Annotated in this window: 51 protein-coding genes and 1 other RNA gene (1 of these 52 running past the window's edge); 32 read left to right on the top strand and 20 right to left on the bottom strand. The window is 62.6% G+C overall.

Annotation, left to right across the window (positions count from 1 at the left end):
- The 7 genes from EZI54_RS16045 to EZI54_RS16015 all read right to left on the bottom strand — a co-directional run.
- A protein-coding gene (locus tag EZI54_RS16045) for a FadR/GntR family transcriptional regulator (protein WP_131482896.1) crosses the window boundary here: on the bottom strand, positions 1–315 show its beginning. The gene continues 432 nt to the left of window position 1, outside the view; the window shows 315 of its 747 coding nt (coding positions 1–315); the start codon lies at positions 313–315; its stop codon lies beyond the left edge, outside the window.
- A 62-nt stretch (positions 316–377) separates the two neighbouring features.
- Positions 378–1,178 carry an NAD-dependent epimerase/dehydratase family protein gene (locus tag EZI54_RS16040; protein WP_131482895.1) on the bottom strand — a complete coding sequence of 267 codons (801 nt, stop codon included), beginning with the start codon at positions 1,176–1,178 and terminating at the stop codon, positions 378–380.
- A gap of 93 nt (positions 1,179–1,271) precedes the next feature.
- Positions 1,272–2,135 (bottom strand): amidohydrolase family protein, encoded by an 864-nt coding sequence (locus EZI54_RS16035; RefSeq protein ID WP_131482894.1) that lies wholly within the window; start codon positions 2,133–2,135, stop codon positions 1,272–1,274.
- Between the two features lie 2 nt (positions 2,136–2,137).
- Positions 2,138–3,274 carry a mandelate racemase/muconate lactonizing enzyme family protein gene (locus tag EZI54_RS16030; protein ID WP_131482893.1) on the bottom strand — a complete coding sequence of 379 codons (1,137 nt, stop codon included), beginning with the start codon at positions 3,272–3,274 and terminating at the stop codon, positions 2,138–2,140.
- A 34-nt stretch (positions 3,275–3,308) separates the two neighbouring features.
- Positions 3,309–4,589 carry a TRAP transporter large permease gene (locus EZI54_RS16025; protein ID WP_131482892.1) on the bottom strand — a complete coding sequence of 427 codons (1,281 nt, stop codon included), beginning with the start codon at positions 4,587–4,589 and terminating at the stop codon, positions 3,309–3,311.
- Positions 4,590–4,593: 4 nt separating this feature from the next.
- Positions 4,594–5,130 (bottom strand): TRAP transporter small permease, encoded by a 537-nt coding sequence (locus tag EZI54_RS16020; RefSeq protein WP_131482891.1) that lies wholly within the window; start codon positions 5,128–5,130, stop codon positions 4,594–4,596.
- A 64-nt stretch (positions 5,131–5,194) separates the two neighbouring features.
- Positions 5,195–6,196: a TRAP transporter substrate-binding protein gene (locus EZI54_RS16015; RefSeq protein ID WP_131482890.1), complete on the bottom strand. Its 1,002-nt coding sequence runs from the start codon at positions 6,194–6,196 to the stop codon at positions 5,195–5,197.
- Between the two features lie 614 nt (positions 6,197–6,810).
- Between EZI54_RS16015 and pqqA the strand changes: the two genes are divergently transcribed.
- The 11 genes from pqqA (at position 6,811) to EZI54_RS15960 (ending at position 17,387) form a co-directional block, all read left to right on the top strand.
- On the top strand, positions 6,811–6,882 hold the full coding sequence (pqqA, locus tag EZI54_RS16010) for a pyrroloquinoline quinone precursor peptide PqqA (protein ID WP_007153157.1): 72 nt from the start codon (positions 6,811–6,813) through the stop codon (positions 6,880–6,882).
- A gap of 68 nt (positions 6,883–6,950) precedes the next feature.
- Positions 6,951–7,883, top strand: a complete 933-nt coding sequence (gene pqqB / locus EZI54_RS16005) for a pyrroloquinoline quinone biosynthesis protein PqqB (RefSeq protein ID WP_131482889.1) — start codon at positions 6,951–6,953, stop codon at positions 7,881–7,883.
- Positions 7,880–8,638 carry a pyrroloquinoline-quinone synthase PqqC gene (pqqC, locus tag EZI54_RS16000; protein ID WP_131482888.1) on the top strand — a complete coding sequence of 253 codons (759 nt, stop codon included), beginning with the start codon at positions 7,880–7,882 and terminating at the stop codon, positions 8,636–8,638. Before pqqB ends, pqqC begins: the two co-directional genes overlap by 4 nt.
- Positions 8,635–8,901 (top strand): pyrroloquinoline quinone biosynthesis peptide chaperone PqqD, encoded by a 267-nt coding sequence (gene pqqD / locus EZI54_RS15995; RefSeq protein WP_131482887.1) that lies wholly within the window; start codon positions 8,635–8,637, stop codon positions 8,899–8,901. Before pqqC ends, pqqD begins: the two co-directional genes overlap by 4 nt.
- Positions 8,867–10,021 (top strand): pyrroloquinoline quinone biosynthesis protein PqqE, encoded by a 1,155-nt coding sequence (gene pqqE, locus EZI54_RS15990; RefSeq protein WP_131482886.1) that lies wholly within the window; start codon positions 8,867–8,869, stop codon positions 10,019–10,021. Before pqqD ends, pqqE begins: the two co-directional genes overlap by 35 nt.
- A gap of 1 nt (position 10,022) precedes the next feature.
- Positions 10,023–11,876, top strand: coding sequence for an alpha/beta hydrolase family protein (locus EZI54_RS15985; protein WP_131482885.1), 1,854 nt, complete (start codon positions 10,023–10,025; stop codon positions 11,874–11,876).
- Positions 11,877–11,969: 93 nt separating this feature from the next.
- Positions 11,970–13,133 (top strand): alcohol dehydrogenase-like regulatory protein ErcA, encoded by a 1,164-nt coding sequence (ercA, locus tag EZI54_RS15980; protein ID WP_131482884.1) that lies wholly within the window; start codon positions 11,970–11,972, stop codon positions 13,131–13,133.
- Complete coding sequence (locus tag EZI54_RS15975; RefSeq protein WP_131482883.1) at positions 13,117–14,877, top strand: PAS domain-containing hybrid sensor histidine kinase/response regulator; 1,761 nt, start codon at positions 13,117–13,119, stop codon at positions 14,875–14,877. The genes ercA and EZI54_RS15975 overlap by 17 nt, the downstream gene beginning before the upstream one ends.
- A 139-nt stretch (positions 14,878–15,016) precedes the next feature.
- A complete protein-coding gene (locus tag EZI54_RS15970) occupies positions 15,017–15,301 on the top strand; it encodes a hypothetical protein (RefSeq protein ID WP_131482882.1) in 285 nt (94 codons plus the stop codon).
- Between the two features lie 215 nt (positions 15,302–15,516).
- Complete coding sequence (locus EZI54_RS15965) at positions 15,517–16,896, top strand: class II fumarate hydratase (protein WP_131482881.1); 1,380 nt, start codon at positions 15,517–15,519, stop codon at positions 16,894–16,896.
- A gap of 62 nt (positions 16,897–16,958) precedes the next feature.
- Positions 16,959–17,387: a CDP-archaeol synthase gene (locus EZI54_RS15960; RefSeq protein ID WP_242674497.1), complete on the top strand. Its 429-nt coding sequence runs from the start codon at positions 16,959–16,961 to the stop codon at positions 17,385–17,387.
- A 274-nt stretch (positions 17,388–17,661) separates the two neighbouring features.
- Here EZI54_RS15960 and EZI54_RS15955 read toward each other — a convergent pair whose 3' ends face one another.
- Positions 17,662–18,636 (bottom strand): metallophosphoesterase, encoded by a 975-nt coding sequence (locus EZI54_RS15955; protein WP_131482879.1) that lies wholly within the window; start codon positions 18,634–18,636, stop codon positions 17,662–17,664.
- 264 nt (positions 18,637–18,900) lie between these two features.
- On the opposite strand from EZI54_RS15955, the gene msrA reads away from it, so the two are divergent.
- Entirely contained in the window at positions 18,901–19,548 is a 648-nt protein-coding gene (gene msrA, locus EZI54_RS15950; protein WP_131482878.1) for a peptide-methionine (S)-S-oxide reductase MsrA, read from the top strand.
- Between the two features lie 11 nt (positions 19,549–19,559).
- Positions 19,560–19,988: a peptide-methionine (R)-S-oxide reductase MsrB gene (msrB, locus tag EZI54_RS15945; protein ID WP_131482877.1), complete on the top strand. Its 429-nt coding sequence runs from the start codon at positions 19,560–19,562 to the stop codon at positions 19,986–19,988.
- Positions 19,989–20,146: 158 nt separating this feature from the next.
- Here msrB and EZI54_RS15940 read toward each other — a convergent pair whose 3' ends face one another.
- Positions 20,147–20,773 (bottom strand): Rossmann-fold NAD(P)-binding domain-containing protein, encoded by a 627-nt coding sequence (locus EZI54_RS15940; RefSeq protein WP_131482876.1) that lies wholly within the window; start codon positions 20,771–20,773, stop codon positions 20,147–20,149.
- 670 nt (positions 20,774–21,443) lie between these two features.
- On the opposite strand from EZI54_RS15940, the gene EZI54_RS15935 reads away from it, so the two are divergent.
- A complete protein-coding gene (locus tag EZI54_RS15935; protein ID WP_131482875.1) occupies positions 21,444–22,205 on the top strand; it encodes a lysophospholipid acyltransferase family protein in 762 nt (253 codons plus the stop codon).
- Between the two features lie 38 nt (positions 22,206–22,243).
- Here EZI54_RS15935 and nhaD read toward each other — a convergent pair whose 3' ends face one another.
- Positions 22,244–23,494 (bottom strand): sodium:proton antiporter NhaD, encoded by a 1,251-nt coding sequence (gene nhaD, locus EZI54_RS15930; protein ID WP_131482874.1) that lies wholly within the window; start codon positions 23,492–23,494, stop codon positions 22,244–22,246.
- Between the two features lie 354 nt (positions 23,495–23,848).
- On the opposite strand from nhaD, the gene mqo reads away from it, so the two are divergent.
- Together mqo and EZI54_RS15920 are read left to right on the top strand one after the other, a co-directional pair.
- Positions 23,849–25,360 carry a malate dehydrogenase (quinone) gene (gene mqo / locus EZI54_RS15925; protein ID WP_131482873.1) on the top strand — a complete coding sequence of 504 codons (1,512 nt, stop codon included), beginning with the start codon at positions 23,849–23,851 and terminating at the stop codon, positions 25,358–25,360.
- A 398-nt stretch (positions 25,361–25,758) separates the two neighbouring features.
- Positions 25,759–27,486 (top strand): carbohydrate-binding module family 20 domain-containing protein, encoded by a 1,728-nt coding sequence (locus tag EZI54_RS15920; RefSeq protein ID WP_131482872.1) that lies wholly within the window; start codon positions 25,759–25,761, stop codon positions 27,484–27,486.
- Positions 27,487–27,673: 187 nt separating this feature from the next.
- Here EZI54_RS15920 and EZI54_RS15915 read toward each other — a convergent pair whose 3' ends face one another.
- Both EZI54_RS15915 and EZI54_RS15910 read right to left on the bottom strand, forming a co-directional pair.
- Positions 27,674–30,745: an efflux RND transporter permease subunit gene (locus EZI54_RS15915; protein WP_131482871.1), complete on the bottom strand. Its 3,072-nt coding sequence runs from the start codon at positions 30,743–30,745 to the stop codon at positions 27,674–27,676.
- The gene (locus EZI54_RS15910; protein WP_131482870.1) at positions 30,745–31,869 is read right to left on the bottom strand and encodes an efflux RND transporter periplasmic adaptor subunit; all 1,125 of its coding nucleotides are present in this window, start codon (positions 31,867–31,869) and stop codon (positions 30,745–30,747) included. The genes EZI54_RS15915 and EZI54_RS15910 overlap by 1 nt, the downstream gene beginning before the upstream one ends.
- A 387-nt stretch (positions 31,870–32,256) precedes the next feature.
- On the opposite strand from EZI54_RS15910, the gene EZI54_RS15905 reads away from it, so the two are divergent.
- Positions 32,257–32,628 (top strand): VOC family protein, encoded by a 372-nt coding sequence (locus EZI54_RS15905; RefSeq protein ID WP_131482869.1) that lies wholly within the window; start codon positions 32,257–32,259, stop codon positions 32,626–32,628.
- Here EZI54_RS15905 and EZI54_RS15900 read toward each other — a convergent pair.
- Complete coding sequence (locus EZI54_RS15900; protein WP_242674496.1) at positions 32,625–33,179, bottom strand: DinB family protein; 555 nt, start codon at positions 33,177–33,179, stop codon at positions 32,625–32,627. The two genes, EZI54_RS15905 and EZI54_RS15900, sit on opposite strands and share 4 nt — an antisense overlap.
- A 169-nt stretch (positions 33,180–33,348) precedes the next feature.
- On the opposite strand from EZI54_RS15900, the gene EZI54_RS15895 reads away from it, so the two are divergent.
- Positions 33,349–33,606: a hypothetical protein gene (locus EZI54_RS15895; protein WP_131482868.1), complete on the top strand. Its 258-nt coding sequence runs from the start codon at positions 33,349–33,351 to the stop codon at positions 33,604–33,606.
- Positions 33,607–33,618: 12 nt separating this feature from the next.
- Here the strand turns inward: EZI54_RS15895 and EZI54_RS15890 are convergent, their stop codons facing one another.
- A complete protein-coding gene (locus EZI54_RS15890; RefSeq protein ID WP_131482867.1) occupies positions 33,619–34,617 on the bottom strand; it encodes a Solitary outer membrane autotransporter beta-barrel domain in 999 nt (332 codons plus the stop codon).
- Between the two features lie 467 nt (positions 34,618–35,084).
- Between EZI54_RS15890 and EZI54_RS15885 the strand changes: the two genes are divergently transcribed.
- Positions 35,085–35,312 carry a hypothetical protein gene (locus EZI54_RS15885; RefSeq protein ID WP_131482866.1) on the top strand — a complete coding sequence of 76 codons (228 nt, stop codon included), beginning with the start codon at positions 35,085–35,087 and terminating at the stop codon, positions 35,310–35,312.
- Between the two features lie 168 nt (positions 35,313–35,480).
- Here the strand turns inward: EZI54_RS15885 and ssrA are convergent.
- The 3 genes from ssrA to smpB all read right to left on the bottom strand — a co-directional run bounded on the left by ssrA (position 35,481) and on the right by smpB (position 37,988).
- Positions 35,481–35,847: a transfer-messenger RNA gene (ssrA, locus tag EZI54_RS15880) on the bottom strand.
- A gap of 73 nt (positions 35,848–35,920) precedes the next feature.
- Positions 35,921–37,363 (bottom strand): WS/DGAT/MGAT family O-acyltransferase, encoded by a 1,443-nt coding sequence (locus EZI54_RS15875; protein WP_131482865.1) that lies wholly within the window; start codon positions 37,361–37,363, stop codon positions 35,921–35,923.
- A gap of 142 nt (positions 37,364–37,505) precedes the next feature.
- The gene (gene smpB / locus EZI54_RS15870; protein WP_131482864.1) at positions 37,506–37,988 is read right to left on the bottom strand and encodes an SsrA-binding protein SmpB; all 483 of its coding nucleotides are present in this window, start codon (positions 37,986–37,988) and stop codon (positions 37,506–37,508) included.
- 302 nt (positions 37,989–38,290) lie between these two features.
- On the opposite strand from smpB, the gene EZI54_RS15865 reads away from it, so the two are divergent.
- The 3 genes from EZI54_RS15865 to EZI54_RS15855 are packed head-to-tail and all read left to right on the top strand — an operon-like array spanning position 38,291 to position 40,744.
- Positions 38,291–39,949 carry a sodium-dependent transporter gene (locus EZI54_RS15865; protein WP_131482863.1) on the top strand — a complete coding sequence of 553 codons (1,659 nt, stop codon included), beginning with the start codon at positions 38,291–38,293 and terminating at the stop codon, positions 39,947–39,949.
- A gap of 55 nt (positions 39,950–40,004) precedes the next feature.
- Positions 40,005–40,451, top strand: coding sequence for a type II toxin-antitoxin system RatA family toxin (locus tag EZI54_RS15860; protein ID WP_131482862.1), 447 nt, complete (start codon positions 40,005–40,007; stop codon positions 40,449–40,451).
- Between the two features lie 11 nt (positions 40,452–40,462).
- Positions 40,463–40,744 carry an RnfH family protein gene (locus tag EZI54_RS15855; RefSeq protein ID WP_131482918.1) on the top strand — a complete coding sequence of 94 codons (282 nt, stop codon included), beginning with the start codon at positions 40,463–40,465 and terminating at the stop codon, positions 40,742–40,744.
- 44 nt (positions 40,745–40,788) lie between these two features.
- Here EZI54_RS15855 and EZI54_RS15850 read toward each other — a convergent pair whose 3' ends face one another.
- A complete protein-coding gene (locus EZI54_RS15850) occupies positions 40,789–41,115 on the bottom strand; it encodes an outer membrane protein assembly factor BamE (RefSeq protein WP_131482861.1) in 327 nt (108 codons plus the stop codon).
- Between the two features lie 120 nt (positions 41,116–41,235).
- Between EZI54_RS15850 and fur the strand changes: the two genes are divergently transcribed.
- Complete coding sequence (fur, locus tag EZI54_RS15845; protein WP_131482860.1) at positions 41,236–41,649, top strand: ferric iron uptake transcriptional regulator; 414 nt, start codon at positions 41,236–41,238, stop codon at positions 41,647–41,649.
- Between the two features lie 232 nt (positions 41,650–41,881).
- Here fur and recN read toward each other — a convergent pair whose 3' ends face one another.
- A complete protein-coding gene (gene recN / locus EZI54_RS15840) occupies positions 41,882–43,561 on the bottom strand; it encodes a DNA repair protein RecN (RefSeq protein ID WP_131482859.1) in 1,680 nt (559 codons plus the stop codon).
- 215 nt (positions 43,562–43,776) lie between these two features.
- On the opposite strand from recN, the gene grpE reads away from it, so the two are divergent.
- The 7 genes from grpE (at position 43,777) to greA (ending at position 53,741) form a co-directional block, all read left to right on the top strand.
- Positions 43,777–44,397 carry a nucleotide exchange factor GrpE gene (gene grpE, locus EZI54_RS15835; protein ID WP_131482858.1) on the top strand — a complete coding sequence of 207 codons (621 nt, stop codon included), beginning with the start codon at positions 43,777–43,779 and terminating at the stop codon, positions 44,395–44,397.
- Between the two features lie 121 nt (positions 44,398–44,518).
- Positions 44,519–46,444, top strand: coding sequence for a molecular chaperone DnaK (gene dnaK, locus EZI54_RS15830; protein ID WP_131482857.1), 1,926 nt, complete (start codon positions 44,519–44,521; stop codon positions 46,442–46,444).
- A gap of 172 nt (positions 46,445–46,616) precedes the next feature.
- Positions 46,617–47,741, top strand: coding sequence for a molecular chaperone DnaJ (gene dnaJ, locus EZI54_RS15825; RefSeq protein WP_131482856.1), 1,125 nt, complete (start codon positions 46,617–46,619; stop codon positions 47,739–47,741).
- A gap of 11 nt (positions 47,742–47,752) precedes the next feature.
- Complete coding sequence (gene dapB / locus EZI54_RS15820; RefSeq protein ID WP_131482855.1) at positions 47,753–48,556, top strand: 4-hydroxy-tetrahydrodipicolinate reductase; 804 nt, start codon at positions 47,753–47,755, stop codon at positions 48,554–48,556.
- Between the two features lie 268 nt (positions 48,557–48,824).
- Positions 48,825–49,967 carry a glutamine-hydrolyzing carbamoyl-phosphate synthase small subunit gene (carA, locus tag EZI54_RS15815; RefSeq protein ID WP_207389239.1) on the top strand — a complete coding sequence of 381 codons (1,143 nt, stop codon included), beginning with the start codon at positions 48,825–48,827 and terminating at the stop codon, positions 49,965–49,967.
- A gap of 73 nt (positions 49,968–50,040) precedes the next feature.
- On the top strand, positions 50,041–53,256 hold the full coding sequence (gene carB / locus EZI54_RS15810; RefSeq protein ID WP_131482853.1) for a carbamoyl-phosphate synthase large subunit: 3,216 nt from the start codon (positions 50,041–50,043) through the stop codon (positions 53,254–53,256).
- 5 nt (positions 53,257–53,261) lie between these two features.
- On the top strand, positions 53,262–53,741 hold the full coding sequence (gene greA, locus EZI54_RS15805; protein WP_131482852.1) for a transcription elongation factor GreA: 480 nt from the start codon (positions 53,262–53,264) through the stop codon (positions 53,739–53,741).
- Positions 53,742–53,850: 109 nt separating this feature from the next.
- Here the strand turns inward: greA and yhbY are convergent, their stop codons facing one another.
- On the bottom strand, positions 53,851–54,162 hold the full coding sequence (gene yhbY / locus EZI54_RS15800) for a ribosome assembly RNA-binding protein YhbY (protein ID WP_131482851.1): 312 nt from the start codon (positions 54,160–54,162) through the stop codon (positions 53,851–53,853).
- Positions 54,163–54,346: 184 nt separating this feature from the next.
- On the opposite strand from yhbY, the gene rlmE reads away from it, so the two are divergent.
- Both rlmE and ftsH read left to right on the top strand, forming a co-directional pair.
- Complete coding sequence (gene rlmE, locus EZI54_RS15795; RefSeq protein ID WP_131482850.1) at positions 54,347–54,970, top strand: 23S rRNA (uridine(2552)-2'-O)-methyltransferase RlmE; 624 nt, start codon at positions 54,347–54,349, stop codon at positions 54,968–54,970.
- A gap of 178 nt (positions 54,971–55,148) precedes the next feature.
- Positions 55,149–57,104, top strand: a complete 1,956-nt coding sequence (gene ftsH / locus EZI54_RS15790) for an ATP-dependent zinc metalloprotease FtsH (protein WP_242674495.1) — start codon at positions 55,149–55,151, stop codon at positions 57,102–57,104.
- The last annotated feature ends 201 nt before the right edge of the window (positions 57,105–57,305 follow it).

The following is a 57,305-nucleotide window of genomic DNA, read 5'->3' as shown; positions in this document are numbered from 1 at the left end:
GTCAACCGTGGTCGGGCGGATCCGGTTGGCGGGCATGGCCTCCGGTGCGGTGTTGCGCAATACCGTGGAGCCCACGCCACGGCGGGTCTCGACGAGCCCCAGCGACTTGAGATGAGCCACCGCTTCGCGGACCACCGTCCGGCTCACCCCGAAGGACTCGCACAGGCCGCTTTCCGTGGGCAGCTTCTCGCCGACAGGGATCCTGCCGGTGACGATCAGCGTCTCGAGCTGGTCCGCCACATACATCGAGAGACTGCCTTCCCGTGAAACGCGCTGGACGTTCAACCCCTTCGTTTCGTCGTTGGTGCCTGCCATATCGGGTTCCACTGCTTCTCGGGATTGATTGTGGCCCGCCCACCCGGACAGGCCACCTGCGTTCACTGATCGTCGGGATGTCCGGCCGTCACGAACTTGCCGCCCTGATAGAGGACGGACGGATCGTGAGGGTCACTCGGCCCCTCCTGCGCTTCGACTTCGGCCCGCCAGGGCTCTGAGCTGTCCTGCGGCGCCCAACCGAGAAACGCCGACTTGCTGTTGTCCCACCACTGCTCGGTGTTCGCCGAGGCGCCGTAGACGACGGTGCAGCCCAGCTTGGGGGTCACGAAGGCGCGCTGCATCAGGCGCATGAAGTCGTCGACGCTCAGCCAGGTGGCCATCATCCGCGCGTCCTTTGGTTCAGGGAAGCACGAGCCGATGCGCACGCTGAGGGTTTCGACATCGAATTTGTGGAAATACAGGCTCGCCAGATCCTCGCCGAAGCATTTGGACAGGCCGTACAGGGAGTCGGGCCGGCGCGGCACTTCCGTATCCAGTCGCGCGGTGCGCGGGTAGTAGCCGATGGTGTGGTTGGAGCTGGCGAATACGATGCGCGGTTTGCCCAGGTTCCGGGCCGCTTCGTAGAGGTTGTAGGCGCCGATGATATTGGCCTGGAGGATGTCGCTCCAGGGCTGTTCCACCGACACGCCGCCCAGGTGAATGATGCCGTCGCAACCTTTCACCAGCTCGTTAACCGCCTGGGCGTCGGCCAGATCGCAGGGCATCCGTTCCTCGTGTGCGGCGGCCTCGCCGAGGTCGGCGATGTCCGACAGGCGGACGGTTTCTGCCAACGTCTGCAGGTGCGGGCGAATTGCGCGGCCCACACCGCCGGCCGCGCCGGTCACCAAGAGTCGTTTGAGCATGATGGTCTCCTTCTCTGGCGGCCAGCCCGCGTGGCGAGCTGGTCTCGCTTGGATGATGGTTGGGCCCCGGAGCGATCCGGAGGCGTTCTCGATTCAGAAGCCGTACAGCACCGCCGGGTTGTCCACCAGGATCTTCTGGCGCACCTCGGGGCTGGCCCATCTAAGCAGCACGTCGAGCTGGTCGGCGTCATTGGGGTACTGTTTGCGGGGCACGCCCACATGCGGCCAGTTGGTGCCCCAGATGATGCGCTCGGGGGCATGGGCGATAACCCGTTGGGCGATGGCCCCGATGTCCGCGTACTCGGGGCCGCCGGTTCGGCTGGCCTCGTAGCCGGCGCAGATCTTGAACCAGGCGTTGCCGCGATCGAGCAGCCGCAGGATCTCATCGACCCGGGCGTCGTCCGCCGGCACCGGCGGCATGAACTTCCCGATGTGGTCGATGATGTACCTGCCTTCGATGCGCTTGAGGTTATCGAGGTAATCGTCCAGTTGGCAGCCGTTGAACTGCACCATCAGGTGCCAGCCCAGCGGGCGGATGCGCCGCTCGACGGCCAGCATGTCGTCGTTGGTGACCGCGCCGCCCGGCAGGTTCATGATGCGTGTCCCGCGGATGCCCTGGTCGTGCCAGGCCTGCAGGTCGCTGTCCGGTGTTTCCGGCGTTACCGCAGCCACACCGCGGGCGGTCTCGGTACCCAACTGGTCGAGCGCGGCCAGCAGGGCGCTGTTGTCGCGCTGGTAGGCATTGGGCTGGGTGACCACCACCCGTTCGAGCGACAGCCACCGCTGGAGCTGGCGGTAGTTCTCGACCGTGGCCAGCTCGGGAATCTTCGGGCCGCCCGGCTGGGCGTCGTAGCCCGGCAGGTACAGATGAATGTGGCAGTCCGTAGCCCCGGGCGGCGCCTTTAGCATCGGCGCCGGTCCGTCGAGCGGGCGGGTGTTGGCGGGAATCTCTGACACGCTCAGGTCTCCTTCAAAGCGAATTGGCGCAACGCGTCACGGTTGATCTCGATGCCCAGGCCCGGGCCGTCCGGAATCTGGACGACGCCCTGGTTGTGTTCGATGGGCGTTTGAACCACGGCCTGGCGGAACGGGTTTTTGGTGCGATCGAATTCCATGATCGGCTCGATGGGCTTGCGACGCGGCGGGTTGGGCGGCAGCGCGGCCATCACCTGCAGGCTGGCGGCCAGGCACACCGCCGTGCCCCACACGTGTGGCACCAGGCGCACGCCGAATAGGGCCGCCATGTCGACCACCCGGCGCATTTCCGAGAACCCACCCACGCCGCACACGTCGGGCTGGGCAATGTCCACCGCACGGGTGGAAAGCGGTTCGAGCATGGCGTAGCGGCCGTGCCAGTTCTCGCCGCTGGCGACGGGGATGGGCTGGCCCTCGCGCACCGCGCGGTAGGTGGATATCTGCTCGGGCAGCACCGGTTCCTCGAACCAGTCGATGCGGTATTGTTCGGCCCGCTTGCCCACTTCCAGTGCTTCCAGCAGGTCGTAGCCGTGGTTGGCGTCGATCATCAGCCGGCGGTCGGGGCCGATGGCTTCCCGCGCGGCGGCAATCGAGCGCAGGTCCTCTTCCACGTCGAAGCCGATCTTGATCTTCACCCCGTGGAAGCCCTCGCGGGCGTAGCCGGCCACTTCGTCGGCCACGTCCTGGACCCGGTCGACACCCTCGCGGCGGAACGAGCCGGTGGCGTAGGCCTGCACGCCCTCGCGGAAACGCCCGCCCAGCAGTTCACTGACCGGCGCGCCGTAGTGCTTGCCCTTGATGTCCCACAGGGCGATATCGATCCCGCTCAGGGCAGTGACGGTCAGCCCGCGCTGGCCCTGGTCGCGCAGGCGGTTGTAGAGGTCGAGCCAGAGTTTTTCGGTTTCCAGCGGATTGCGGCCGATCAGGGCAGCGGCGTAGAGCTCGACGACCGCCGCATTGGCCTTTGCCGGACCCAGGCATTCGCCCCAGCCCACGGTGCCGTTGTCGCAGACCACTTCCACCAGGCAGTGCTGGCGCCGTTCGAAGCGCATCGAAGCGCTCTCGAACGCCTGTTCGAGTTTATAGTCGAGGATGTGCGTGTGTATCTTTTCAATCTTCATGTCGGATCGCCCATGACGGGGTAAACGAAAGTCATCACTGGAGGAAGCCGGGCAGCGTCATCGAGATCGCCGGCACGTAGGTCACCAGCATCAGCACCACGAACAGCGCCAGGTAGAACGGCCAGATGGTGCGCACCGCGTGCTCGATCTTGATCTTGCCGATCACGCTGCCGACGAACAGGCAGGAGCCCACCGGCGGCGTGCACAGGCCCAGCCCCAGGTTCATCATCATGATGATGCCGAACTGGATCGGGTCCATGCCAAACTGCGTTGCCACCGGCAGGAAGATCGGCGTGCAGATCAGGATCAGCGCCGCCATGTCCATGATCATCCCCAGACCCAGCAGCAACAGGTTGAGCAGCAGCAGGATGACGTAGGGGTTGTCGGAAATGCCCAGCAGCGTATCGGTCAGCAGTTGCGGCACGCTGTACAGCGCCAGCAGGTAGGAGAAGGCCGACGCGCAACCCACCAGGATCATCACCAGCGAGGTGGTGCGCACGGCCTGGTAGACCGCCCGCTTGAACGGCTCCCAGCGCAGCTCGCGATAGACCAGCCCGGTCACGACGATGGCGTAGATGGCGCCGAAGGCGCCGGACTCGGTCACCGTCAGGATGCCCGACAGCACGCCGCCGACAATGATCACCGCGGTCAGCAGCCCGGGCAGGGCGGCGGCGAAGCTGACGATCAGCGCCTGCCAGCCGGGGAATTCTTCGCCCTGGTAACCGCGCTTGACCGCCACCACATAGGCCGCTACCGCCAGGGCCAGGCACATCAGCACGCCCGGCACGATGCCGGCGATGAACAGTTGGGTGATGGAGATACCACCACCGGCCGCCACGGCGTAGAGGATCATGTTGTGGCTGGGCGGAATCACCACGCCGGCGATCGAGGAGGTGACGGTGACGTTGACCGCGTAATCGGCGTCGTAGCCTTTTTCCTTCATGACCGGGATAAGGATCGAGCCCAGCGCCGAGGTATCGGCCACGGCCGAGCCGGAGATACCGCCGAACAGCATGGACGAACTCACGTTCACCATGCCCAGGCCGCCCCGCACGCGGCCCACGGCCGCCGACGCCAGGCGCACCAGTCGCGTGGAAATACCGCCGTGGAGCATCAGCTCGCCAGCGAAGATAAAGAAGGGAATGGCCAGCAGCGAAAACACCGAAATGCCGGACAGGATGCGTTGAAAAGCCACGAACAGGGGCAGGCCTTCATAGAGGAAGGCACCGACGGCCGCCAGACCGACCGCAAACGCCACCGGCGCGCCAACGATCAGGCCGAGAAAGAACAGTCCGAACAGGATCTCGAGTCCCATGGGATCACACCTCCTTTAACTTCAGCAGGCGCTGAACGATGTTGACGCAGGAAAACAGGACCATCAGAACGCCGCAGATCACCAGTGGCGCCGCACGCCAGCTCTCGGAAATACCGATCATCGGGACGGGGCGGCTGAGGTTTTCCATCACCAGATACCACCCCTGCCAAGCCATGAAACCACCGAAGCAGGTGACAAACAGATCGGAGACATAGCGCATGATGTTGCGCGGGATGCGCGGCAAAGCCTCGCGGACGAAGTCGATGCTCAGGTGGCTGTTGTTGCGCACGCCGGCCGCGGCGCCGAGACAGGTGATGTAGACGACGATCACCAGGGACGACTGTTCGACCCAGGTGGGCGTGTCGTTGAGGACATAGCGGCCGAACACCAGCCAGCCGAAGGTGATGATCAGGAACACCATCAGGACACCGGCCACGATGATGCAGAGATGGGCGATGCCATCCAGCGTTCGGTCGAACAGCGTCGGCTGCGGCGTTGCTTCGGCCACCTGGTCGTGGAGTTGATCGGGATAGGAACTCACGGTAGCTCTTCCTTCATGAAACGCCGGGGCCACACAGGCCCCGGGCGTTCATGGATAATGGTGGTTATTGTGCAGCCTGGATGTCCTTGACCAGCGACTCGAGCTGCGGATTCTGCTTGATGAACTCGTCGTAGATGGGCTGCATTTTGGCCTGGAAGGCGGCCTTGTCATCCACTTCGTTGATCTTCACGCCGGAAGCCAGGACCTTTTCCTTGCTCTTCTCGACGCGCTCCTGCCAGAGTTTCCGCTGTTCCGTGGCTGCATGCTCAGCCGCCGCCCGGACTGCCTTCTGGTCCTGCTCGCTGAGGGCATCCCAACTGGACTTGGCCACGCACAGGCACTCCGGCAGGATCAGGTGCTGGGTCAGCGAGTAGTACTTGGCGACTTCATAATGGCCGCTGGACTCGTAGGACGGGTAGTTGTTCTCCGCCCCGTCGATCACGCCCGTCTTCAGCGCCTGGTATACCTCACCATAGGCCATGGGTGTGGCGTTGCCGCCCAGGTTATCGATCATTTCCACGTACAGGTCGTTGTTCATCACCCGGGCCTTGATGCCCTTCACGTCCGCAGGCGTTCTGATCGGATGTTCGGTGTTGTAGAGACTGCGGGCGCCGGAGCCGAACCAGGACAGGGCGATGAGGTTCTTCTCGGCCAGGGCATCGGCGAGGCGCTGGCCGATCTCGCCGTTCATGATCCGGTACATGTCATCGACGCTCTTGAAGATAAACGGCAGCGAGAGGACGTTGGTCGCCGGAACGATCGGCCCCATCGGGCCCATGTTGAAGTTGGCGAAGTCCAGCGCACCGCTGCGCGTCTGCTCGATGGCATCCGGCTGATCGCCCAGGACGGCGTTGTCATAGACCTTGGGCTCGACGCGCCCATCGGTGGTCTTGGCGACCTCCTTGGCAAAGCTCTGCAACGCCACGCTGTTCGGGTAGCCCGGCGGATGGATGTTCCAGCCCCGCCATTGTTCGGCCTGGACGGGCAGGGCCATGGCGGCGAGAGCGCCGGCGATGGCGGTGATTTTCAGACAACCGGTGACAGAAAAGCGCTTTCTTGTTTGCATGAGGTGGCTCCTGTTGGATCGTTTGATGGGGCGTTATAACGGGTGGGCAGTATCGATCGGTATCGGGGTGCTGCTGCCCTTCCGGAATGGGCATGACAAGGGGTGGCCGAATGGCCCCAGCGGGCCATCGCCGACTGCTTGAATGACATCGCTTTGAGAGACGCTCACGGGGTGCCCCTGGTTCAGTTTCTTGTTCTTGACGTTTGGTTGTATGGCTGGATGGATTCGTGCCGTGGCCAACAGAATGCCATTTATTTGTCATACATCATACAATTAGAAATTAGAGACTCATCCCTGCGAGCGCAATATCGACGATGGTCGATAAGACCAAGGTCTTATGCGTCGGGTCCGGTGGCCTGAAACAGGCGCCCCAGCATGGCTTCAGCGCCGGATCTGAGGGCGTCGGGCGAGGGTTCTGCGTGAAAACAGGGGGCGCTGTCGGCAGCAGCTGGTTAGCCGGAGCCCCGCTTTCCTGGATGACCTGATTGGCCGTGCCCAAAAGAGTCATTCCCGGCCCCGAAAATTCCTTCCAAAGTACCATATGGCCCCCTCTGGACTCGCCCTAGACTGGATTTGTGGTTTCCATTTACTGACGACAACAAGAGGTAAAGGTTATGTGGACCAAGCCCGCTTACGAGGATCTGCGCATCGGTTTTGAAGTCACCATGTACTTCGCCAACCGGTAAGGTCGAGTTTGAACCAGTAACACAGCGGCCGGCCCCGGTGCCGGTCGTTGGCGTTTTGGAGGTCCCCCATGCAGATCCATGTCCTGGGTTCCGCCGCTGGCGGGGGCTTCCCGCAGTGGAACTGTAATTGCCCCAATTGCGACGGTGTCCGTAACGGCACCCTCAATGCCTTCCCCCGAACCCAGTCGTCGATCGCGATCAGCGAGGATGGCGAGCGCTGGATCCTGTGCAACGCGTCGCCGGACATCCGTGCCCAGCTGGCGGCTTTCCCACCCATGCAACCGGCCCGGACGGTGCGGGATACCGGCATTGCCGCGGTCCTGTTGATGGACAGCCAGATCGATCACACCACCGGGCTGCTGACCCTGCGTGAGGGTTGTCCGCTGGATGTCTGGTGTACCCCGGAAGTCCACGAGGACCTGTCCACCGGCTTCCCGCTGTTCACCATGCTCAAGCACTGGAACGGGGGGCTCAACTGGCACGAAATGCCCTGTGGCGCGGACACGGCGTTTACGGTTCCGGCCGCGCCCTCCCTGCGGATTACCGCACTGCCGCTGCTGAGCAACGCGCCGCCGTACTCGCCGCGCCGGGGAAAGACGATCCCGGGGGACAACGTGGGCCTGTTTATCGAGGAGCAGACCAGCGGCAACACGGTACTCTACGCACCCGGGCTCGGACAGCCGGACGAGGCGCTGAAAGCCTGGATGCGCCGGGCCGATGTGCTGCTGGTGGACGGCACGGTGTGGACCGACGATGAAATGCGGAAGCGCGAGGTTGGCACCAAGACCGGTCAGGAGATGGGCCACCTGGCCCAGAGTGGCCCGGGCGGGATGATCGAACTGCTCGACAGTATGCCCGCGCGGCGCAAAATACTGATCCATATCAACAACACCAATCCCATCCTGGACGAAGATTCTCCGGAGCGAGCCGAGTTGGAGCAGCACGGTATCGAAGTCGCCTGGGATGGCATGCATCTGGATTTGACGGGGCCATCCCTATGAGTGGACATCATGCGGTTCTCGACCGTGCAGCCTTTGAACAGGCGTTGCGGGCCAAGGGCCAGTACTACCATATCCACCATCCCTACCATCGCGCTATGTACGCGGGGGAATGCACCCGTGAGCAGATCCAGGGCTGGGTGGCGAATCGCTATTACTACCAGGTCAACATCCCGCGCAAGGATGCGGCGATCATGGCCAACTGCCCGGATGCGGACGTGCGCCGCCTGTGGCTGCAGCGGGTGTTGGACCACGATGGCGATGGCCGAGAGCCGGGCGGCATCGAGGCTTGGCTGAGCCTGGCCGAGGCGGTGGGGCTGGGTCGCGAGGAAGTGATCGACCAGCGCCACGTGCTGCCGGGTGTGCGCTTCGCGGTGGACGCCTACTATAACTTCGCCCGCCGGGCGAGTTGGCAGGAGGCGGCCTGTTCGTCGCTGACCGAACTGTTCGCGCCGGAGATCCACCAGTCCCGGCTGGACAGCTGGCCACAGCATTACCCGTGGATCGACGATTCCGGCTACCGCTATTTCCGCAAGCGCCTGGGCGAGGCCCGCCGCGACGTGGAACACGGCCTGACCATCACCCTGGATCATTTCAACACGCCGGCCCTGCAAACCCGGGCGCTGGAAATCCTCCAATTCAAGCTGGATATCCTATGGACCATCCTGGATGCGCTGACCATGGCCTATGTGCACCACACGCCACCGTTTCATACCGTGACCGACGCCCGGGTGTGGCATCGGGGACTCAACGTATGAACACGCAGGTACCGCGCTTGCGTCCGGGCTTTCGCTTCCAGTGGGAGCCGGCCCAGCAGGCTCATGTGTTGCTGTATCCGGAAGGAATGGTCAAGCTCAACACCAGTGCCGGTGCTATCCTTGAAGCAATAGACGGCCAGCGCTCGGTGGCTGAGATCATCGCCGCGCTGGAAGCCCGCTTCCCGGATGCCGGCCCACTGGCCAATGACATCTGCGACTTCCTGGAGGATGCCCGTGAGCGCCACTGGATCATCCTTGAATAACCCGCGTCCCGGGCCGCCCTTGTGGCTGCTGGCGGAGCTGACCTACCGCTGCCCGCTGCAGTGTCCGTATTGCTCCAACCCGCTGGACTTTGCCGAGACCCGGGACGAACTGGATACCGAAAGCTGGTTCCGGGTGTTGCGTGAGGCCCGGGAGATGGGCGCGGCCCAGTTGGGCTTTTCCGGCGGCGAGCCGCTGGTCCGGCCGGACCTGCCGGAGCTGATCGCCGAGGCGCGCCGGCTGGGCTACTACACCAACCTGATCACCTCCGGTATCGGTCTCACCGAGGCCAAGGTGGCGCAATTCCGCGAGGCGGGGCTGGACCATATCCAGGTGAGCTTCCAGGCCTCCGACCCGGAACTGAACGACGCCGTCGCCGGTTCGAAGAAGGCCTTCCGCAACAAACTGGCCATGGCCCGCGCGGTCCACGAGGCCGGTTATCCCATGGTGCTCAACTTCGTCATCCACCGCCACAACATCCACCAGATGGACGACATCATCCGCCTGTGCGAGGAGTTGGGGGCCGACTTCGTGGAGCTGGCCACCTGCCAGTATTACGGCTGGGCGTTCGAGAACCGGGAAGGGCTGATGCCGTCGGCGGATCAACTTGCCACGGCCGAGACCAAGGTCAACGCGCACCGTGAGCGTTTGGCGGCCGCCGGTTCGGCGATGAAGCTGATTTTCGTGACCCCGGATTACTACGAGGAGCGCCCCAAGGCCTGCATGAACGGGTGGGGCAGCCTGTTCCTGACGGTGGCGCCGGACGGCACCGCGCTGCCATGTCACAGCGCCCGCATCCTGCCCATCGAGTTTCCCAGCGTGCGGGATCAGTCGGTGTCCTCCATCTGGTACGACAGCCCGGGTTTCAACCGTTACCGGGGCGACGCCTGGATGCCGGAGCCCTGTCGCTCCTGCGATGAGAAAGACAAGGACTTTGGCGGCTGCCGCTGCCAGGCTTACCTCCTCACCGGCGACGCCGACAACGCCGATCCGGTGTGCGGCAAATCCCCTCATCATGATCGCGTCCTGGCGGCGCGACGGGCGGCCGATCATGCCACGGCGCCGCTCGCTGAACTGACCTACCGCAACGCCAGGAATTCGCGCGTTTTCGCCAAGGCCTGACATGACGGCTTCACCGCTATCGGCCCGGGCAGCGGTGGCGGCCTATGCCCAGCGGGACAACCTGCGCGTGGTGGACGATGGGGTCTACTGGCTGGAATCGGATCCGGACTCCGGCCAGACCCGCTTGATGTGCTGGCGCGAGGGCGAGGCGCGGCAACTGACGCCGGACGACCTGAGTGTGCGCAGTCAGGTGAACGGCTACGGCGGTGGCGCCTTCTGCGTGCTGGACGATACGGTTTACCTGGTCAATGGCGGCGATCAGCAGATCCACGCTCTCGACAGCCGAAGCGGCGCCCTGCGGTCACTGACGAACCTGCCCGATTCGCGCCATGGGGGGCTGGTGGCGGACCCGGTCCGTGGGCGGGTGCTGGCCGTGCGCGAGCATCTGGATAACGGCTATGGCGTGGGCCAGACCCTCGTCTCCATCGATGTCGGAAATGGCCAGGCCATCACGCTGGCGGGTCGGGAGCGTGGTCCCGACAACCTGGGCTGCCCGGTGCTGTCGGCCGACGCGACGGCCATGGCCTGGGTGGAGTGGCGCCTACCCGCCATGCCCTGGGAACAGACGCGGCTTCGCCGGGCCGTACTGGATACCGATGGTGCGATCCTGGCCACCGAGGACTGCTCGATGGCCATTCCGGCGGCGATACAGCAACCCTGCTTTGTCGACCAGGCCCTCTATGCCCTGTCCGATCATGCCGGCTGGTGGCAGGCCTACCGGATCGACGATTTCGGGCGCTGGATTTCCCTGTCCCTGGACAACGTGGATGGCGCCAATGCGCCCTGGCAATTGGATGAGCGTCACTATGCCTGGCTGGGGAACAACCGCTGGGTCCGGGTCTGTTTCGAGCAGGGGCTGCCGGGGCTGGTGATCGTGGACGAGCATGGGCGCAGGGTGCGGCGCCTGGCGGAGCATTACACGGATTTCCGGGCGGTCCAGGGTGCCGGCGGCAGGGTCCATGTGATTGCGCGCAGTGTCGATGCGCTGGATAGCGTCCTGCGCATCGATCCCGAATCCGGCGCCATCGAGATCCTCGCCGGCGGCGAGCATACGGCCGCCTGCCAGGCCATGGTGCCGCCGGAGCCGTTTTCCTTCCGGGCCCGGGATGACCAGTCGGTGTTCGGCTTCCTCTACCGGCCGGCCGGAGGACCCGGGCGCCCGCCGGTGGTGATGCGGGTCCACGGGGGGCCCACATCCGCCGCCTATCCGGTGTTCGATCCACAGGTGGCGTTCTGGACCTCCCACGGTTTTGCGGTGGCGGATGTGAACTACCGGGGCAGCAGCGGGTACGGCCGGGCTTTCCGGATGTCGTTGCAGGGCCAGTGGGGCAAGGCGGACGTCGAGGACATCGGCGATGCCGTGGCGCACCTGGATCGGCAGCAGGCCATCGACGGCCGCCGGGCGTTCGTCACCGGGCGCAGTGCCGGTGGCTTCACCGTGCTTAACGCCCTGGTCCACACGGACACGTTTCTCGCTGGCGCCAGCCTGTTCGGCGTGAGCGACCCGGAGTCGCTGCGCGACATGACGCACCGCTTCGAGTCCGGCTACCTGGACTGGCTGCTGGGGGATCCGCAGGTGTCGCTGACGACCTGGCAGCAGCGTACGCCGCTGTTCTGGGCCGACCGCATCCGCAGCCCGGTGATCTTCTTCCAGGGCGAGCAGGACACGGTGGTGGTACCGGAGCAGACCGACACCATGGCCCATGTCCTGCGCCGTTGCGGGGTGCCGGTGGAGGTGGTCCGCTTTACCGACGAAGGCCACGGATTCCGGCGGGCGGAAAACCAGGCGCAGGTGCTGGACCGGACGCTGGCGTTCTTTCGTGGGCGCCTGGACGCCAATGAAGTGGACCCGTGACGGCGGCAGCAGAGTGGACTGAGTTCCGTTAGAATGGAGGCACCGGCGCACACGATCGCCGGCGCAACACAATAATAACGAGATCGACCCGATATGGCTCACGATGTAACCAACCTGCGCAAGTTCGTCTCCCCGGAAATCGTCTTTGGTGCCGGCTCACGCAAGGCCGTGGCCAATTTCGCCAGCAACTTCGGCGCCCGCAAGGTGTTCCTGGTGTCCGACCCCGGTGTGGCCAGGGCCGGCTGGGTGGCGGAAATCCAGACCCTGCTCAGCGAAGCCGGAATTGAACACGACACCTTCACCGGCGTATCGGCCAACCCCCGGGTGGAGGAGGTGATGGCCGGCGCGGAACAGTACAAGTCTGCCGGTTGTGACGTGATCATCGCCATTGGCGGCGGCAGCCCGATGGACTGTGCCAAGGGCGTCGGCATTGTCAGTGCCCACGGCCGCAGTATCCTGGAATTTGAAGGGGTGGACCGGATCACTATCCCATCACCGCCGCTGATCCTGATTCCCACGACCGCCGGCACATCGGCGGACGTGTCCCAGTTTGCGATCATTTCCGACCCCAACCGGCGCTTCAAGTTTTCCATCATCTCCAAGTCGGTGGTGCCGGACGTGTCGCTGATCGATCCGGAAGTGACCCAGACCATGGACCCGTTCCTGACCGCCTGTACCGGCGTGGATGCGATGGTGCATGCCATCGAGGCGTTCGTGTCCACCGGCAGCGGGCCGCTTACCGATGCCCACGCGCTGGAGGCGATCCGCCTGATCAACACCCATCTGGAGCCGCTGATCGCCAACCCGTCAGACGCCCAGTTGCGCGAGCAGATCATGTTGGGCTCGATGCAGGCGGGACTGGCGTTCTCCAACGCCATCCTCGGGGCGGTGCACGCCATGTCCCACAGCCTGGGCGGCTTCCTCGACCTGCCGCACGGGCTGTGCAACGCGATGCTGCTGGACCACGTCGTGGCCTTCAATTTCTCCGCCTGTGAGGACCGCTTCCGGCGCATTACCGAGACCATGGGCATCGACACCCGTGGCATGACGCCGCCGACCGTGCGCAAGCACCTCCTGACCCGGATCGCCGAGCTGAAGCAGCACGTGGGCCTGGAGAAGCGGCTGGCGGAACTGGGCGTGCGTACCAGCGACATTCCGTCGCTCTCCGGCTACGCCATGCAGGATCCCTGTATCGTCACCAATCCGCGTAAGTCGACCCAGCGGGACGTCGAAGTGGTGTATGAAGAAGCCCTCTGATACCGAAACCCCGGCCCCGGATTCCGACGGCCATTACAACGTCGAGGACCTGCTGGGACTGGGCAGTCATTCCGCCCGCAAGAGCCACTACCCGGCCCTGCTGGAGCGGATCGCCGAGCTGGAGGCGGAACGCAACCGCTACAAGTGGCTGTTCGATAACGCCCTGCACGGCATCTTCCAGGGGGACCTGCGCGGTGGCCTGCTGTCCTGCAATCCGGCCATGGCCCAGATGTGTGGTTACGAGTCGCCCGGCGAGCTGGTCCAGTCCATCGTCCGTCTGCGCGAACAGCTGTTCTGCAGTGTCCGCGATTTTGACCATGTGCGCCTGAGCCTGTTGTCGGAAGGTCAGGTGCGGGCTCGCGAGTTGAGTCTACTGCGCCGCGATGGCCAGGCGGTGGACGTGGCGCTGACGTTGCTGCGCCGGCCCGATCTGGGGCCGGAGGTGGTGGAGGCCTTTGTGGCCGACATCACTGAGCGCCAACAGGCCCGTCGGCGCCTGGAAGAGCTGAACCAGGAGCTGGAGGCCCGGGTGAAGGACCGCACCCGCGAGCTGCGCGAGGCCAACACCGGCCTGCGTCGCGAGATCGAGGAGCGGGAGAAGATCGAGCGGGAGCTGGTGGTGGCGATCCAGTCGGCGGAAGAGGCCAACCGCAGCAAGGACAAGTATCTCGCCGCCGCCAGTCACGACCTGTTGCAGCCCCTGAATGCGGCACGCCTGCTGGTGTCCACATTGCAGGACCGGCCATTGCCGGCGGAGGAGAGCGGGCTCATCAACCGGGTTCACCGGGCGCTGGAAGGCGCCGAGGACCTGCTCGCCGACCTGCTGGATATCTCCAAACTGGACCAGCAGGCCATCAAGCCGGACCTGACCTACGTCGATGTCGATGACCTGATCGGCGGCCTGGCGGGCGAGTTCGAGCCGGTGGCGGAGAACGCCGGCCTGCGGCTGCAGGTGCGCTCGCGACCGGGCATCGTCCACACCGACGCCCGCATGATGACCCGCATCCTGCGCAACCTGCTGACCAATGCCTTCCGTTACACCGAGACGGGTGGCGTGTTTCTTAACGTCCGGCCGCGCGGCGGTGAGTTGCACCTGGAGGTCTGGGACAGCGGGGTCGGTATTCCGGCCGACCGGCTTGAGGACATCTTCCGCGAATTCCACCAGCTCTCGGCGCCGCATACCGGCGGGCGCAAGGGGGTCGGGCTGGGGTTGGCCATTGTCGACCGCATGGTGCGCATGCTCGGTCACCGCATCGAGGTGACGTCGCGGCCGGGCGTGGGCTCGCGCTTCACCGTCATCGTGCCGCAGGCGGCAGCGTCCCAGGGACAGCCGCCCGCCCGTGCGGCCGCCCTGGCGATGGAACCGCATTCGCTGGCCGGTCGCCGGGTGCTCGTGATCGACAACGAACCGGAGATCCTGGTGAGCATGCGGGCGCTGCTGGAGCAATGGGGCTGCGACGTCCAGACGGCCGAGAATGCGGAGATGGCGGTGGCGATGCAGCAGGCGGACAGCATCGCCCCCGAGGCGGTGCTGGCGGACTACCACCTCAACGACGAACGAACCGGCTGCGAGGCCATCTACACCCTGCGGCGCCATCTCCAGCGGGACGTGCCGGCGGCGATCATCACCGCGGACCGCAGCGATGCCTGTCGCCGTTTCCTGAAAACCCAGTATTTTCCGGTGCTTAACAAACCGGTCAAGCCCAACCGGTTGCGGGCGCTGCTCACCAGCCTGTTGTCATGAGCCGCCATTGCGGCCTGGCCCGCGATGACGGCAAACTGTCATCACTGACGCACGGATTCCTGTCTACACTTCTGGAATAAGACGGTCGCCGGCAATCCGCCGCAGGCCGGAGATCCAAGACAACCGCGAGGAGGTGTCCATGCAAAGCTCCGAGAGTGCTCTGACCAATCATGAAGTCACGGTGTGCCTGGCCGGCGGGGCCGTGCTGGGACCGTTCAACGCCACCTGGAGCAGGGACTCCGGCGGCGATGTCCGGGAACTGGTCAAGGAATACGATGCCTTCCTCCAGGGCGAGCCCCAGAAACGGTTCAAGTTCCACCTGCACGATACCTACACCAACACGGTCCATACCCTGATCCTGAATTTTTCCCAGGTGACCGGCGTCTGTGACCATGTCAGGCTCAAGCACAACCCCGAGGGCTGAGGCGGCCTCTTGATATGGTGTTATGGAAGCACCACATTTCAAAGAGTTGGACGATCAATGCGCGCCTTGGGCTGGGAGAGGTGGAACAGCGGTTTTGCCATCCCGGAGATCACCAGCGGAACGGCAGGGTGATCCATGGTTGCGTGGCCATCGTTGGTGGATGACATCGACCAGATCGTTGCCGTCCAGCTCAGATTCAGGAAGAGGAGGCTGCCATGAGCGAATTTCGTATCGAGAAGGACAGCCTGGGTGAAGTGAAGGTCCCCAGCCAGGCCCTGTGGGGCGCCCAGACCCAACGGGCTGTGGACAACTTTCCGGTCAGCGGGCGCACCATGCCGCCGGCCTTTATCGAAGCGGTCGTGCGCATCAAGCGTGCCGCGGCCGAGGCCAACGGCCGGCTCGGCCTGCTGGACGACAAACGCCGGGAGGCTATCCTCAAGGCTTGCGACACGTTGCTGGCCGGTGAACACTGGGACCAGTTCCCGATCGACGTCTACCAGACCGGATCCGGCACCAGCACCAACATGAATGTCAACGAGGTGATCGCCCATCTGTGCAAGGCGGATGGCGGCGAGGTTCACCCCAACGATCACGTCAACATGAGCCAGAGCTCGAACGACGTGATCCCCACGGCCATCCACGTGAGCGCCGTCAGCCTGGCGGAGTCTACACTGTTGCCGGCCCTGTCCCATTTACAGGGCGCCATCTACGAGCGTGAATCCGAATTCAAGCAGACCGTGAAGACCGGCCGGACCCACCTGATGGACGCCATGCCGGTGACCCTGGGCCAGGAGCTGCAGACCTGGCGCGAGCAGCTCCATGCGGTGGAGAAGCGGGTCGAGTGGGCCCGGGATGAACTGCTGGCGCTGCCCCAGGGCGGCACCGCCGTGGGTACCGGGGTGAACGCCCACAGCCAGTTTGCCGATCGGTTCGTCGGTGCGCTGAACGACCAGACCGGGTTCCACTTTACCTCGCTTGAGCACAAGTTTGTCGCCCAGAGCGCGGTGGATGCGCCGGTCAACTTCTCCGCCCAGTTGCGCGGCGCCGCAGTGGTCCTGATGAAGATGGCCAACGACCTGCGCTGGATGAACAGCGGTCCCATCCATGGCCTGGCGGAGATCAGCCTGCCGGCCTTGCAGCCGGGCAGCAGCATCATGCCCGGCAAGGTAAACCCGGTGATTCCCGAGTCCACCGCCATGGTGGCCGCCCAAGTCATGGGGCTGGACAGTACCATCGCCATGGCGGGCCAGTCCGGCAATTTCCAGCTCAACGTAATGCTGCCGCTGGTGGGGGCTAACCTGGTGGATATGATCCAGTTGATCAGCAACAGCGCCCGGGTGCTGGCGGACAAGGCCATCAGTGGCTTTACCGTCAACACCGAACACCTGGCCGAAGCCGTGGGCAGGAACCCGGTGCTGGTGACCGCGCTGAATCCGGAGATCGGCTACAGCCGGGCCGCCGAAATCGCCAAGGAGGCCTACGCCAGTGGCCGCTCGATCCTGGATGTGGCGGAGGAAAAGACCGACCTGTCCCGGGAGCAACTGGAAGGCATCCTTGATCCGCTGAAGCTGACCCGCGGAGGCCTGGAAAGCTGACTGACGCTGCTGTACTGGTCCTCCAACTGCTGCTGTTGCTGACAGCGGCCAACGGGTCCCCGGTGCTGGGACAATTGTTGCTGGGCTGGCACGGTGCCCAGCCGATCGATGGCGGTCGCCTGTGGCGCGACGGCGAGCGTGTACTGGGCGACAGCAAGACCTGGCGCGGACTGATCATCGGCGTCGCCGCCACCACGATCGTCAGTCTGCTGATGGATCTTGGCGGCAAGTTCGGGGCGCTGTTCGGCCTGCTGTCCCTGACTGGCGACATGCTCAGCAGCTTCATCAAGCGCCGCCGCCACCTGCGCTCCAGTGCCCAGGCCATCGGTCTGGACCAACTCCCCGAGGCGATCCTGCCGGTGGCGGTTGGTGCGTTCTGGCTGGGCTATGGCTGGGAGGTCACCGCGGTGACGGTGCTGCTGTTCATGCTGGCGAATATGGTGTTCTCGCCGCTGTTGTATCGGTTGGGGATTCGGCGGCGGCCGTATTGATCCGGAGTCAGGTGGGTGTCATTGGGCACCTTCGGCGCCTCAGAAGCTAAAGCATCTGCTACACACTCGAGTTGGTCTTTAATGTAGCCGACGCTTCAGCTTCGGAGCAACCTGGAAGGCTGCCAGAAAAGGAGTTCGAAAGTTTGGAACGCGGTTGCACAGTCCAGGGCACCTTCGGCGCCTCAGAAGCTAAAGCATCTGCTACATACTCGAGTCGGTCTTTAATGTAGCCGACGCTTCAGCTTCGGAGCAGCCTGAAAGGCTGCCAAAGCCGTTAGGCCGGCCCCCGCGTCAACGTATGCATATTCACTTCCGGCGGGCAGTTCAGCCGGGCGTGGACCATGGATGTGCCGGCGCCGCACGAGGTGTAGCCCTGCATATCCCCATGCCGCCACGCACCCTTGCCGAGAGACCGCGGGCAATTGGCATCCAGCAACACCGGAATCCCGCCGGGCAGGCAGATCTGGCCGCCGTGGGTGTGGCCGCAGAGGAACAGGTCGTAACCGGCGTGGGCCGCCTCGCGCCAGATTTCCGGGGTGTGGCTGAGCAGCAGCGAGACCTCGCCCGGCGGGATGTCCTCGGCGGCCCGCTGCAGGTTGTGCACCTTGTAGAAGTGGGCATCGTCCACGCCTGACAGGTGGAGCCTGGCCCCGCCGCGCTCAAGCGTCATGGATTCGTTCAGGAGCATCCGGTAGCCCATGTCCTCAAGTGCCGGCAGCATACGGATGCTGTCATGGTTGCCGAGCACCCCCAGGGGGGTGCCCTTGAGCACCTGGCGCAGGCGGTGCATGCCGTCCAGGCTGGCGTCGATCGGCCCCCAGGTCAGCTTGCGGTAGTCGCCGGTCAGCACGCACAGGTCGTATTCCAGGTTCGCCACGTGCTCGATGATGGCGTCCAGCATGGCCTCGTCCATGTCCACGTGCAGATCCGTCAGTTGCAGGATGCGGTAGCCCTCGAAGGACTCGGGCAGGTGGGGAATCACAAAGCGGTTGTCGATGGTGCGCATGCGGCGGGCGTTGTTCTGGGCCCGCTCCAGCATGCCGCTGATCCGCAGGCAGGTGCGAATGAGGCCGTGCAGGGAATACCATTTTTCCACATGGCAGAAGTGGCCATGACGATCCACCAGGCGGGACTCGAATTCCCGCTCGATGCCCAGCCGCTGACGGGCATGAACCGGCCCCAGCCGCAGGGATAGACGGTATTCCAGGAGTTCGTCCGGATGTTTGGGTTCCGGAGCCGCACGGGTCATTGTACGCTCCTTGCGTGCTTTTCTTCGTCGTGGGCGATTGTTATGCCGAGTCCCTGAACCGTGGGCATGGCTGTAACGTACAGGGAGTACTGGTCAGTATGGCGTGCAGGGCATCCGGCGTAAATGCGGAACCGTTAAGGGATAGACATGTCGCAGCCTTACTGGGCAGGAATAGGGGGCTTCAGCGATTGCTAAATCCCCGTTGTAACCGACAAAATAAAGGATCAATGCATGGTAATGCGCCCGTGGGCGTCAGGAGGAATCATGAGCCAGTCCTGTGATCTGCCGGGCATGAAGGTCCCGCGCAGCCGGTTTCCCGCCCCGGATAACGACCTGGAGCTGCCGGCCGATGCCGGGGAGCAGCGGGTGGTCCTGGGTGGCGGTTGCTTCTGGTGCACCGAGGCGGTCTATCTGGCCGTGGACGGCGTGACGTCGGTGACATCCGGCTACGCCGGCGGCGCCGCGGAAACCGCCAACTACGATGACGTCTGTACCGGGAGCACCGGGCACGCCGAAGTGATCGAGATCCGCTACGATCCGGCGAAGACCAGCTTTGGCGAGCTGCTGCGGATCTTTTTCTCGGTGGCCCATGATCCCACCCAACTGAACCGCCAGGGCAACGACCGTGGGACCCAGTACCGGTCGGCGGTGTTCTATCAAACCGAGGCGGAAAAGCAGGTGGCCGAGGCCTACATCCGCAAGCTGGATGCCGCGGGTGTCTACGACGCCCCGGTGGTGACCACCCTGGAGCCGCTGGACGCGTTCTACCCGGCCGAGGAGTACCACCAGAACTTTGCCGCGCGCAATCCGTTCCAGCCGTATATCATGGCGGCCGCCGCGCCCAAGATGGAAAAGCTGCGCGACAGGTTTGGTGACCGGTTGAAACCCGAATACAAAGACGATTCCGTTTAAGGAGCATGGCCATGCCCACATCCGACGCAGGTTACGACCTGACCCCGCTGAACCCGGCGGAAATCGATAAACTGGCCGCGGGTCTGACCGAGGAAGAGCGCAGGGTGCTGCTGGACCACGGCACCGAGCACCCGTTCTGCGGCACGCTGCTGGATAACAAGCAGGATGGTGTCTATCACTGCCGTCTGTGCGACCTGCCGCTGTTCAACTCCGAGCACAAGTTCGACTCCGGCACCGGTTGGCCCAGCTTCTTCGCGCCGTTCGATCCGGACCATATCCGCTATCTGGAGGACTTCAGTGCCGGCATGGCCCGTACCGAAATCCGGTGCCCTCGCTGCGACAGCCACTTGGGCCACGTGTTCCCGGACGGCCCGCCGCCGACCGGGCAGCGCTATTGCCTCAATTCGGTGTCGATGACGTTCGTGCCGAAGGCTGGGTAAGTTGGGCGTCGTGCCAAGGTGTCCCGCGGGGCACCTTCGGCGCCTCAGAAGCTGAAGCATCTGCTACATGCTCGGGTGGGGCTGAAATGTAGCCGACGCTTCAGCTTCGGAGCAGCCTGCAAGGCTGCCGGTTCCAGCCTCCAGGCTGGAGCCACCTCCTACCGAATGTCCTCCGACTCAATCACCCGCACCCCATCACTGCCCAGCACCGAATCCAGCATGGTCCGCGCGATCGAACGCGCTGACACCGCCCGATAGTGCGCCGGGATGATCGGCCGTAACAGGCGGCTGGCGACCAGGCCGGCTTTCTCGCCGAAGCGGGGCTCCTCACGGTCGGCATCAATCAGTGACGGGCGCACCAGCACCAGGCGCCGGAACCCGATCTGGCGCAGGTCGTCCTCCGTTTCGCCCTTGGTGCGCAGGTAGAAATTGCGGCTGGCGCTGTTGGCACCCAGGGACGAGTTCAGCACCATGACCCGGGTGCCGTAGTCGTGGGCCTTCTGGGCGGCTTCCAGGATCAGGTCGTGGTCCACGGCGCGAAAGCCGGCCTGGCTGCCCGCCTTGCGGATGGTCGTGCCCAGGCAGCAGAGCAGGGCGTCAGCCTGCCACCAGCCCGCGGCGGGCAGGGGTACGGTGAAGTCCACCACCGGGTTGTGCAGTTTCTCGTGGGGGGGCAGGGGCCGGCGTGTGGGGGCCGTGATGGCTGGAATGGACGGGTCGTTGAGAGCCAGTTTCAGCACTTCCCGACCCACTGCGCCGGTGGCGCCGAGCAGCAACAGTTCCATGGTTTCGCTCCTGAAAGCGGTGAGGCCAGAGTATGGCACAGCTGGAAAGCGTTGTGACTGTCATCCGGATGTCATGTTGGCGTCGTATGTTGGAGTCATCAACGACTGCATTGTGGTGATAGCCATGTGGCAGGGAGCGCATCTGCATCAGGGACGATGCTTTTTTCTCCATTCGCCTTCCGTCGCACGCGCGGCACAGTGCGCGACGGCATTGATCCCCTCCTCCGACGGACTTCCTGCAAGGCAGGCACCATGCCCATACCAGCGTGGACGGCGGCCAGCCATTCAGGCGTGGGCTTCAGGACGTCCCGGTCGGTGCCGATAGACTCGGCGTCCTGCCGTACTCTATAGAGACTTCCCGCGCCTGAGGACCTGGCTCCACCGAATGCCGCACCGTGAACGATCAGTGCGTCTATGTTCTCTTGCCTGATGAAATCCGGATCAGGCGGGGGCGGTATTGAACCGGCTGGGGCTCCATGGCCGTTCCCCGTGTCGCTGCCTGGTCGCACCGGGTGGTGGGGGCGGCTCAGCGGCGCGTTTGGATGCCCCTGGCGTCTGGTTGAAAAAGCGACCAGGGCGACCTTTAGACTGTTCGGCCATGGGCTGAGCGACTAATATGTCGGCCTTTGCCATAGCCCGATAGTGGGGCTGAAGAGAGGTATTCCGGTCGATGATCCGCCTGACAGTCAATCCCATCGCCGAATCCGCCACCCTGATGCGGCGCATGGGCGTGGTCCTGGGGTCGATCGGCGTCACCGCACTGTATTCGTCCCTGGTGTTGTTGCGCTCGCTGACCGGACGCCTGACGCGGAGCAGGGTGGATCGCTACTGCCGCGACTGGTCGGCGTTGCTGCTGCGCCTGGTGCGGGTGGATCTCCGGGTGCGGGGCGACATCCCGGATTTCGAGGATGGCCGGCGCTACATCATCCTGTGCAGCCATGCCAGCCACTACGATATCCCGCTGAGTTTCGTGGCGCTGCCGGGGTCGATCCGCATGCTCGCCAAGAAAGAGATGTTCGCCATCCCCCTGCTGGGTCCGGCGATGCGGGCGGCCGAGTTTCCCTCGGTCGACCGCTCCAACCATGAGCGTGCCCTGGCGGACCTGCAAAAGGCCCGGGCGATGATGGAAAGCGGCATCGTACTCTGGGCGGCGCCGGAGGGGACGCGCTCACCGGACGGGGAACTGGGACGCTTCAAGAAAGGCTGCTTCCACCTGGCCCTGGATACCCGGGCAATCATCGTTCCTGTGGGGATCAGCGGCAACGAACGGGTGCTGCCGGCGCGGACCTGGCAGATCAACCTCGGCCAGCGGGTGGATTTCTGTGTGGGCGAGCCCCTGGATAGCCGCGATTACAGTCGCGAGCAACTTCCCGAGTTGATGGCGGAAGTCCGGCGGCGCATCGAGCGGGAGCGGATGAGAGCGGCGGGCTGACCCTGCCGGGCACAGAACCCCCGCCGCTCCTGATGAGGTCAGTGCAGGAGCAGGCCGAGAAGGTAAACCCCGCCGTAACCGAGGGTATAGGCCACCAGCAGGAACAGGCTGTAGCGCAGGTAGCTGGCGAAGGTCAGCCCCGGGATCTTGCTCATGGCGACGATGCCCGCCGCTGAACCGATCACCAGCAGGGAACCCCCCACACCCACCGAGTAGGTCAGGCCCAGCCATTCCCCCGGGGTCATGTCGATGCCCGCCTTGAGCAACGCCGCCGTCAGGGGCACGTTGTCGATCAGCGACGAGAAGATGCCCATGAAGTAGTTGGCGGCGATCGGCGGCAGCACGTGATACACCTCGACAAAGCTGCCCAGCGCCTGGATTTCCTTGAGCATGCCGACGATCAACAGGATTCCCAGGAAGAAGAACAGGGTATCGAACTCGATGGTGCGCACGTACTCGATGATCGGATCCAGGTCGGAATCCGTACTCAGGAAGCGGGAGGTCAGGAACATGACCGAGAGCCCGAACAGGAACATCAGCACCGGCGGCACCTGGAACAGCACGTTGGAGGCGATGGTCGTCACGATGGTGGTCAGGAACAGGACGGCGATGATGACGTCCACCCGACGCACCTCGTTGCGCTCGTGAACCAGTACCACTTCGTCATGCATGCCCCGCGACAGCAGCAGCGCCAGTAAGAACACGCCGAAGGCGGCCGGCACGGCCAGGGCCAGCAGTGTCAGGATCTCCACCTTGTGGGCCAGGAAGATCATCAGGGTGGTGACGTCGCCGGTGATCAGCGAGACGCCGCCGGAGTTGACCGCGAACACCACCAGCGTGACGAACCGGACCTGCTTTTTGCGATCCAGGTGCAGGGACAGGATCAGGGCGCAGGACACCAGCGTGGCCGTGATGTTATCGGCCAGGGACGAGAAGACGAAGCAGAACAGCCCGGTCAGCAGGAGAAGGTGATTTTCCTTGATGCGCTTGGGCATGATCAGATAGATCAGGTTCTCGATCATCCCTTTCTTGTTCAAGTAGGCCACAAAGGTCATTGCGGCCACCAGGAAGAGCCACAGGCTGGCGATTTCGGATATGCTCTCGGCCAGCCCCTCGGCGACCGACTCGGTATGGCCTTCCGAAGGGCTGAACAGGAACAGCATTAACCAGGACAGGGTGCCGAAAAAGAGAGTGACCTTGGCTTTGTTGACGTGGGTGACCTCCTCAAAGATCACGCCGAGAAGCGCCAGAATGGCGAAACTGATCAGGACAAAATCCAACCAATGCATAATAAGGACAGACCTTCCGCAGGTTGTGAACTAAGGGTAAACGTGTGTCGGGGTGCGCCGCTTCTGTTGTTATTGGGGAGCGTCAGACTGACTCCCGGATTGTCTCTGGCCTTCAGGGCGCGCAGGGGCGACCCGGGAGTTGGTCAGAGGCCCTTTTGGGCAGAGATAGATCGGCGAAGCTGGCGATTTTACGCGGTTGGCATTTGATAAGCTACCGGAATGATTGCCTTGATCATGCGAATTTCATACCTATTGCTATAGGCATTTTCATCTTGCGCCAAAAAAACGGATAATTGGCGCCTCAAAATAATTATGTAACATTTTCGATCACCTCAGATTGAAGGTAGCAAGCTAATGACTGCAAGACAGGCAGATGTCGTGCTGGTCGGTGGTGGCGTCATGAGCGCCACTCTCGGCATGATGCTCAGGCAGCTTGATCCGTCCCTGGACATCGTCATGGTGGAGCGTCTCGATCACGTTGCCCATGAAAGCACCGACGGATGGAACAATGCGGGTACCGGTCACGCCGGTTACTGTGAACTCAACTACACGCCGGAAACCGATGACGGCGATGTGCAGATCGAACGGGCCCTGAACATCAATGCATCGTTCGAACTGTCCCTCCAGTTCTGGTCGTATCTTGTTGAACGGAAGATCCTTCCAGAACCCTCCAGGTTCATCAACCCCACTCCTCATGAAAGTTTTGTCTGGGGCGAGAAGGATGTGGCCTTCCTGCGCAAGCGGCACGAGAAGCTCAGCAAGCATCACCTGTTCCGGGAGATGGAGTACACCGAGTCCGCCGATACCCTGCGCGAGTGGATGCCGCTGGTGATGAGCAACCGCGATCCCGGCCAGCCGATCGCCGCAACCCGGGTCAAGCATGGCTCCGACGTGGACTTCGGCTCGCTGACCCGGAGCATGGTCAACTACCTGAAAGACCAGCCCAACTTCGAGCTGCTGCTGAACCATCCGGTCAGGACCCTGGCGCAGCGCGACAACGGTCGTTGGAAGGTTCGGGTGAAGGACGAAAACACCGGCGAGATCAAGAAGATCGAAGCCGGCTTCGTGTTCCTGGGTGCCGGTGGCGGCGCGCTGCCGCTGTTGCAGAAGTCCGAGATCGAGGAGAGCAAGGGCTATGGTGGCTTCCCGGTCAGCGGCCAGTGGCTGGTGTGCCAGAAGCCGGAGGTGGTCGAGCGCCATCACGCCAAGGTCTACGGCAAGGCGCCGATGGGTGCCCCCCCGATGTCCGTCCCGCACCTGGATACGCGGATCATCAACGGCGAGCCGGCCCTGCTGTTCGGGCCGTTTGCCGGGTTCACCACCAAGTTCCTCAAGCAGGGCTCGGTGTTTGACCTGTTCTCCTCCGTACGCAGTGGCAACATTGTTCCGATGATGCAGGTGGGCAAGGGCAACATGGACCTGACCCGTTACCTGATCAAGGAAGTGTTCCAGTCCCACACGGCGCGGATCGAATCCCTGCGCAACTTCTTCCCGGACGCGCAGGAACAGAACTGGAAGCTCCAGACCGCCGGCCAGCGGGTGCAGATCATCAAGAAATCTGCCGATGGTCGTGGCAAGCTGGAGTTCGGTACCGAGATCGTGGCGGCCAGGGATGGCTCGCTGGCGGCCCTGCTGGGCGCGTCGCCGGGTGCCTCCACCGCCGTCAGCGCAATGGTGGATGTTCTGGAGCGCTGCTTCAGCGATCGCCTCAAGGCACCGGAATGGCAGGAACGGATCCGCGAGCTGATCCCGTCCTACGGCTGCTCCCTGGTGGACGATGCCGAGCTGCTGGATACCGTTCGCCGCCGCACCCTGTCGACCCTGGGCCTCAACAGGCTGAAAAAAGAGGTTGAAGAGACGGCGTGAACCCGGCTGTGCCTGGTCATGCGGCGTAGAAATTCAGCTCAAGGTGCTCGCTTATTGTGCGTATAAGCGGCGTACCTTGTGCCATTTTGCCTCGCTGACCTGCACTTGCGGGCACTTTCACCCAGTCTCCCGAAAGCCTCATATCGACCCCGTGTGCCGACCCGACCGGCACCGGGGTAGACACCCCGCGTAACCTGTCGCTTTCCTGATCATTACCCTCGGATCCGTTCGCTTCCTCCCCTTTCCTACGCCCTGAATCCGCCCTCTCCGGATGTTGTTGCCTGTTTGTTGACCAGCGCACAGTGATCGGGCACGTCGTGGGCCGGGTCGGTCCCGGTGCTGTCTTCCAAAACAAATACAAGAAGCGTCTCCGGAGCGGGAGGCGAAAGGAGCTAACAATGAAGCACGTCAAGCAATGGCTGCCATGGCTGGCCGCCGCTCTTCTGATGTTGGGGTCCGTATCCCGGGCTCATGCCGGTGTCTTTGTGCACCTGTTTGAGTGGCCGTGGGACGATGTGGCCCAGGAATGCGAGAATTTTCTTGGTCCCAAAGGGTATTCCGCGGTGCAGGTATCGCCGCCCCAGGAGCACATCCAGGGCAGCCAGTGGTGGACCCGCTACCAGCCGGTGAGCTATCAGCTCAACAGCCGCAGCGGCGATGCCGCCGCATTCGCCAACATGGTGTCCCGCTGTAACGCCGTCGGTGTGGATGTCTACGCCGATGCCGTCTTCAACCACATGGCCAACGGGACCGGCAACGGTACCGCCGGCTCCTATTACGACAGCGGCAGTGAAACCTACCCCATTTACAGCAGCAACGATTTTCACGATACCTGCACCATCAACAGCGAAGATTACGGCAACGACGCCTGGCGGGTACGCAACTGCCAGTTGGTGGGCCTGCCGGACCTGGATACCGGTGCCAACTATGTCCAGCAGACGGTGGCAGACTACATCAACAACATGATCAACCTGGGCATAAAGGGGATTCGCGTCGACGCGGCCAAACACATGGCGCCGGGTGACATCAGCGGCATTCTTGGCCGGCTGAACGGTAGCCCCTATGTCTTCCGGGAAGTGATCGATCTGGGTGGCGAGGCCATCAGTTCGTCGGAATACACCGGTCAGGGCGATGTCACCGAGTTCAGGTACAGCGCCAATATCGGCGATGTGTTCAAGAACCAGAAGCTCTCGTACCTGAGCAATTTCGGCGAGGGCTGGGGCTTTATCGGCAGCCAGAGCGCCGTGGTGTTCACCGACAACCACGACAACCAGCGCGGCCACGGCGCCGGCGGCAGCAACGTGCTGACCTACAAGGACGGCGCCCTGTACAACCTGGCCAACGTGTTCATGCTGGCCTGGCCCTATGGCTATCCCAAGGTGATGTCCAGCTACGCCTTCTCGGACAGCGACCAGGGACCGCCGTCCAGTCGCGTCTACCAGAATGGTCAGGCGCAGTGTGGTGGCGCCTGGATCTGCGAACACCGCTGGTCGTCCATCGCCAACATGGTGGCCTTCCGCAACGAGGCGGACGGCACCGGCGTCAACCACTGGTGGGACAACGGCAACAACCAGATCGCGTTCGGCCGGGGCAGTGTCGGCTTCGTGGTGATCAACCGGGAAAGCGGCGACCTGAACCGCACCTTCACCACCAACCTGCCGGATGGCAGCTACCACAACGTCGCAGGGGACAACGCCTGTGTCACGGTGTCCGGCGGTCAGGTGACCCTGAACGTGCCCGGTATGGAGGCGGCGGCGCTGCATACCGGGGCGGCCTGTGACGGCTCCGGGTCGGGATCTGGAACCGGTGGCGGCGCAGGTACCGACGTTAACGTAGCGTTCCAGTGCCAGAACGGCACCACCACGATGGGGCAGAGCGTCTACGTGACCGGTAACCTGGCCGAACTGGGCAACTGGGATCCGGCATCCGCCGTCCTCCTGTCGGCGACCAACTACCCGACCTGGCAGGGTGATGTGGCCATTCCGGCAAACACCGCGATCGAGTGGAAGTGCATCAAGCGGGATGAGAGCGATCCGAGCCAGGATCTGGTCTGGCAGAGTGGCAGTAACAACACGCTGGCGGGGCAGAGCGCCGGATCCTCGGTGACCGCGACGGCGAGTTTTTGAAGCTGATTTCTCAGTTCTTTTAACTTCCCCTCCCCCTCTCCAAACCTCTCTCCCATCAGGGGAGAGAGGCTTATTCTCAGATTTCTCGAGTTAACTCCCTTCGCGGGAGAGGGGGCCATCCAGGCGCTGTCTCATTGTCATAAAAAAGGGGCCCTGCTGGGCCCCTTATCGTTCTCAAAAAATCCAATCAGTGCGATTCAGACGGCTCGGCATGCGCCTTGGCCGCTTCGTCCTGGTCGGCGTTGTGGTCCTTCGCCAGCAGGACGTAGAACGCCGGCAGCACGAACAGCGTGAACAGCGTCCCGATGCCCAGGCCCGTGGCGATGGTCAGGCCGATGGCGAAGCGGCTCTCGGCACCCGGGCCGACGGCGATCAGCAGCGGTACCATGGCGACGACCAGCGCCAGGGAGGTCATGATGATCGGGCGCAGCCGGATGGCCGCGGCTTCTATCACAGCCTCAAGCTTGTTGAGCCCCCTGTCGTGCTGCAACAGGTTGGCGAACTCCACGATCAGGATCCCGTTCTTCGACACCACCCCGATCAGCGTGATCAACCCCACCTGGGTGTAGATGTTCATGGTGGTGAAGCCCAGCACCATGAACGCCATGGCCCCGGCAATGGACATTGGTACCGACACCAGGATGATGAACGGATCACGCCAGCTCTCGAACTGGGCCGCGAGGACCAGGTAGATCACCAGCAGCGACAGGAAGAAGGTCACCGCCAGTGCGCTGCCTTGTTGGACATACTGGCGTGAGTCCCCCTTGAAGTCGTAGGTGAAACCCTGCGGGAACACCTCGTTGGCTGCCTGTTTCATGAAGCTGACGGCATCCCCCTGCGGCACCATGGGAATCCCCTGGATGGTCAGGGAGTTCTGCTGGTTGAACTGCGTTCGCTGGGACGGCTCCACCGACTTGCTGAAGCTGATCACGCTGCTCAGTGGTACCAGCTCGCCGGAATCGGCCCGGATGTAGTAGTCGTTCAGGTCCGATACGTTCTTGCGAGCCTCGCGTTCCACCTGCGGAATGACCTGGTAGGAGCGGCCTTCCATGTTGAAGCGGTTGATGTAACCGCCGCCCAGCATGCTCGACATGGCCTGACCCACATCCTGCATCGACAGCCCCAGGTCGGCGACCCGGTCACGGTCCACATTGATCGTGGTGACCGGCCGGTCGAACTGGATCGACTTCTGCAGGAACATGAACTTGCCGCTCTGCATGCCTTTGGCCAGCAGGTCGTCCGCCACTTTGTTGAGCTCTTCATAGCTCTTGCCGGTGGTGATCACGAACTGGAACGGCAGGCCACCGCTGGAGCCGGGCAGGGACGGAATCGGGAATACGGCCGTCTGCAGGCCGGTAATCTTGGAGATCTCCTTCTGCAGGATCGGCTGGACCTCGAACTGGGAGATGTCCCGCTCGCTCCACGGCTTCATCTTGAAACCGCCAAAGACGGCGTTGGGACTGGTGATCCCCAGCAGCATGAAGGTTTCGTCGTAGCCGGGCAGTTGCTCGAACTTCTCCTGCATCTCGTCGCCGTACTTCTGCATGTAGTCCAGCGTTGCGGTTTGCGGCGCCGTGCCCTGGAACAGCAGGATGCCCTGATCTTCACTGGGCGCCAGCTCACTCTGGCTCAGCTTGACCATACCGCCGATGGACAGCAGCACGATCACGGCGAAGAAGATGGTGACGGACTTGGTCTCCAGGCTGGAGGACAAGGCGCGCTGGTAGGCACCAGCCAGCCCGTTGAAGAAATTCTCCACCTTGGTTTCGAACCGCGTCGGGTTGCCGTGGGGCTTGAGCACCTTGCCCGACAGCATCGGTGACAGGGTCAGTGCCACGATCCCGGAAATGACGACCGTACCGGCCAGGGTGAAGGCAAACTCCGTAAACAGGGAACCCACCAGGCCGCCCATGAAGCCGATCGGCGCGTAGACCGCCACCAGTGTCGTGGTCATGGCGATAATAGGCGTTGCCATTTCCCGGGCCCCGTTGAGGGCGGCATCGAACTTCGATTCGCCAGCCTCGATGTGCCGATGCACGTTTTCCACCACGATGATGGCGTCGTCCACCACCAACCCGATGGCCAGCACCATCGACAGCAGGGTCATCAGGTTCAGGGAGTAGCCCAGCGCCAGCATGATGAAGGCGCCACCAATGATCGACAGGGGGACCGCCACCGAAGGCACCACCGCGGCACGCAGTGAGCCCAGGCAGAGGAAGACCACCACCAATACGATCAGTACCGCTTCCCAGAGCGTCTGGATGACTTCCTTGATGGAATCGTCGATGAACTCGGACGCGTCATACGGCAGCTCCACCTTCAGCTCTTCCGGCAACTGGGCCTCGATGTCGGGCAGGGCGCCCTTGACCAGGCCGGCAACGGTCAGCGGGTTGGCGCCCGGGGAAAGTTTGATGGCGACATAGGTGGACGGTTTGCCCTTGTACAGCGCCAGATTCTCGTAGCTTTGCGATCCCAGCTCGACCCGGGCGATATCGCCCAGGCGGATCAGGGTGCCGTTGTCTTCCTTGATGACCAGATTCTTGAACTGCTCGGCGCTGCCGATGTCGGTGTCACTGGTCAGGCTGATCTGCACCAGGTCGCCCTTGGTGTTGCCGACCGCCGCCTGATAGTTGTTCTTGAGCAGCACCTGCACCACATCGGTCGGCGTCATGTCGACGGCGGCCAGGCGTTCCGGGTCCAGCCAGACCCGCAGCGCGAAGGTCCGGCCCAGCAACTCGGCCTTGCCTACGCCGGGCAGCGCCTGCAGCTTGGGCTGGACCACCCGGGTCAGGTAGTCGGTGATCTGGGGGACCGGCATGCTGTCGCTGTAGAACGCGATGTACATCAGGGCGGTGCTATCTCCGGTCTCGGAGGTGATGACCGGGTCCTGGGCGTCCGCCGGCAGCACGTTACGCTGACTGGCGACCTTGGCCTGGATTTCAGCCAGGGCGGCGTTGGCATCGTAGTTCAGCTCCATGTGGGCCTCGATGGTGGAAACGCCCTGGGAACTGGTGGAGGTCAGGTAGTCGATACCGCTGGCTTCGGCGATGGCCTGTTGCAGCGGCGTGGTGATGAACCCCTTGACCAGGTCGGAGCTGGCGCCGGGATAGCTGGTGGAGACGGTGACCGTCGTGCTTTCCAGCAACGGGTATTCCCGCACCTCCATCTCCATGGCGCTACGGACCCCGAGTAACAGGATCAGCAGACTGACGACCGTCGCCAGTACCGGCCGATTGACGAATATGTCCGTGAAGCGCATCAGTTGCTGGCCTCCTCGCCGCTGGTCTCATCCTTGGCCGGGGTGTCGTCATCGCTGGTGACTTCCACCGGCTGGCCGGCCCGCAGGCGCAACAGGGCGGTGGCCACCACGCGCTCGCCGGCCTTGAGGTTCTTGGTCACTTCTACCCGGCCGTTGCGGGTGTCGCCGGTTTCCACGCTGCGGCGCTCGGTGACCAGTTGGCCATCGTCGTTCTTCTTCAGGACATAGACGAAATCGCCGTAGGTGTTGAAGGAAATGGCCGTACGCGGCAGCGTGACCACGTCCCGCTCAGCCGGGCGGACGGTCTGGACGGTAGCGAACATGCCCGGACGCAGTTCCCGGTCCGGGTTGCGCAGGGTGGCGCGCACGCGCACGGTCCGGGTTTCCGGGCTGATCGAGCTGTTGATCGCGCTGACCTTGCCCTTGAACGTCTTACCCGGCAGGGCCGCCACGGTGGCTTCGACGTCATAGCCTACGTCCACGTTGGCCAACTCCTTTTCGGAGATGGTGTAGTCCACGTAGATGGGGTCGAGCATGTTGATCTCGACGATCGGCGTGCCCACGGCCAGGTATTGGCCCTGGTCCACCAGACGCAGACCCAGGCTGCCGGCAAACGGCGCCTTGATCACCTTCTTCTCGAGGGTGGCCTGGGCTTCGTTGACGCGGGCGTTGGCGGCTTCCATGTTGGCCTGGGCCTCGTCGTATTCCGCCTGGGAAATCGCCTTCTTGGGCAACAGGTTGGCGGTCCGCTTGAACTGCTGTTCGGCGAGTTTGGCCTCGGCGCGGGTCGTGCGCAGGGCCGCCTCGTCGGTGGCGCTATCCATGGTCAGCAGCACATCGCCCTTTTCCACCCGGTCACCGGATTCGAAGCGCAGCGCCTTGATCACGCCGGCGACTTCGTTGGCGACCTCGATCCCGTTGACGGCGGTGACGCTGCCCACGGCCTTGATGGACTGCACCCAGGTGGTGCTCCTGGCGGTGGTGGCTTCGATGGCCGCCGGCGGCTGGGGCTGGGAGAATTGCTTCTGCATCTGGCCGAAACGGTAGAAGGTGTAGCCAAAGATGCCGCCGAGCACGACCAGGAGAGCTACGATAACGATGGCAAAGCGGGACGCGGTGCGCATGAGAAAGTCCTGATTTTCGTCACTTGAACACGGATGATTGCCACAGTCCTATACGACCGGTGAGGCCAAAGCGACGTTCGGCACCGGAGTGGCTGTGGATGTGTGGGGAGGTCTGGTCTTCCCTACCTTGGGGGTAGGCGTGTGGCTCCGTTCCTTTTTTCGGGCACAGAAAGGCTGCCAGAGAGCAGCAGCGCACACCAGGTTCCATCCAAACCGACACCAATAGTTGTTTTTACCACGCACGGGCATAGGTAAAAACCCGTAGATTGCCAAAATAACTACGGTTTTTCCCGGAATTCGGATTTTGGCGCCAGAATAATGGCAAACCTGTGACAATTCCGGGCATGATGTCGACCACATGATAAAAACAAACCCGGAGGTTTGCACATGATTGGTTACGTCACGCTCGGCGTCAGCGATATGGGCCGCGCCAAGGATTTCTATACCACCTTACTCGCCGACATGGGCGCCAAGCTGCTGCTGGATATGGAACGCATCGCGTTTATCGGACGTTCCATGACAGAGCCGATGGTGGCGGTCTGTATCCCCTACGACAAGGAGCCCAACCATCCGGGCAACGGCAACATGGTGGCCCTGCAACCCGGCTCCAAGGAAGCGGTGGATGCCCTTTACCGCAAGGCGATCGAGCTGGGCGCCACCTGCGACGGCGAGCCGGGACAGCGCATTCCCAACCAGTTCTACGGCGCCTACATCCGCGACCCGGATGGCAACAAGGTCGCCTTCTTCCACTTCGGTTAACGGTCCGGCGTCGCGGGTCCCTGGTCCGGTATCCGCACCAGCAGGTCGGTCACGCCGACATCCACGCCCAACTGGTAGAACAGGGTCGTGGCCTGGCCCCGATGGTGCGTCTGGTGGTTAAACAGGTGCATCAGCAGTGGCCCGAAGGCACGGGTTAACGGCTCTCCCTTGACATTGCGGTAGTGCAGGGGCACCGCGTAATCCTGCTCGTCGCTGACTTCGATCAGATCGATGATGATGCGATCCATGGTGTCGCGGGCCCGGTGCAACTCCGCGAAGCTGCTGTAGAGGGTTTCCGCCAGGGCCTTTGGCGCGGGGAACGGCTCCAGGGCGTCGAGACATCGGTAACGGGCCGGATGCACCCGGAAACGGTTCATCCACATGATGTCCGCCACCAGGATGTGGTTCAGCGTGCCCTCGATGGAACCGAAGAAGGCGCCGAGATCCCGCGACCGATCCCCTTCGTCCAGCCCGGCGGCAAGCCGGTAGAGGTTATCGTTCATCCAGGCGTTGTAGTCCGCCATGAGGGTGAATTGCTGCTTCAGTGACATGATTCCGCTCCTTGGTGGTATGGGCATACGCTGCGCCTGATGCACGATACCGTCAAGATACAGAATGCTTCCTGGTGGGCCCTGTTGCTGTACCGCTCTGCTACGCTGCCATCATCCGGTCATGAGATTCGGCCATCATGGACCTCCTTCAATCTGGGAGGAATGCGCCATGATCGAACGTTATCTACGCCGAGTCCTCGTCCTGTCCAGCCCGTACCGACTGGTGGAAATCGAGCGGGAAGGTCCCCGCCGCCGGGAAAGTTGCTGCCAGGCGCGCTATTTCAACCTGGTGGATGGCCGGAAGAACCTGGTGGCCGGGTTCGATGCCTGGATGGCCGGCGACAGTTTCTTCGGCTACTTCCGCTACTCGCCGCGGGGCGACCTGGTGGAACGACGCACGTTCCCAATCGACTCCTGGCAGTTCTGAGCCGGTTGGTGTTCAGTCTTCGTTGAACGTCAGGATCAGGCTGCCGCCCCGCAGGACGCTGCCATAGTTGAAGTTGACCCCGATGGCGACGTTGTCGACGAAGGGAATGCGTCCACGGGCCTCCAGCAGCCAGGCGAGCCCGGTCTCGTAGTAATAGCGGTTGCCCAGTTGCTCACCGATGTCGCCACCCACATCGATGCGTGCGGCCCGGAACCAGATGTTCTGCCCCGGCAGGAAGCGGGAGAAGATCGGGTTGCGGATACGTACGCCGTTGGACCAGTACCAGGCTTCCGGGTCGGTCTGGTGGGCCGGCTCGTTGGTGCTGATGGTGCGGCCGCGCATGTAGTGGTAATCCGAGAAGAAGCTCCAGTCGGCGCCCATGATCGGGCGGTCGTAGGTGAGGGTCAGCGTCGGTTCGGCAATCACGGCGTCCACGGTGATATTGGTCAGGATACCGTCCAGCTTGGGTTGCACGGACTGGGAGGCGGTGCTGTTGTAATGGGTGTCGTTGACGTAGCGCATCCAATGCACCAGAACGCCCGCCGTCACGGTGATGGGCCGGGTCACGACATGCCTCCAGGCGGCGCCGGCACTGGCGGACGTTATCTGTTCGTAGACTTTGTCCTTGCGGGCGTCGTTGGATACCACCAGTCGTGCGTCCTGCTCCTGGGCAATGTAGGCGAGTTTGACGGTGTAGGTGAGGGTGTTGCCCCGGTCGCCGATTGGCCGGGACCAGCTGAAGGGCAGGCTGGCGGTGGTGATGCTCTGGCGCAGTTGGGCCGACTCGGCCGAGCCGAAGTCGTCGTTATCCAGCTCGAAGTAATCGTTGGGGTTGAAGTTCCAGAAGCCGAACCGGACGGCATCGCCGCTGGTTAGCAGGATCGACAGGGTGTAGTTCGCGGACAGCACGTTGCGCGTGGCCCGCTCCAGTTCGGTGGCGGCCAGTGCCGTCATGGTTGGGAGCAGCGTCAGCAGCAGTAGCCAGACGGGCCGTCGGGCGCCGAGTCTCATGGCAGTGGGTGCCTTCCGGAAGACGTGATGGTTTCCAGTTTAGACGAGGTTGAAAGTAATCCCCCCGAAATCTAATGGTGAGAGCAGACCGGCCTCCAAAATGGATTGGCCGCTCGATGATCGGTTCCGTTTGCTCATATAGACCTGAATGGCTGCAGGATGTGTCGGCGAAAGCGATTGATGTTTCAGTTGCGCACGCTTCCGTTACAGCCTGTGATTTTGCATAACAGGTTGCATCCTAACGATCTGTGGATCGGTTGAGGTTGACGTCCCTGGCCGTTGCCGGCCTCCCTGTCAGGCCAGCAATGCGGCGTCAATCCCCGGATACAGCGATGGCGCACCGTCATCGTGCTGCTGACACAATGTGAAATCAATAAAACATTTGCCTTTCAAAATGCTACACACGTCGGGTTTGGCCCGTGGCACACTCATTTTCATCCACAGACCATCAAAGAAGGGAGAGCCGAATGCCCGTTACCGTGTTGAAGAGTGAGGACGGCTACCAGCTGCTCAAGGTGTCTCACGCGGGTGAACATGGCGAGATCGTCAGGGAACACCACGTTGTCGTTGATTCCAACGGCGAGCTGGTTCAGGTCGGGATGACCTTGGCAAAAGCGGAAGAACTGCTCCGGATTCTAACCGCCGACACCGGCGCCGACATGGTGCCGGAATGCCCGAGGGTGGTGGGAGAGTAACGTCAGGAGCATCAGGAAGGCCGCTCGATTGGGCGGCCTTTGTCGTTTTACGTTTCAGCGAATGCAGGTTCGATTCCCGCCGTCGCGACAATTTTCGGTTGGATGACTCAGGATGGGTCAGCAGCATAAAAAAAGCCCCTGAAAATCAGGGGCTTTTTCGTGGGATCTTGGTGGAGACGGCGGGAATCGAACCCGCGTCCGCCAGTCCTCTGCCTTGAGATCTACATGCTTAGCTTCCTTCTATTGATTTAACCTCAAACGACCCGAAGGTCAGGGTGTAAGAGGCGAGCTCTTTATATCTTAGCTATCAGGCAGTGAGCTCTGACTGATAGAGCGTCCTACTCATGATGACGTCCTGAGGTGTTGCTTCTGGGTAGTAGGCACCCCAGTCAGGACGACTGGAACGGCTTACGCCGCCAGTGCGTAGTTTTCGTCGTTTGCGACTATTTTAAAGCAGCTTTGGATTAACGAGATTGGCTGCCATCTCGACATGCACCCAAGGGTTCGTAACCAGCGTCGAAGCCATGTCGTCCCCTTGCATGACAAGTATATGGGGCCAGCCCCGCTCACTTCAAGGACATTCGTGTGAGCGGGCCTCCGTATTTCTACTAGAACGACGACGCTTTACGCCGTTCCACTTCACGTCGCTCGACCTGTGGGTAGGTGCCGGGCGTGCCGGCTACGGCGTGGAGGTCGTAGAAACTCTTCTCGAACGCGGTCATCACCCGTTGCGGATCCAAGCCCAGTTTCTTGTCGACGATGATGCCGAACTGCACGCTGTCGGTGTAACTGAAGATGCTCATGCCGATGCCGATGCCGCCGGTCTGCGGCACCCAGAACATGGGCTGGCGCAGACGGGCGCCGGCCAGGTAGACCGGGCGGCGTGGGCCGGGCACGTTGGTCAGTACCGCCGAGGCTTTCTGGCTGAGTAATGCCAGTGCCCGACGTTCGAGGATGTCCGGGCCGCGCCCAAACAGGTCCAGCAGGCTGTAGGTGACCTGGGCCTGCCAGGAACGCTTGAGCCGGTTCATGTGATCCTGCACCTGGCGGAAGCGCATGCGCGGGCAGTCCACGTCGATCGGCAGCGGCACCAGCACCAGGCCGAACTGGTTGCCCAGGGTTTCCACCGGCTGGTGCAGCGGGCGCAGGTTGAACGGCACGGCAACGCGGATGCCGCAGTCCGGCAGGTCGAACGCTTCCTCCCGCAGGTATTCGTGCAAGGCGCCGGTGGCGGCTGTCATCAGGACGTCGTTGACGGTGCCCTTGAGCGCACGGGCGGTGTCCTTGACGTCTTTCAGGGGCAGGCAGGCCCAGGCCACTTGCTTGCGACCGCCGAGTGCTCCCTTGAGCGGTGTCGGCGGGTCGGCTGGGGTCAGGCCGAGCTTGGCGCACTCCAGTCCAATGCGACTGCCGGTCCGCAACAGTCGAAGGGGGTACGTGGGATCCTGCTGCACGTTATGGGCAAAGTGGCGCAGCTGTTCCACGCCTGCGCCGGCGGTGTGGCGCCACTCGCGAGCTCGGCGCTGGATCGACTGCCAGCGGCTCTCGCCCGGACGGGTTCCAGGCGGGACGGCGTGCAGGTGGCGGCCGGGCTTGTCATCCGTGAGCGCCAGCAGGACCCGCACCAGGGAGATCCCGTCAGCGATGCAGTGATGGATGCGCACAATCAGCGCGCAACCGCCCTGGTAGTTATCCACGTAATGGACCTGCCACAACGGCCGGTTGGGATTCAGCGGCGTGCTGTTCAGGTCGCTGGCGAAGGATTGCAGGGTCGCTTCGTCGGCGCGCCCGGGCAGGGCGACCACCTGCAGGTGGTTGTCCAGGTCGAACGTCGGATCGTCATGCCAGTAGGTGCGGTCGCCGGCGTGCTCCACAATCTGGCGAAAGCGGCGGAAGCACAGGAAGCGATCTTCCAGCACCTGGCGAAAGCGCGGCAGGTCAATCGGCTCGTCGAAGACCAGCACGGCGCCGATCATCATGGGGTTTTCCGGGGATTCCATGCGCAGCCAGGCGCGGTCGACGGCTGTCATGGGTGTTCGTATACGAGTCATAAGCCCTCTCGTCATTCCGTGGTGAGAGGGTGAGGTGTCGCGTCGGACTGCAGACTCAGGGCGCGGACCCACCCGAAGTGGAACAGTATAGGACTGCGACAGGGTGGGTCGGAAGTGATAATAGAGGCGACAGGGAAATATCTTACGCTTGGTTGACTTCTCTCAAGATTCGTTGCTTCTGGCGGTTCCAGTCGCGCTCTTTCTCGGTCTGGCGTTTGTCATACTGCTTCTTGCCTTTGACCAGCGCGATCTCGCACTTGACCCTGTTCTTCTTCCAGTACAAGGCCAGCGGAATACAGGTGTGGCCCTGTTGTTGGGTGGCGCCAATCAGCTTGGCGATTTCCTTGGCGTGCAGCAGCAGCTTCCGTGTCCGTGTCGGGTCACAGATGACGTGGGTGGAAGCCGTGCTCAGCGGTGTGATGTGAGCACCGAGGAGCCAGGCTTCGCCGTCCTTGAACAGGACATAGGCATCGACCAGCTGGGCCTTGCCCGCACGCAGGGATTTGACCTCCCAGCCCAGCAGGGACAGGCCGGCTTCGAACCGTTCCTCGATGTGGTACTCGTGCTTGGCTTTTTTATTCAGCGCAATCGTGCTGCTGCCAGTGCCCGGTTTCTTCTTGCTCATGGATGTCGAATCGTTACCTGGATATGTCGATGGGGCGTGGACCAGCGATGAAGATGCCGGCCGGAAAGATAGAGGCCGCCCCGGCGAAACGACGCATTGTAGCCCAGTAGTGACAAGCGGGTCACGGGTTGATCACCGGGCCGGGGCTCGTGGATGAATGCTGTCACGGGTTTCCGCTACAATGCGGCCAGCGATGGATGCGCTGGAACTCCGGGGGAGGGACCGGCCGCGACCCCGGCGGGCGGCGGCAATCACGTTCAGGCGCTCAGTAGATCAGCGAATTAACCAGACGGGACACTCGAATGCTTGGACGTTATCAAACCCCGGTCGGCTCCTGGTCCCACCGCACCACCTTTTTCTGGGCCACGACCGGCGCCACGATCGGGCTGAGCGATCTGTGGACCTTTCCCCATATGGCCGGCCAGAATGGCGGCGGGGTCTTCATCCTGTTCTACCTGGCCTGTCTTCTGATCCTGACTCTTCCCCTGGTTCTGACCGAAGCCGTGATCGGCCGTGGCGCCCGGCATGGCGTGGTGATCGCGATCGGCAGCCTGGCCCGCGGGGCCGGCGCGCCGCCCCGCTGGATATGGAGCGGCCGGCTCAGTGTGCTGGCCGGTTTCCTGGTCCTGACCTTTTACGCGGTGATTGGCGGCATTTGCCTGGCCTATGTGTTCTACGCCGCATACGGCCGGCTCGATGATGCCTCGCCCCGCCAACTGGCGGGAATCCTGGCGTCGCTGGTGCAGGAGCCGGAGAATGCCCGGCATTTCATGGGCTGGCATGCCGGCTTCCTGATCCTGGTGCTGGTGGCGTCCATGCAGGGCGTCACCGGTGGTCTGGAACGCGCTCTCCGGGTGGTCGTGCCGGCATTCATGCTGCTGTTGGGCGGATTGCTGGTGTTCGCCATTCAGCACGGCAACTTCCCGGCGGCCGTCGACTACCTGTTGGTGATGCGCCCGGAAGACGTCACCTTCGACAGCGTGCGCAAGGCATTGACCCACGCCTTTTACACCCTCTCCCTGGGGACCGGTATCTTGATCGTCTTCGGCGCCTATTCCGCACCAACGACACCGCTCAAGCGCTCGGTGCTGGCGGTGGCGCTGGTGGATACGTTGATCGCGATCGTGGCCGGCCTGGTGCTTTACACACTGGTATTCAGCCACGGCACCGGGGGCGGGGAACCCCTGCAAGGGTTTCGCCTGGTGTTCATAGCCATTCCCGAAAGCGTCGGTGTGATGCCGGGTGGTCAGTTCGTGCTGACGGCGTTTTTCGCCATGATCGTCCTGGCGGCCTGGAGTTCGTCCCTGGCCCTGCTGGAGCCGGCGGTGAGCTGGCTGCAGGAGCGCCTGGCCGCGCCCCGACGCCGGTGTGTGCTGCTGGTCGGTGCCGCGGCCTGGTTGGTGGGGCTTCTCAGTCTGTTTTCCTTCAATGCCTGGTCGGACATTACCCTGTTGGGCGGCACGCCGTATCGGTGGATCGAGATGGTGACCAGCACGTTGCTGATCCCGGTAGTCAGCATCCTGCTGGCTTTCTTCGTTGGCTGGGCGCTACCGGATGACATGGTGGCGCGTCTGATCGGCCGCACGCCGGTGTTGCTGCGGACCTGCTGGGTCTGGGTCCTGCGGCTGATCCTGCCCGCGATCATCGTGTACGTGGGGATTCACTATGCGATGCAGTCCGGGGCGTCGCTGTGCAACGGCGGTGGTTCTCCGTTCTGGTGCAGTGGCGACACGCCGATAGAGGATCCGGCCGGTACTCCGGATGCCACCTCGCCCGAAGCGCCCCCGGAAGGCATAACCCCGGGCGATGGGTCGGCAACGGAGGATGAGCCGGTGAGCGATCCCCAGCCGGAGAAATCGGAAGCGATCGTTCCCCCGGGTTCGACGCCGGTGCAGGCTCGACCCGGCCCTGAGCCATCAACTCCCGCATCCAACAACGATATGCTTTATCATAGTGTCTGACTCGGCCCACGGGCCGGTGTGTTCCAATCTCATTGCAGGAAGTGTTCAGTCCCGCATGGCTCAAGTCATCGAAAAATCCGCCCTGGTCTGGCATTCAGCGGAGCAGATGTATGCCCTGGTCAACGATGTCGACCGTTATCCCGAGTTCCTGCCCTGGTGCGACGGTACGGAAATCCACACCGCTAGCGACACGGAGATCGTGGCCTCCATCGACGTGGCCAAATCCGGTGTCCGGCATCGCCTGACCACCCGCAATCGGCTCGAGGCGCCGCACCAGATCGAAATGTCGCTGGTGGAGGGGCCATTCAGCAATCTTGGTGGCAGTTGGGAGTTCGTGGCCCTGAACGAGAATGCCTGCAAGGTCATCCTGAAGCTGCGCTTCGAACTGGCGGGTTCGCTGGCGCGCATGACGTTCGGCAAGGTTTTCGGCCAGGCCGCCAATACCATGGTGGACGCCTTTTGCCAGAGGGCGAAGGTGGTCTACGGAGGGGAAGCGCCGTGAGTGGTCCAACGATTCGCGTCGAGGTGGCCTACGCCACGCCGGAAAAGCAGGCGATCTGCCCGGTCAACGTGCCTGAGGGAACGACAGCGTTTGAGGCGGCTGAGGCGTCGGATATCTGCACGGTCTTTCCGGACATCGATCTGGACAACGCCGATATGGGTATCTTCGGCAAGGTGGTCAAGGCACCGCGTGAGCACGCGCTGCGCGATGGAGACCGCGTCGAGATTTACCGACCGCTCAAGATCGATCCCAAGCAGGCCCGGCTGAACCGGGCCCGCAAGAAGAAAGATTGATACAACAGCACTGATGGGGCAGGTTTCCAGGCCCCTTTAGCAGGCTAGTAGGCGGGTGTCTTGTCCAGAAGCTGGGCTTCGTAAGAGGTGTAGCTGTCGCCGTCATAGTAGACGATGACCCGCTGATTCTTGATATCCCCCCCGCCCTTCTGGAAGGTGTACATGTAGTACTCGCGGGAGTCGTCCACCGGGTTGAGCATGATCGGTGTGCCCAGGATGGCGTGGACCTGTTCGCGAGGCATGCCCTTCTGCAACTGGGCGAGTGTTTCATCGTCGACTATGTTGCCTTGCTGGACGTTGATCTTGTAAACGCCGGGAAACACGCAACCGGCCAGCAGGACAAGGGAGAGTAGGGCGGCGAGCTTTTGCATCAGGGGGTGGAATCCTCTATCTTGGAATGCTTGCCTGACCGGGCCGGTTTATTGGCCTGAACGTGTCAGGATGGGTATCATAACGGAAGCAGACAGTACACCAAAGAGCGAAACAGCAGCATGTCATCTGAAAACGCTGAATTACGCAAGGTCGGACTCAAGGTGACCCTGCCCAGGGTTAAGATCTTCAACATCCTTGAAAATTCCGAGGAACATCATCTGAGCGCAGAAGATGTTTATAAAAAACTTCTCGACGCCGGAGATGATGTCGGTCTGGCGACCGTATATCGCGTGTTGACCCAGTTTGAGGCAGCGGGCCTTGTGCTGCGTCATAACTTCGAGGGTGGTCACGCGGTCTTTGAGATGGCGCGGGAAGATCACCATGACCATATGGTCTGCACCGAATCCGGTGAAGTGGTCGAATTCTACGATCAGGTGATCGAGGAACAACAGCGTAAGGTTGCCCGTGAGCACGGCTACGAAATTGTGGACCACAGCCTGATTCTCTACGTGAAGCCGATCAAGAAAAGCTGATCCGTCTTCTCCCGTGTCATTGGGAAACAAACGCCCCGGCGTCAGACGCAGGGGCGTTTTTGTTGGTGCAGCGAAAAGATGGGTGGTTGCGCGTCATTGATCCAAAAAAAAGAGGCAGACCCAGGGGGCTGCCTCGTAAACGCTCGGGGTTGAGCGTGGGGGGAAATATCCGCGGCGCGGAATTCTCGGGCGAAACGTCCCTGGTCGCCGAACCCGCCAGGAACGTCCGTGATCAGTGATGTGTGGCCTGCCCCTTCTGGAACATTTCCTGGGCATGGGCCAGGGTCTGCTCCGTCATGTCGACACCGCCGAGCATCCGGGCGACTTCCTTGACCCGGCCGTCGTCGTTGAGTGCCTCGATCCGCGAGAAGGTGGCGTCCTGTTCGCTGAACTTGCTGACGAACAGGTGCTGGTGGGCCTGGGCAGCCACCTGGGGCAGGTGGGTGACGCACAGGACCTGACCGTTCTCGCCCAATTGGCGCAGCAGACGGCCGACCACCTCCGCAGTGCCCCCGCCAATACCCACATCCACTTCGTCGAAGACCAGCGTGGGGATGGTCGAGGTCTGGGCGACCACCACCTGGATGGCCAGGCTGATCCGCGACAGTTCGCCGCCGGATGCCACTTTGCTCAGCGAGCGGGCGGGTTGACCCGGGTTGGCGCTGATCAGGAATTCAATGTCCTCGTTGCCGACCGCCGAAGGCGCATTCTTCTCGTGGCGAGCCAGCCGGGTAACGAACTGGACGGAGGGCATACTCAGGTGGGCCAGCTCTCCGGCGATACGGCTGTCGAGTTCCGCCGCGGCCTTCTCGCGTCGGCTGGTCAGCTCGTCCGCCTTCGCCTGCCAAGTCTCAAACAGTTCGGCCACGTCGGCCTCCAGGCGCTCGAGGCTGCCTTCGCCGCCGTCCAGCTCCTCCAGCTCGGACTGGAGCTGGGTGTGTAGCTCGCCCAGGGTCTCCGGGGTCACCCGGTGCTTGCGGGCCAGCTCGTAAATCGTGCTCAGGCGGGCTTCCACCTCTTCCAGGCGGGCCGGGTCGGCGTCGTAGTCTTCTACGAAGTGGCGCAGGTTGTTGCCGGCTTCGCTGACCTGGATCTGGGCCTCGTTCAGCATCTGCAGGGTGTCGGCCAGAGCCGGGATCTCCACCGGCAGTTGCTCGAGCTGTTGCAGGGCCTGCTGGATCAGACTGGCCGCGCTGGGCTCGTCCTCGCTGCATAGGACGGACGCCTGGTGGCAATTGTGCAGGACGGTTTCAGCGTGACTCAGGCGAGCCTGCTCGGCTTCCAGGTTGTCCAGCTCGTCGTCTTCCAGCGCCAGTCGGTCGAGTTCTTCCACCTGGTAGCGCAGCAGTTGCAGGCGTGCTTCGTTCTCGTCGCGGTTGCCGCGCAGCTCCCCCAGCCGCTGCTGGGTCTGGTGCCAGGCTTTCCAGGCGGCACGGACCTCGCCCGCCAGCTTGTCGGCGTCGGCGAACTCGTCCAGCAGTTTGCGATGGGTTTCCTTTTGCAGCAATGACTGGTGCTGGTGCTGGCTGTGGATGTCCATCAGCATGCCGCCCAGTTCCCGCAAATCGGCCAGCGGGCAGGGTTGGCCGTTGATATAGGCGCGGGAGCGACCGTCTTTGCTGATCACCCGGCGCAGGATGCAGTCGTTTTCGTCATCCAGGTCGTGGGCTTCCAGCCATTGGCGGGCTTCGGCAATGCGGCTGACGTCAAAGCTGGCGGTAATATCCGCCCGCTTGGCGCCGTGCCTGACGGCGCCGGCATCGGCGCGTCCGCCCAGGACGAGGCCGAGGGCATCGAGAACAATGGATTTGCCGGCGCCGGTTTCCCCGGTCAGCGTGGTCATGCCCTGGCGGAACTGCAGTTCGACGCGCTCGGCAATGGCGTAATTGGCGACGATCAGTTGGTTCAGCATGAGTGGCTCCAGTTCTGTCCTGCCGGCGCACTTCGTCTGTCGCGCCCGGCGTCTGGTCATATATACAGTACCTGTGAATGTATACAGTATTCTTTCAGGTTGCAAGCAATCGTTGCAAAAGTGGTTGAAAGCCCGGCGAGCTGTCCCCATATCCGCTGGCAAGCTATTCAAGAAGGGCGGCCGGGCCGTCATCGACGATTGATCAGGAGTGACTGATGAGCGCAGAAGAAACCCGTAACCAGAACGTGGAAGACGAGTTGAAGGAGGCCTCAGAAGAGACTGCGCAGGCTGACGCCGGAGCCGGCCAGACCCAGGGTCAGGAAGGCGGGTCAAAGGGCGAGGTCAGCGAGGTCGAAGCGCTGCAGGCACAGCTTGCCGAGCAAAAGGACCTGGTCCTGCGGACCCAGGCGGAAATGCAGAACGTGCGGCGTCGTGCCGAACTCGATGTCGAGAAGGCTCGCAAGTTCGCGCTTGAGAAGTTCGTCAAAGAGTTGCTGCCGGTGGCGGACAGCCTTGAGAAGGCCGTTGAGAGTACCGAGGGCAAGTCCTCGGCGGACGAAGTCGTCGCGTCTATTCGCGAGGGCGCCGAGATGACCCTGAACCTGCTGCTGAACAGCCTGGAGAAGTTCAATGTGAAGCGGGTCGATCCGGTCGGCGAGCCATTCGACCCGCAATTGCACGAAGCCATGTCCATGGTTTCAGCGCCGGATGCCGAGCCCAACAGCGTCGTGGCCTGCATCCAGAAGGGTTACACCCTGAACGAGCGCCTGGTGCGCCCGGCCATGGTTGTGGTCGCTCGCCCGGAGGAAGGCGCAAAAATCGACGAGCAGGCTTGAAATAGAAACGATTGAGCCAATATAGGCAGTAAACGGTTCGCAAGCCGACAGAACAACAGCATCCAGGGCATGCTGGTTCGGGCAGAACAGAGCTAAGGAATAAAGGAACTGGAGTCATTCAATGAGCAAGATTATTGGTATCGACCTGGGCACCACCAACTCTTGTGTAGCCATCATGGATGGCGACAAGGTCAAGGTGATTGAAAACGCGGAAGGCGATCGCACCACGCCGTCCATCATCGCATACACCGAAGAAGGTGAAACGCTGGTTGGCCAGTCTGCCAAGCGTCAGGCGGTGACCAACCCGAACAACACCCTGTACGCCATCAAGCGTCTGATCGGCCGTCGCTTCGAAGACAGCGTCGTGCAGAAAGACATCAAGATGGTGCCGTACAAGATCACCAAGGCGGACAACGGTGACGCCTGGGTTGAGGTGAAAGGCAAGAAGATGGCACCGCCGCAGGTGTCTGCCGAAGTGCTGAAGAAAATGAAGAAGACCGCTGAGGACTACCTCGGCGAGAAGGTTACCGAAGCGGTCATCACCGTTCCGGCCTACTTCAACGACAGCCAGCGTCAGGCCACCAAGGACGCCGGCAAGATCGCGGGCCTGGACGTGAAGCGGATCATCAACGAGCCGACCGCCGCGGCCCTGGCCTATGGCCTGGACAAGAAGAGCGGTGACCGCACCGTCGCCGTCTACGACTTGGGTGGTGGTACCTTCGACATCTCCATCATCGAGATCGCGGATGTGGACGGTGAGCACCAGTTCGAAGTGCTGGCCACCAACGGTGACACCTTCCTGGGTGGTGAAGACTTCGACCTGAAGGTTATCGAGTACCTGGCGGACCAGTTCAAGAAGGACAGCGGTATCGACCTGCGCGGTGATTCCCTGGCCATGCAGCGCCTGAAGGAAGCCGCCGAGAAGGCGAAGATCGAGCTGTCCAGCAGCCAGCAGACCGACGTCAACCTGCCGTACATCACGGCGGACCAGAGCGGTCCCAAGCACATGAACGTCAAGCTGACCCGCGCCAAGCTGGAAGCCCTGGTCGAAGAACTGGTCGATCGCAGTCTGGAGCCGTGCAAGGTGGCTCTGAAAGACTCCGGCGTTGATGCCAGCGACATCGATGAGGTGATCCTGGTCGGTGGTCAGACCCGGATGCCGAAAGTTCAGGAGAAAGTGAAGGCGTTCTTCGGCAAGGAAGCACGCAAGGATGTGAACCCGGACGAAGCGGTTGCCATGGGTGCGGCTATCCAGGCTGCGGTCCTGTCCGGTGACGTGAAAGACGTCCTGCTGCTGGACGTGACCCCGCTGACCCTGGGTATCGAAACCATGGGTGGCGTGGCCACACCGCTGATCGAGAAGAACACGACGATTCCGACCAAGAAGTCGCAGACTTTCTCGACGGCCGACGACAACCAGACCGCGGTGACTATCCACGTGGTCCAGGGTGAGCGTAAGCAGGCGTCCCAGAACAAGTCGCTGGGCCGTTTCGATCTGGCCGATATCCCGCCGGCACCGCGCGGCGTACCGCAGATCGAAGTCACCTTCGACATCGATGCCAACGGTATCCTCAACGTGTCCGCGAAGGACAAGGCGACGGGTAAAGAGCAGTCCATCGTGATCAAGGCCTCTTCCGGCCTGAACGAGGATGAGATCGAGAAGATGGTTGCCGATGCCGAGGCCAATGCCGAGGACGATCGCAAGTTCGAGGAGCTGGTCCAGGCGCGTAACCAGGGTGACGGTATGATCCACGCCGTTCGCAAGACCCTGAGCGAAGCCGGCGACAAGGTTACCGAGCAGGAGAAGGAGTCCATCGAGAACGCCATCAGCGAACTGGAAGAAGCGCTGAAGGGCGACGACAAGGACGACATCGAAACCAAGACTCAGAAGTTGACCGAAGCGTCTTCCGAACTGGCGCAGAAGATGTACGCCGATCAGGCCGAGCAGGGTGCTCAGGCCGAAGGGCAGGGCGAGCAGGCCCAGTCCAGCGGCGATGATGCCGTCGACGCCGAGTTCGAAGAGGTCAAAGACGAAGACAAGCGGTAAGATCCATGTCTTCATGAGGGTTGCAAAACGCGGGGAGTCAGCTTCCCGCGTTTTGCGCGTTTGATGGGTTGAGAATTTGTGGGCCGGGCGCTGTCTTCGATGGCAGTGTCTGCGTGCTCACGGAGCAGTCATAAGATTCCGGGCTGGCGGAATCTGTAACGGGTATCACAACATGGCCAAACGCGATTATTACGACATTCTCGGAGTCTCCCGGGATGCAGACGAGAAAGAGATAAAGCGCGCGTATCGCAAGTTAGCGATGAAATACCATCCGGACCGGAATCCGGATGACGAAGAGGCCGAAAGCAAGTTCAAGGAAGCCAGTGAGGCCTACGAGATCCTGGCCGATGCAGGCAAGCGCAGCGCCTACGATCAGTTCGGCCACGCCGGCGTGGACGGTCAGGCCGGAGCTGGCGGCTTCGGCGGTGGCGGCGCCAGCTTCTCTGATATCTTCGGCGATGTCTTTGGCGATATCTTTGGCGGTGGCCGCGGGCGCAGTAACCGCGGCGCGGATCTGCGCTACACGCTGGAGCTGGATCTCGAGCAGGCGGTCAAGGGCACGACGGTCCAGATCAAGGTGCCGGGGCACATTGAGTGCGATACCTGTGATGGTTCCGGCGCCGCCAAGGGCAGTCAGCCGGAAACCTGCGGTACCTGCGGCGGGATTGGTCAGGTACGCATGCAGCAGGGCTTTTTCGCCGTGCAGCAGGCGTGTCCCACCTGTCGGGGTTCCGGTAAGGTGATCAAGAATCCATGCAGGAAGTGCCACGGTGCCGGTCGGGTCGAGCAGGCCAAGACCCTGTCCGTGAAAGTCCCGCCGGGTGTGGATACCGGTGACCGGATCCGTCTGTCTGGTGAGGGTGAAATGGGCATGGACGGTGGTCCGGCCGGGGACCTGTATGTGCAGGTTTCGGTGCGCGAGCACGCGATTTTCACCCGGGACGGGCGTAACCTGTATTGTGAGGTGCCGATCAGCATTGTGGATGCCACACTGGGGGGGGAGCTGGAAGTGCCGACCCTCGATGGCCGGGTGAAGCTGAAGATTCCGGCGGAAACCCAGACCGGCAAGCTGTTCCGCTTGCGCAACAAGGGCGTTACACCGGTGCGCGGTGGTCCCGCCGGTGACCTGTTGTGCCGGGTGATCGTGGAAACGCCGGTCAACCTGACCCGGCGCCAGAAGGAGCTCATGGAAGAGTTCCAGCAGACCCTTGATGGCCAGAGTGCGTCCAACCACGCGCCGCGCAAGACGTCTTGGTTCGAGGGTGTGAAAAGCTTCTTCGACGAAATGAAATTCTAAGGACTGTGCATATGAGGGTAGCAATCATGGGCGCCGCCGGGCGCATGGGCAAGGTGCTGGTCGAGGCCATCGACGAGGCGGACGGTCTTGAGCTGGGCGCCGGTGTCGTTGAGCCGGGCAGCAGTCTCGTGGGCGCCGATGCGGGTGAGGTCGCGGGTATCGGCCGCAACGGTGTTACCCTGGTGGACAACCTGGCGGCGGTCAAGGATGCATTTGACGTGCTCATCGACTTCACCTTCCCGGACCTGACGCTGGAGAATGCCCGTTTCTGTGGGAGTCACGGCAAGCGAATGGTGATTGGTACCACGGGGATGACCGATGCCGAGAAGGCGGAACTGCGCCAGGCCACCGAGTCCGTGCCGGTCGTGTTCGCGCCGAACATGAGCGTGGGTGTCAACGTGGCGCTGAACCTGCTGCGGACTGCCGCCAAGGTGCTGGGTGACGACTACGATGTGGAGATCATCGAGGCGCATCATCGGCACAAGAAGGATTCCCCTTCCGGCACCGCCGTGCGCATGGGTGAAGTGGTGGCCGATGCATTGGGCCGCGACCTGAAGGAGTGCGCCGTGTACGGCCGTGAGGGCTTTATCGGCGAGCGTCCGCGCAAGGAGATCGGTTTCGAGACGATCCGCGGCGGCGACGTGGTGGGTGATCACACCGTCCTGTTTGCCGGTATCGGTGAGCGTATCGAAATCACCCACAAGGCCAGCAGCCGCATGACGTTTGCCCGGGGCGCCGTGCGTGCGGCCCAGTGGCTGGCGGAGCGTCCGGCGGGTCTCTACGACATGCAGGACGTGCTCGGCCTCAAGGACTGACCGGCTTTTAGGCGTGGACAGCGGCTGCCAAATTTTTTACAATAGGGCGGTTTAACTGCACCAAGCGTGGTTTTAAAAAGCCGGGAAGGCGGCGGCCTTCATCGGCAACGAAAAAGCGGGACGGAGTCGCAATCTCCCTCTCGCTTTTTTGCGACCTGAATTTGCGCTTGCGCTCCTGTTCGTGACGTTAGGGGCGGCCTCTTTGCCCGGGCAAGGGAGCCGGTCCGTTTCGGAACCAACGATACGCCACTCGATGAGGATACAAGCCTTGAGTACACCAGCAATCCTTGCGCTCGCAGACGGAAGCCTGTTCAAAGGAATCGCCATCGGCGCTGACGGCGAAACCAGTGGCGAGGTCGTCTTCAATACGGCGATGACCGGTTACCAGGAAATCCTGACCGACCCGTCCTATTCCCGTCAGATCGTCACCCTGACCTATCCCCACATCGGCAATACCGGCATCAACGAAGAAGACGTTGAGTCGGCCGGTATCCAGGCCGCCGGTCTGATCATCCGCGACCTGCCGCTGATGGCCAGTAACTGGCGCTCCAGCAAGACCCTAGACGCTTACCTCCGGGACAGCAACATCATCGGCATCGCCGGGATCGATACCCGTCGGCTGACGCGTATCCTGCGGGACAAGGGCTCCCAGAACGGCGCGATTGTGGCCGGTGAGCATGCCACAGAAGAGCGAGCGCTGGAACTGGCCCGGGCGTTCCCGGGGCTGAAGGGTATGGACCTGGCCAAGGAAGTGGGCAGCAAGACATCCTACAGGTGGAGCCAGACCGAATGGTCGCTGGGCAGCGGCTACGGCGAGCTGGAGGCTCCCAGGTACAAGGTTGTCGCCTACGACTACGGGATCAAGTTCAACATCCTGCGTATGCTCGCCGCCCGCGGCTGCGATGTGACGGTGGTGCCGCCGCAGACGCCGGCTGATGAGGTGCTGGCGATGAATCCGGATGGCGTCTTCCTGTCCAACGGCCCGGGCGACCCCGAGCCCTGCGATTATGCGATCAAGGCAATCGGCGACATCCTGGAAACCGACGTCCCGGTTTTCGGCATCTGTCTCGGTCACCAGTTGCTGGCCCTGGCCAGTGGGGCCAAGACCCTGAAGATGGGGCATGGCCACCACGGTGCCAACCACCCGGTGCAGAATCTGGAAGACGGTACCGTGATGATCACCAGCCAGAACCACGGTTTTGCGGTGGACGAGTCCACCCTGCCGGGCAACCTGGAAATGACGCATAAATCCCTGTTCGACGGCACCCTGCAGGGCATCCGACGCACGGACCGCCCGGCCTACAGCTTCCAGGGACACCCGGAAGCGAGTCCGGGACCGCACGATGTGGCGCCGCTGTTCGACACCTTTATTCGCCTGATGGACGAACGGGCAGGCTCGCAGGCCTCCTGAGGTGCGCCACGGAATGCCGCGGTTGCGGCCAATGCTGACGACTGACTCAAGCTGCTGACAGGTTTACTGAGAAATGCCAAAACGTACTGATATCAAGAGCATCCTGATCCTGGGTGCCGGCCCCATCGTCATCGGGCAGGCATGTGAGTTCGACTATTCCGGGGCCCAGGCGTGCAAGGCGCTGCGTGAGGAAGGCTACCGGGTCATTCTGGTCAACTCCAACCCGGCCACCATCATGACCGACCCGGCGATGGCGGACGCCACCTACATCGAGCCGATTACCTGGAAGACGGTGTCGAAGATCATCGAGAAGGAGCGCCCGGACGCGCTGTTGCCTACCATGGGCGGCCAGACGGCGCTGAACTGCGCACTGGATCTGGAGCGGCACGGCGTACTGGCCGAATTCGGTGTGGAAATGATCGGCGCCAATGCCGACACCATCGACAAGGCTGAGGACCGCGACCGTTTCGATCAGGCGATGAAGTCGATTGGCCTGGAATGTCCGCGGGCGTCCCTGGCGCACTCCATGGAAGAGGCGCTGCAGGTACTCGACAGCATCGGCTTCCCCTGCATCATCCGCCCGTCGTTCACCATGGGCGGCTCCGGTGGCGGCATCGCCTACAACCGGGAAGAGTTCGAGGAAATCTGCGAGCGCGGCCTGGACCTGTCGCCGACCAACGAGCTGCTGATCGACGAATCCCTGATCGGCTGGAAGGAATACGAGATGGAGGTCGTTCGGGACAAGAACGACAACTGCATCATCGTCTGCGCCATCGAGAACTTCGACGCCATGGGCGTGCACACCGGCGACTCCATCACCGTCGCCCCGGCCCAGACCCTGACCGACAAGGAATACCAGATCATGCGGAACGCCTCGCTGGCGGTCCTGCGTGAAATCGGTGTGGAAACCGGCGGGTCCAACGTGCAGTTCGGGATCCATCCGGACACCGGGCGCATGGTCGTCATCGAAATGAACCCGCGGGTGTCCCGTTCCTCGGCTCTGGCCTCCAAGGCCACCGGTTTCCCGATCGCCAAGGTCGCGGCCAAGCTGGCCGTGGGCTACACCCTGGACGAGCTGCAGAACGACATCACCGGGGGGGTGACGCCGGCTTCCTTCGAGCCGAGCATCGACTACGTCGTCACCAAGATCCCCCGGTTCACCTTCGAGAAATTCCCCCAGGCCGATGCCCGCCTGACCACCCAGATGAAATCCGTGGGTGAGGTCATGGCCATCGGTCGCACCTTCCAGGAATCCGTCCAGAAGGCTCTGCGCGGTCTGGAAGTCGGCTCCGAGGGCTTCGAGGAAATGGTCGATGTGACCACCGAGAACGGCCGCGAGACCCTGATCCAGGAAATGAATGTGCCGGGCGCCCAGCGCATCTGGTACATCGGCGATGCGTTCCGCGCCGGCATGACCGTGGACGAGGTCTACCGTCACACCAAGGTGGATCCGTGGTACCTGGTGCAGATCGAGGACCTGATCCGGGAAGAGGCGGCGCTGAAGACGGCCGGCAAGACCGACATCGATCACGCCACCCTGTTCCGTCTCAAGCGCAAGGGCTTCTCCGACTCGCGCCTGGCCAAGCTGCTGGGCATCTCCGAGTCCAGCCTGCGCAAGCACCGCCACGACCTGGGTATCCGCCCGGTCTACAAGCGGGTCGACACCTGTGCGGCGGAATTCGCCTCGTCCACGGCCTACATGTACTCCACCTATGAGGAAGAGTGCGAAGCCGAAGTGTCCGACCGCAAGAAGATCGTCGTCATCGGCGGTGGCCCCAACCGGATCGGCCAGGGCATCGAGTTCGACTACTGTTGTGTCCACGCCGCCTTCGCCATGCGCGACGACGGTTACGAGACCATCATGATCAACTGTAACCCGGAAACGGTCTCCACCGACTACGACACCTCCGATCGCCTCTACTTCGAGCCGATCACCCTGGAGGACGTGCTGGAAATCGTGAACCTGGAGAAGCCGGCCGGCGTGATCGTCCAGTTCGGCGGTCAGACCCCGCTGAAGCTGGCCCGTGGCCTGGAGGCGGCCGGTGTGCCGATCATTGGCACCACGCCGGATGCCATCGACCGCGCGGAGGACCGTGAGCGCTTCCAGCAGATGATCAACCGCCTCAACCTGCGCCAGCCGCAGAACGCCACCGTGCGCAGCCACGAGGAAGGCGTGCTGGTGGCCCGTGAGATCGGTTACCCGCTGGTGGTACGCCCGTCCTACGTGCTGGGCGGCCGGGCCATGGAAATCGTCTATGACGAGGAAGAGCTGGTGCGCTACATGCGCAACGCGGTGCTGGTCTCCAACGACAGCCCGGTGCTGCTGGACCACTTCCTCAACGCCGCCATCGAGGTCGACATCGACGCGGTCAGTGACGGCAAGGATGTCGTGATCGGCGGCATCATGCAGCACATCGAACAGGCCGGCGTGCACTCCGGCGACTCCGCCTGCTCGCTGCCGCCGTACACCCTGCCCAAGGCGGTGCAGGACGAGATGCGCGAGACCGTCAAGCGGATGGCCATCGAGCTCGAAGTCGTGGGTCTGATGAACGTCCAGCTGGCGTGGCAGGACGATACCATCTACGTGATCGAGGTGAACCCGCGGGCGTCCCGGACCGTGCCGTTCGTCTCCAAGGCCATCGGCGTGTCCCTGGCCAAGGTGGCGGCGCGCTGCATGGCGGGCACCAGCCTGGCGGAGCAGGGCTTCACCGAAGAGGTGGTCCCCACGTACTATGCGGTCAAGGAATCGGTGTTCCCGTTCAACAAGTTCCCGTCGGTCGACCCGATACTGGGACCGGAAATGAAGTCCACCGGTGAGGTGATGGGGCTGGGTGACAGCTTCGACGAAGCCTTTGCCAAGGCCTCGCTGGCTTCAGGTACCCGCCTGCCGGACAAGGGCACTGCGTTTATCTCGGTACGCGATGTGGACAAGGCCGGTGCGATGACCGTTGCCCGCGACCTGATCGACGCCGGATTCCGGCTGGTGGCCACGACCGGTACGGCGGCAGCCCTGCAGGAGGCCGGCATCGAGGTGGAGCGCGTCAAAAAGGTGCGCGAGGGGCGGCCCCATATCGTCGACGATATCAAGAACGGCCAGATCCAGCTGATCATCAACACGACAGAAGGCCGCAAGGCGATTTCGGACTCGGCCCAGATCCGCCAGTCCGCGCTGCAGCACAAGGTGACCTACACCACGACCCTGGCGGGCGGCGAAGCCTTCTGTCGCGCCATTAAATTCGGGCCGGAGCGGACGGTGCGCCGGCTCCAGGACCTGCATTCAGGAATTTGAACGCTATGAACAATCGAGTGCCGATGACGATTAACGGTGAGGCGGCGCTTCGTGCGGAGCTCAAGAAGCTCAAGAGCGAAGACCGTCCCCGTGTTATCGAAGCCATCGCCGAAGCCCGAGAGCACGGCGATCTGAAGGAAAATGCGGAATACCACGCGGCCCGCGAGCAGCAGAGCTTTATCGAAGGCCGGATTCAGGAGATTGAGTCCAAGCTGTCCGCGGCCCAGATCATTGACGTCACCAGGATGGATAACACCGGCAAGGTGATCTTCGGGGTGACGGTCAAGCTGGTGAATGTGGATACCGAAGAGGAAGTCCAGTACCAGATCTGCGGCGAGGACGAGGCCGACATCAAGGCGGGCAAGCTGTCGGTGACGTCGCCGATCGCCCGCGCCCTGATTGGCAAGAACGAGGGCGACGTGGTTGCCGTTCGTGTGCCTTCGGGGACCGTCGAGTACGAAATCGAGGCGGTTGAGCACCTGTAGTAGGTTGTTTTGAAAACAAAAAAGCCGGCTGATCGCCGGCTTTTTTGTAGGGCCGGAGGGTTCCGGCTGGTGCCTGGTTGAAGGCGCTGCACAGCCAGCGCCGTGACGCTCAGTCCTTGAAGCGCTGGAGATTGGACAGCTTGGGGTTGGGCTTCTCGGCGCGGCGCAGGATCACGGCATTCTTGCCAATCATCTGGACCAGCTCGGCGCCCGCCTCCCGGCAGACCGCTTCGATGGTCTCGCGCCGCTCATCCCGATCCGGGCTCGCGATCTTCACCTTGATCAGCTCATGATCGTTCAGCGCACGGTCCAGCTCCTGCTGCAAGCCCTCGTTCAGACCCTTGTCGCCGATGATAACGACCGGCTTCAGGTGGTGGGCAATGGCGCGATACGCGCGCCGCTGTTCCGGCGACAGGCTCATAATTCAGTCTCTTTATGGATGCGATTTAAAATGTCGGGCGGCAGTCCAGGTGCCGATCCCGTATAATCGGCGAATTGTAGCAGTCCGCCCGCAGGCGGTGAATCGCTGTCACTACGTATTATTAGGCAGGGTATCTTCGGGCATTTTAGCGTCTCCGTCGCCTGTCTGTTACTGGAGGTTCGGTTTGGCGCGTTCCAAATCCAGCAAGCGCTGGTTGAAAGAGCATTTTGATGACGAATACGTCAAGCGCTCGCAGGTTGATGGCTACCGGTCCCGGGCCAGCTACAAGCTGATCGAGCTGGATGACAAGGACCGCTTTTTCAAGCCTGGACAACTGGTTGTCGACCTGGGGGCGGCACCGGGGGGCTGGTCCCAGGTGGCCATGGAGCGCATTGGCCACAATGGCCGTGTGGTGGCCAGCGATATCCTGGCGATGAACCCGATTGCCGGTGTGGACTTCGTGCAGGGCGACTTTACCGAGCAATCGGTGCTGGACGAGTTGCTGGATCTGCTGGGTGAAGCGCGTGCCGACGTTGTAATTTCGGATATGGCCCCCAATATGAGTGGTATGCCGGCGGTTGATATCCCCAGGGCGATGGACCTTGTGGAACTGGCGCTGGATATGGCCAAGCAGGTGCTGCGCCCGGAAGGCGTGTTCGTGGCCAAGGTCTTCCAGGGCGAGGGCTTCGATAGCCTGCTCAAGGACATGAAAACGAATTTCAGGACCGTCGTGAGCCGCAAGCCGGGTGCTTCCCGGTCGCGTTCCCGCGAGGTCTATCAGGTATGCCGCGGATTCCGCGGTGCCTGATCTGCTCCAGGACCAGTGGCGTGCGACGACAGGTCGCCATGCGACACCGCGCTATCGCTAGTTTAGGAGCGTACAATTGATGTAAGGTTGAGGTAGAAGGGGTTGCCGGCTTGACATCCGGCTATCTTCTTGCGGGGCGGCATGAGTAGGCGGCCCTTACATTCACAGGTGATGACCCTTGAACGATATGGCTAAAAATCTGGTGCTCTGGCTGATCATAGCAGCCGTCCTGCTGATGGTGTTCCAAAACTTCTCGCCGACGACGAGCGGCCAGCAGGTTAATTATTCCCAGTTCGTACAGATGGTGCAGCAGGGACAAGTCAAGCAGGTGACGGTGGACGGCCTGGAGATCCAGGGGGTGCGTGAAGACAACACCCGTTTCCAGACGATTCGTCCGCAGGTCCCTGACAACAAGCTGATGGACGACCTGCTTGCCAACAACGTCGAGATCGTGGGCAAGGAACCGGATCGTCAGAGCATCTGGACCCAGTTGCTGGTCGCCTCGTTCCCGATCCTGATCATCATTGCCCTGTTCGTGTTCTTCATGCGACAGATGCAGGGTGGTGGTGGCGGCAAGGGCCCCATGTCGTTCGGCAAGAGTAAAGCCCGCCTGATGAGCGAGGACCAGATCAAGACCACCTTCTCCGACGTTGCCGGCGTGGATGAGGCCAAGGAGGACGTCAAGGAATTGGTGGACTTCCTGCGCGATCCCAGCAAGTTCCAGCGCCTGGGTGGCCGTATTCCGAGAGGCGTGTTGATGGTGGGCCCGCCGGGTACTGGTAAGACGCTGCTTGCCAAGGCGATTGCCGGCGAGGCCAAGGTGCCTTTCTTCTCCATATCCGGTTCCGATTTCGTGGAAATGTTCGTAGGTGTGGGTGCGTCCCGTGTCCGCGATATGTTCGAGCAGGCCAAGAAGCAGAGCCCGTGCATTATCTTCATTGACGAGATCGATGCCGTTGGTCGCCATCGTGGCGCCGGTCTCGGGGGCGGTCACGACGAGCGCGAACAGACCCTGAACCAGCTGCTGGTGGAAATGGACGGCTTCGAGGGTAACGAGGGCGTTATCGTCATTGCCGCGACCAACCGTCCGGACGTGCTGGACCCGGCGTTGCTGCGCCCGGGCCGTTTTGACCGTCAGGTCGTGGTCAACCTGCCGGACATCATTGGCCGCGAACAGATTCTCAAGGTGCACCTGAAGAAAGTGCCCCTGGCCGATGGTGTCGATCCCAAGGTGATCGCCCGCGGCACGCCCGGCTTCTCCGGTGCCGACCTGGCCAACCTGGTGAACGAGGCTGCCCTGTTTGCAGCGCGTCGGAACCAGCGGCTGGTGTCCATGGAAGAGCTGGAGCTGGCCAAGGACAAGATCATGATGGGCGCCGAGCGCAAATCCATGGTCATGAACGAGAAAGAGAAGCTCAACACCGCGTACCACGAATCCGGTCACGCGATTGTCGGGCGCCTCGTGCCGGAACACGATCCGGTGTACAAGGTCAGCATCATTCCGCGCGGTCGGGCACTGGGTGTCACCATGTTCCTGCCGGAAGAGGATAAGTACAGCCACTCCAAGCGTTACCTGATCAGCTCGATCTGTAGCCTGTTCGGTGGCCGTATCGCCGAGGAGCTGACGTTGGGCTTCGAGGGTGTGACCACCGGCGCGTCCAACGACATCGAGCGCGCCACGTCCCTGGCCCGCAACATGGTGACGCGCTGGGGGCTGTCCGAGAAACTGGGCCCGCTGCAGTACGATACGGATAGCGAGGAGCCGTTCCTGGGGCGCTCCGCGGGTCAGAGCCATACGGTCTATTCGCCGGAAACGGCCCAGCGTATCGACGAGGAAGTGCGCTCGATCATTGACAACTGTTACGAGACCGCTCGCAACCTGCTGATCGAGAACCGCGACAAGCTGGAAATGATGGCCGACGCGCTGATGCGGTACGAGACCATCGATCGCTACCAGATCGACGACATCATGGCCGGCAAGACACCACGACCGCCGCAGGGTTGGAATGGCCCGGGCGCCGGAGGCAACGCGTCCGATGAAGAGGTGTCTCCGGCTGCCAGCTCGTCATCCGGCAGCGGTGATTCGGGCCGTCGTCCGGGCGAAGGCATCGGTGGCCCTGCCGGTGAGCACTGAACGGAGTCGCCCGGCGCGTCAGTGAACGTGCCAATGTAGCGAGCAAGCGCCGTCCCGCGGGACGGCGTTTTTCATTTGGTGCGCCAGGCATGGCGCGTAGCGCCTTGACGGGCGCTGTTCTGGTACAGGTGGTGCTGGCCGGATGACTTGGGGGTGCAAGTCCCCTGTGGGCCCGGTAAGGGGAACTACTAGCCGAACGGC

Origin of the sequence: Marinobacter halodurans (assembly GCF_004327985.1) — a bacterium.
Classification (GTDB): Bacteria; Pseudomonadota; Gammaproteobacteria; order Pseudomonadales; family Oleiphilaceae; genus Marinobacter_A; species Marinobacter_A halodurans.
This window is presented reverse-complemented; position numbering and strand designations above follow the sequence as displayed.

Bases quoted from the DNA above. Each gene is read 5' to 3' on its own strand.
- EZI54_RS15865 (WP_131482863.1), top strand. From the start codon at position 38,291: ATGCTTGGACGTTATCAAACCCCGGTCGGCTCCTGGTCCCACCGCACC.
- smpB (WP_131482864.1), bottom strand. From the start codon at position 37,988: ATGAGCAAGAAGAAACCGGGCACTGGCAGCAGCACGATTGCGCTGAAT.
- EZI54_RS16015 (WP_131482890.1), bottom strand. From the start codon at position 6,196: ATGCAAACAAGAAAGCGCTTTTCTGTCACCGGTTGTCTGAAAATCACC.
- EZI54_RS15975 (WP_131482883.1), top strand. From the start codon at position 13,117: ATGAAGAAGCCCTCTGATACCGAAACCCCGGCCCCGGATTCCGACGGC.
- EZI54_RS15875 (WP_131482865.1), bottom strand. From the start codon at position 37,363: ATGACTCGTATACGAACACCCATGACAGCCGTCGACCGCGCCTGGCTG.
- EZI54_RS15985 (WP_131482885.1), top strand. From the start codon at position 10,023: ATGACGGCTTCACCGCTATCGGCCCGGGCAGCGGTGGCGGCCTATGCC.
- pqqD (WP_131482887.1), top strand. From the start codon at position 8,635: ATGAACACGCAGGTACCGCGCTTGCGTCCGGGCTTTCGCTTCCAGTGG.
- dnaK (WP_131482857.1), top strand. From the start codon at position 44,519: ATGAGCAAGATTATTGGTATCGACCTGGGCACCACCAACTCTTGTGTA.
- grpE (WP_131482858.1), top strand. From the start codon at position 43,777: ATGAGCGCAGAAGAAACCCGTAACCAGAACGTGGAAGACGAGTTGAAG.
- EZI54_RS15895 (WP_131482868.1), top strand. From the start codon at position 33,349: ATGATCGAACGTTATCTACGCCGAGTCCTCGTCCTGTCCAGCCCGTAC.
- EZI54_RS15965 (WP_131482881.1), top strand. From the start codon at position 15,517: ATGAGCGAATTTCGTATCGAGAAGGACAGCCTGGGTGAAGTGAAGGTC.
- pqqE (WP_131482886.1), top strand. From the start codon at position 8,867: ATGCCCGTGAGCGCCACTGGATCATCCTTGAATAACCCGCGTCCCGGG.
- pqqC (WP_131482888.1), top strand. From the start codon at position 7,880: ATGAGTGGACATCATGCGGTTCTCGACCGTGCAGCCTTTGAACAGGCG.
- pqqB (WP_131482889.1), top strand. From the start codon at position 6,951: ATGCAGATCCATGTCCTGGGTTCCGCCGCTGGCGGGGGCTTCCCGCAG.
- fur (WP_131482860.1), top strand. From the start codon at position 41,236: ATGTCATCTGAAAACGCTGAATTACGCAAGGTCGGACTCAAGGTGACC.
- yhbY (WP_131482851.1), bottom strand. From the start codon at position 54,162: ATGAGCCTGTCGCCGGAACAGCGGCGCGCGTATCGCGCCATTGCCCAC.
- EZI54_RS15920 (WP_131482872.1), top strand. From the start codon at position 25,759: ATGAAGCACGTCAAGCAATGGCTGCCATGGCTGGCCGCCGCTCTTCTG.
- nhaD (WP_131482874.1), bottom strand. From the start codon at position 23,494: ATGCATTGGTTGGATTTTGTCCTGATCAGTTTCGCCATTCTGGCGCTT.
- dapB (WP_131482855.1), top strand. From the start codon at position 47,753: ATGAGGGTAGCAATCATGGGCGCCGCCGGGCGCATGGGCAAGGTGCTG.
- carB (WP_131482853.1), top strand. From the start codon at position 50,041: ATGCCAAAACGTACTGATATCAAGAGCATCCTGATCCTGGGTGCCGGC.
- EZI54_RS15890 (WP_131482867.1), bottom strand. From the start codon at position 34,617: ATGAGACTCGGCGCCCGACGGCCCGTCTGGCTACTGCTGCTGACGCTG.
- mqo (WP_131482873.1), top strand. From the start codon at position 23,849: ATGACTGCAAGACAGGCAGATGTCGTGCTGGTCGGTGGTGGCGTCATG.
- EZI54_RS15905 (WP_131482869.1), top strand. From the start codon at position 32,257: ATGATTGGTTACGTCACGCTCGGCGTCAGCGATATGGGCCGCGCCAAG.
- greA (WP_131482852.1), top strand. From the start codon at position 53,262: ATGAACAATCGAGTGCCGATGACGATTAACGGTGAGGCGGCGCTTCGT.
- EZI54_RS15970 (WP_131482882.1), top strand. From the start codon at position 15,017: ATGCAAAGCTCCGAGAGTGCTCTGACCAATCATGAAGTCACGGTGTGC.
- EZI54_RS15955 (WP_131482879.1), bottom strand. From the start codon at position 18,636: ATGACCCGTGCGGCTCCGGAACCCAAACATCCGGACGAACTCCTGGAA.
- EZI54_RS15860 (WP_131482862.1), top strand. From the start codon at position 40,005: ATGGCTCAAGTCATCGAAAAATCCGCCCTGGTCTGGCATTCAGCGGAG.
- EZI54_RS16025 (WP_131482892.1), bottom strand. From the start codon at position 4,589: ATGGGACTCGAGATCCTGTTCGGACTGTTCTTTCTCGGCCTGATCGTT.
- recN (WP_131482859.1), bottom strand. From the start codon at position 43,561: ATGCTGAACCAACTGATCGTCGCCAATTACGCCATTGCCGAGCGCGTC.
- ercA (WP_131482884.1), top strand. From the start codon at position 11,970: ATGGCTCACGATGTAACCAACCTGCGCAAGTTCGTCTCCCCGGAAATC.
- EZI54_RS16030 (WP_131482893.1), bottom strand. From the start codon at position 3,274: ATGAAGATTGAAAAGATACACACGCACATCCTCGACTATAAACTCGAA.
- msrA (WP_131482878.1), top strand. From the start codon at position 18,901: ATGAGCCAGTCCTGTGATCTGCCGGGCATGAAGGTCCCGCGCAGCCGG.
- EZI54_RS16040 (WP_131482895.1), bottom strand. From the start codon at position 1,178: ATGCTCAAACGACTCTTGGTGACCGGCGCGGCCGGCGGTGTGGGCCGC.
- EZI54_RS15850 (WP_131482861.1), bottom strand. From the start codon at position 41,115: ATGCAAAAGCTCGCCGCCCTACTCTCCCTTGTCCTGCTGGCCGGTTGC.
- EZI54_RS15910 (WP_131482870.1), bottom strand. From the start codon at position 31,869: ATGCGCACCGCGTCCCGCTTTGCCATCGTTATCGTAGCTCTCCTGGTC.
- EZI54_RS15915 (WP_131482871.1), bottom strand. From the start codon at position 30,745: ATGCGCTTCACGGACATATTCGTCAATCGGCCGGTACTGGCGACGGTC.
- EZI54_RS15900 (WP_242674496.1), bottom strand. From the start codon at position 33,179: ATGTCACTGAAGCAGCAATTCACCCTCATGGCGGACTACAACGCCTGG.
- dnaJ (WP_131482856.1), top strand. From the start codon at position 46,617: ATGGCCAAACGCGATTATTACGACATTCTCGGAGTCTCCCGGGATGCA.
- msrB (WP_131482877.1), top strand. From the start codon at position 19,560: ATGCCCACATCCGACGCAGGTTACGACCTGACCCCGCTGAACCCGGCG.
- EZI54_RS15940 (WP_131482876.1), bottom strand. From the start codon at position 20,773: ATGGAACTGTTGCTGCTCGGCGCCACCGGCGCAGTGGGTCGGGAAGTG.
- EZI54_RS15885 (WP_131482866.1), top strand. From the start codon at position 35,085: ATGCCCGTTACCGTGTTGAAGAGTGAGGACGGCTACCAGCTGCTCAAG.
- EZI54_RS15935 (WP_131482875.1), top strand. From the start codon at position 21,444: ATGATCCGCCTGACAGTCAATCCCATCGCCGAATCCGCCACCCTGATG.